This is a genomic window from Enterococcus sp. FZMF, assembly GCF_030263915.1.
Lineage (GTDB): Bacteria > Bacillota > Bacilli > Lactobacillales > Enterococcaceae > Enterococcus_D > Enterococcus_D casseliflavus.
Genome location: NZ_CP127160.1, coordinates 1,499,459 through 1,557,129, shown reverse-complemented (window position 1 = coordinate 1,557,129; position 57,671 = coordinate 1,499,459). Strand labels below are relative to the sequence as shown.

Sequence of the window (57,671 nt, the reverse complement as noted above, 5' to 3'; positions counted from 1 at the left end):
CATATCCAGAGAAAAGATCGTTTTGTCTTTTAGGTTTTCTGGGACGTCTTTTCGCACGATCCGTTGAGCCAATCCTTCAACAATGGCTGTTTTACCAACCCCCGGTTCACCAATCAAAACGGGATTGTTTTTTGTTTTCCGAGAAAGGATGCGAATCACGTCGCGAATTTCTTCGTCTCGTCCGATAATGGGGTCCATTTTTCCGCTGCGGACTTGTTGGACCAAGTCAACGCCGTATTTTTCTAATGCTTTGTATTGTTCTTCTTGATTTTGTGAGGTCACACGATCCCCTCCTCTTAATGTTTCGATCGTTTGCTTGATTTCTTTCGCGGTGATTCCTTGTTTCTTTAAATACACCGTCAATGGATGATTTTTCAATTTCATCAACGCATAAAGGACGATTTCTGTGGAAAGATACTCGTCTTGAAATTCATTTTTTAATTGATCTGCCTCAGACAAAAGATGAAACAGATTTTGACTCATGGATTGACCATAACGAACATTTCCTCCTTCAACCGAAGGCAGTTCATCTAGTAGCTGGTCGACTTCCTTTTCAAATGCATCGACATCAAGGCCTGTATCCGTATAAAAATTGCGGCCGAATTGATTGGCTTGCAATAAAATCTTCCATAAATGCGGAATATCGATTTCTTGGTGGTGACGCGTCATGGCAATCTGCTGTGCTTCCGCGATGGCACTCTGTAATGTAGTCGTCATTTTTTCTGGGTTCATACTTTTCCCTCCCAAAATGGTAGTCAGAAAAATTAGTACACTGCAAGCAGCATCCTTTTTTCTACTCTTCTATTATACAATATTGGTCAGTAATGGTCAAAAGATTTCCCTCGAAGATCAAGATTTTTTTCAGTATTCTTTCATGAAAATTGACAGATAGGAAGCCGCAATGGTATGCTAGGTCCTGATTGGTCAGGAACAATCGATTTTCCTGATCCTTTTGATCGCTCTTTGGCGATAGTTATTCAGTAAGATTATCTACTTAGCTGTAACGTCTACTGTTTACAGCTTTTTTATATGGAGGAAACGATGTTAACATTAACGAATATTAGCCAACAATTTGGCGACAAATTGCTTTACGAAGATGTTTCCGTTCAAATCAACCGTGGGGAAAAAGTCGGGTTGATTGGACGGAACGGCGCCGGCAAAAGTACTTTAATCAAAATCATTACAGGAGAAATTCTCCCAGACGATGGCTTTGTTCAATTTCCGAAAAATTTGAAAATGGGCTATTTGGATCAATATGTCAATGTTGATGAAACGCAATCGATCCGTGATTTTTTGCGCTCTGCCTTTGCAGAAGACTTCGAAAAAGAACAACAGATCGCAGATCTTTATACTGCTTATGGCGAAAGTCTTGACGATAAGCTTTTAGAAAAAGCCGGCGAATTGCAAAATCAATTGGATCAAGGGAATTTCTACCAAATGGATACATTGATCGATGATTTAGCAGAAGGATTAGGTATTTCGGTTCTCGGCATGGATACCCCCCTTGCTTCCTTAAGTGGTGGTCAACGCTCAAAATTGATCTTAGCAAAAATGCTGCTAGAAAAACCCGACATGCTGATTTTAGATGAACCGACCAACCACTTAGATGATGAGCATATCAAGTGGCTGGTTGAGTTTTTACAGGACTTTACTGGTACCTACTTAGTCGTTTCTCATGATCGTCAATTTTTGAATGAAATCACGACCCATATCATTGATATCGAATTTGGCAAGCTTTCTAAGTATACGGGGAATTTAGACAAAGCATTAAAGCTAAAAACGCTGCAAAATGAAAGTTATATGAAGCAATACGAAGCACAACAAGAGCATATCAAGAAAACCGAAAGCTATATCCGTAAATACAAAGCTGGTTCTCGTTCAACAATGGCAAAGAGTCGTGAAAAACAATTGGCAAAAATCGAACGTTTGACCCCACCCCAAGATGTCCCTAAACCGCATCTAGGATTTGATTTGGCACCGATCGTTACGACCTTGGCATTAGAGACGACCAATCTAGTGATTGGTTATGACCAAAAGCCTTTACTATCGCCAATTAACCTAACGATCCGCTATGGCGAAAAAATTGCGATTCGGGGATTTAATGGGATCGGTAAATCGACGTTGATCAAAACAATACTTGGTGTGATCCCTGCAATTGAAGGAACCGTTTCTTACCCACAGCATACAAAGTTTAATTACTTTTCTCAAGATCTTGACTGGGAGTATCCATTACAGACGCCTCTGCAATACCTCGAGGATCTTTTCCCAAAGGCAACCAACAAAGAATTGCGACGACAACTTTCTCGTGCGGGATTACCTAGCCAGCTTGCTCAAGAGGAATTGAAATTATTAAGTGGTGGCGAGCAGACAAAAGTGAAGTTAGCTGAAATGATGTTGATCAAAAGCAACTTTTTGATTCTTGATGAACCGACCAACCATATCGATCAAGACACGAAAAACAATTTGGAAGAAACCCTGGCAGCTTTTCCCGGAACCGTTCTGATCGTTTCCCATGAAGCTGAATTCTATGAATCCTTTGTTGATCGGATCATTGATTTGAAAGACTAAAAAAAACGCTTATCCTCTACTCGAAGATAAGCGTTTTTTTAACTTTCCACTTTTTCTTTTCTAAGCTCTGTCAGCTCTTGGCTAATGTCTTTGCGCTTTTCTTTCATTACATATGCAAAGCCAATAATGAAGGGCCAAATGAATGTCGCTAAGCGATACAGCAGCATAGAAGATGCTGCATCGACTGTGCCGACTAATGGACCAAAAAGCAGCATATAAATAAATTCAAAGGAACCGATCCCTGCCGGTGTTGGAATCACCCCGGACAAGACGACGGCAAAGCTGATGAAGGATAACGTCAACAAGAAATCGATCTCTGGGTGCTGCACGACAAGAATCACATAAGGGATCACGTACCAAGGCAGCATCTTCAAAAGATTCCAAAGATAGATGCGTAAGAAAGCGGTCCGGTCGGTAATGATTACATTGACCGTTTCTCGCAAAGAATAGATCTGGGTGTTACATTTGTCAACGATCCCTCTTAACGCTGCACTTTTGAATAGCTTATTGCTGACGATCACAAAAAAGACTTGAATGTTGATACTGACAGAAAGTGCCAATAAAGCGGCTATGATCAAAAAGACGAGTACGATCCCCGCCAATATCACCCAAATCATATTCGGCGCATTGTCATAGAATAACGAGAATTGAATGATCAACCCAGCGATCGCATAAGTCAATATGGCAAACTTATACATCACCATGTGTAAGGTGGTGACCCCAACCCCTTGTGACAACTGCAAGCCATTTTTACGATAAAAATTCACCTCTGAGATCAAGGTGCCCGCGCCAAACGTCACGATCCGATAAAACCCACTGTAACAGACGGTCAGAAACCCCGCCTTGGTGGTGAATTCCGGTTGAAAAGTCACGGCGATCTCTTTGACTGTTCGTCCTTCAATCACTAGGTACAATGTGCCAAGCCCCATAACCAGTAAGACGACGAGAAAGCTGGTCTCTCTTAGCCCCGCTAAAATTTCCATCATCGAGTTACGGACAAAAAAATACATCACACCCAGAATGCCTACCAGTAAAAGTAAATTAAGGGCGAACTTCACTTTAGTTTTCATATTAACTCCTTGCTTGTTAAACCGAATTTATGCAAAAAAGACCATCAGCAGGATAGCAAAAACGGTGCCGAAAGCAAAAAAGAAATAAAACTTCTTCTTTCTTGTTTTATGGCGAAACACGCGTTGCGCGATCAAACCGCCTAATCCGCCGCCAATCGCCCCCATAAAAAGGAGATTTGCTTCGGGAACCCGCCAACCTTGTTTTACTGCCTGATATTTATCATAACCCATCAGACAGAAAAGATAAAGATTGACTGCAATTAAATAAAACCACAATGGATTGTAAATCAGTGCATCCATCCATTTCCTCCATATGATTGATCGTAGGGACCATTATTTTGATTCTTGTGCTTCCTCAGGTACCAACATCGTCAACCCATGCTTGATGACTTTCATCTCGATTGGCAGATCATCCGTTGGATCGCCGTCGGTCCGAGTATGAACCGTTTTTTCTTTCGCCTTGATCGAGACCTTTGCGGCAGTGAAGTATTCAACACTTGGTACTTTGGCAATTCTACCACGAATGATTCTTGGCAAATACAAAATAAACCGTAAAATGTTCAATTTTGGCAAAAGAATAACATGGAACAAGCCATCGTCAGGTTTTGCTTCTTCATCAAAGTTCTTAAACCCACCTGCTGAATTCGACATGACGATCGTCAGTAATTGACTTTTCCCCTGCCATTTCCGTTCGTCAGCGATGACTTCCAATTTGTATTGTTTCTTTTTGATCAACAGATGAATGAACCGTTTCATAAACGCCAACGGACCGTACTGTTGTTTTTCTTCTTGGGAAGTTGCTGCTGCAGTATCTGCCAAAAGACCAATGGTCATCGTCGAGATCATTACTTGATCATTGACCATCCCATAATCGATCGGACGTTCAACCCCTGTTAAAATATTCTCAAACGCTTCTTCTGGCTTGACTGGTATACCCAACATTCGAGCGAAGTTATTTACCGTTCCTCCAGGAATGATCCCGATCTTCAGCTCATCCAGCTTTTCTTTGAAGGTTTGCAGCCCATGATGGATCGTGCCATCTCCGCCGATGATCACAATCGTATCGACTGCGTGTTTCTTGGCTGCCTCTTTAACATCCTCAGGGTCAACATCGGGATTTGAGGCTTGTAAAAACACTTGATGCTCATCGCCTTGTTCGTTCACATAAGCTTGGAATTTTTCTGCTGTTTCTTTTGCTTCACTTTTCCCCGCTGTATCGTTGTATAATACCAGAATTTTCATCCTATTCACATCCTAATAAAAGGCCGGGCCTTACGCAAGACCTGCGTGAAGAGTTCCCAGCCCTAAAGTTATTCTTTTCTTTCAATGAAGAAGCTGCTGCTATGCTTGCGCATTCAGTTCGGCGATTTTCACGATCACATCGGTCGCTTTCATCATTGATTGTAGTGAGACGAACTCATAACGTCCATGCATATTTTCTCCACCAGCAAAGATATTCGGCGTTGGAATCCCTAGATAGGAGATTTTCGAGCCATCGGTCCCACCACGGACAGGTTCTGTCATCGGTGTGATTCCAACTGCTTTCATCGCATCTTTCGCTAAATCAATGATGCTCATATCTTTTTCGATGATTTCTTTCATGTTGTAGTATTGATCATATAGATGAACGTGCACTCGTGGTTCATCAAAGCGGGCATTCAAGCTTTCTTGAACCGCTAATAATTGTGCTTTTCTTTCTTCGAAACGACTCCGGTCATGATCTCGAATAATGTATGCCATTTTCGCTTCTTCTACTGAACCACTAAGGCTCATCAAATGGAAGAACCCTTCTGTCCCTTCGGTTTTCTCAGGAACTTCATCAGCAGGTAGCGCATTTTGAAAATCGACTGCTAGTTGCAAGGCGTTGATCATGGTGTCTTTAGCAGTTCCAGGGTGGACATTTTTTCCTTGGATCGTAATTTCAGCTTGCGCCGCATTGAAGGTTTCGTATTGCAATTCTCCTACTGGACCGCCATCCATTGTATAGGCAAAATCAACATTGAAATCTTCCACATCGAATTTATCGGCACCAACACCAATTTCTTCATCAGGTCCAAATGCGACTTTGATTTCCCCATGCTTGATCGTTGGGTTTTTCAGTAAAATTTCCATGGCTGTCATGATTTCTGCAATACCTGACTTATCATCAGAACCTAATAAAGTGGTACCATCAGTAGTGATCAAGGTTTCGCCAGCATAATTTTTTAAATTCGGAAAATCTTTTGTGTTTAATGTGTATTTTCCTTCTTTATCTAATTTAATGGTCGATTCGCCATCGTAATTTTCGATGATCTGCGGATCAACATTTTCTGCATTAAAATCGGCGGTATCCATATGGGCGATAAAACCGATGGAGCGCACGTCATGATCGACGTTACTTGGTAATGTTGCGATCACGAAACCATTGGATTCATTGTAATGAACATCGCTTAATCCTAATTCTTCAAGTTCTTTTTGCAGTTCTTTAGCAAACGCGACTTGTGTTTGGGTGGAAGGTGTTGTGGTGCTTGTCGCATCTGAGCGAGTTTCTGTTTTGACATATTTTAAAAAGCGAGGCAATAAATTTTCGTACATAAAAGATTCTCCTATCTATAGTCAAATGGATTTGTTGAAGTGGTGGAAGGAACAAAGGTCACAGCCCAATTCTCTTCTGCTTTCCACTGATTGAATTTCTCAATAAACCGAGGAATACATTCCTTTTCGATATTGTGCCCTGGATCGATCCCGATCAACCCATTGGCTTGCATGTCATGGGCGAAGTGGTAACTGATATCGCCAGTGATGTACACATCCGCTTGATGGCGTAAGGCATCCGAATAAAACGATTGACCACTGCCGCCACAAATGGCGATTCGCTGAATTTTTTCAGGTGCATTAGGAAAACTGACAACCCGTAAAGCAGTCAAACCAAACCGCTCTTTGACACGTGCGACAAACTGATCAATGGAAAGAGGCTCAGCGAGGTTGCCAACCCGTCCGATTCCATAGGTCTTCGGCAAATTGTCTAAGGCATACAGATCATAAGCTGGCTCTTCGTAAGGATGAGCAGCGATCATTGCCGAAAGGACCTTTTTCTCGATCGTTTCTGGAAAAATGACTTCGATTTTCGCTTCTTGCACCTGTTCTTCTTTTCCGATCTCACCGATGGCAGGATGCGCCGCTTGCTGTGGTGTAAAGCGACCGGTGCCAATCAATGAATAGCTGGTGTTTTGGTTATTGCCTTGCTGACCAGCACCAGCTTTTCCTAATGCCTTTCGCAATGCTGGTGCCGATTCAACAGGCGTAAATACAGCTAACTTCTTCATTTTTACTTGATGGGTTTGCTTTAAGTACGTATCTGGTTCAACTTCTAGCAGTTCACAAAACCAATCGTTCAACCCGTCTTCAATAATATCCATATTGGTGTGGGCGGCGTAAACGGCGATATCATGCTTGACGAGATCCATCAACATCTTTTGTTGCGGATCATCGGTCAGCAAGCGGTTCAAAGGGCGAAAGATCGGTGGATGTTTCGCGATGATCAAGTCGATCTTTTTCTCGATGGCTTCGGTTACCACTTCTGGACGGACATCAAGGGTCATCATGACTCGCTCGAGGGGTTTGTTTAATGTACCGACATGCAGACCAACAGGATCGCCTTCTTCTGCCAACCATAACGGGCAGTATGCTTCAAAGCGTTTGATAAATTCTTGACCAGAAATCATGCCAGTACCTCCTTGATCCATTCGATTTGTTCTTTCAATTCATTCATTTTCTCAGCAGGTGGTTCTTTGGCTTTCTCTAACTCTTTGACCACTCGTTGACACTGCTTCAATTCATGCTGCCATTTTTTATAAAAAACTGGATTTTTTTCTTCTAATAAAAAGGGACCAAAAAATAATTGCTGGGTCGTGTACGTCGCTTTTCCAGTTTCCGCAACGATGATTTCATAATTTTTGTCATTTTCTTCTAACAGCACTTCATGAATGATCGTAAAATTGTGATCAACGAGCCATTCCCGCAAGGTCCTTTCGCCAACATTCGGTTGTAAGACCAAACGTTTGACCCCCGCTAAGCGATTTTTTCTGCTGCCTTCTTCTAAAATCGAGCGAATCAAAGTCCCCCCCATTCCAGCAACAACAACCGTGTCGATCTTATCTTCCGGCTGAACAGCGTCCAATCCGTCTGCTAAGCGCACCACGATCTTCTCTGTTAGCCCGTTTTTACGTACTTGTTTACTGGCAGAATCATAAGGTCCTTGAACGACTTCTCCAGCTACAGCATAAGTGATTTTGTTCTGCAGCATCAATGCCACAGGTAAATAAGCATGGTCGGAGCCGATGTCGGCGATACGTGCTTGGTCGGGAATTTGTTCGCCCACGCAAGCCAAACGATCCGATAATGCATGTTCGTTCATATTGTCACTCCTTCTTTCGTAGTATAACACGCTTTCCATAAATAGAAAAAAATGTGCGTCTTGACTGTGGTGCCATTGCCAAGGCGCACATTGCATTAATCGTTCACTAATTCAACCTTTTGAATCGAGTTACCGGGAATTTGCGGTGGGATCGACATCGTCATGATCGGGACGCCTTGCAGCGACACTTGGACTTTGTCTCCTTCAACTAACTCCTCGATCTCTCCTGAATAGGCCTCGATAGGGACATGGAGAATGACCCCATCATTTTGAAAACTTTGGACGACTTGATCCTCATCTTCAACTGCCGCTACGTCTTTCAAAAATAATTGAAAGGTATCATCTGAACCTGCTCGGGCATCTTCTTGAATAATACCAGTAAAAACCGTCGCTGTTTCGCTCTCTGAAGAACTATTGGCAACGGAACTAGCATTCTCACTTGATTCAGAAGGCGTGTTATCGCCACTTGATGCATTGTTGTTTTCGGGACTGCCACAAGCCGTTAACAGCAGCACTGCTGCTAAGGACAAGCCTAGAATCACTTGTTTTTTCATCATCTTCTTCCTCCAGTAATGGTCATTTTTTAGGCATCATTTCGTCGATTTTTGCCCGTCATTTGGATCTCTTGTGTCAAGTAACGAATACGTTCCATAATACGTTTGGCTTTCAATGGTTCGGATTCGCCGCGTTGCGTTACTGAAAGATGCTGCTCCAACTCATGCATAGTAAAATTCGAGGTAAAAAACGTCGGGAGTTGCTCTTGCATTCGGTATTGTAGAATCACACCGAAGACTTCATCACGTATCCAACTGCTCATCGCATCCGCACCGATATCGTCCATCATTAAGATTGGGGCTTTTTTCACTGCATTCAGCTTATCCCCCACCTGGTCTTTGCCGATTGCTTGTTTCATCTCTACTGCAAATGTCGGGAAGTGAACCAATGTCGTCGTGTAGCCTGCCTCCGCTAAATCTCTGGCGATCGCGCCAAGCAGATAGGTTTTTCCGATCCCAAAACTTCCCACAAAGTAAAGTCCTTTATGAAACTCCTGCGGATTGGCTGTCAACTCACTAATAAAATCAACGGCAGCTGCGATGGCCTCCATTCGGCCAGGCGTTTGCTGATAATCTGCAAAACTTGCTTCTTGTATATCTTTAGGCATATCCATCGCTTTGATGCGGCTGCGAATTTCTTCTTGTTTCTGATATGCCAGTAGTTCTTTCGTTGGTACATAGGTGACGTCAATAAAATGAAAATTTAACGCTAAGCGCGGCTCATAGCCCGGTGCGATCATGGATGGATCATTGATGCGGAATTTCCGCTTTTCTTGGACGAACTCATACAGTTTCGCATAGCTTTTTTGAATATCTGCTTCGGTCAATACCTCTTCATTTTCGGCAATAAACGCTTTGACATCAGGATCTTGTAAAACCTCTGCCATCATTGCTGAAAACTGATCACGGTAATTGCGTTTATCCAATAGTTTTCCTAAGTTTTTCCCTACATCTTCCATTACTTGTCACCAGCTTTCTTATGCAAGTAGTTTTGCAGTTTTTTATCTAATTCTGCTTGTCGCTCTGGCGTTAATGCTGTCTCTTCCACTGGTTTTTCAGCCCAAGAAGGCAACTTTTCTTCGCGAATGATTTTTTTGCCGCTGGTTTGTGGTCGGCTGCGTTTTTCCTTGGCACTTCGAACAAGGCTCCGAACATGTTTGATGGCATCTTCTGCCGTACCAATTTTTAATTCTGACCACTGAGCGGCGATATTGTTCACATAATTCCCTGACAAAGCGGCATTGTTTTGGACCACCAAGACATAATGAACCAGAACATTGATCACACTATTTGGCAATGGTGACCGTTCGACAAGGCTCTTGATCAGCCATTGTTCTGAATCCGTCATGAAACTGTTTTTTTCCGCTTTGATCGCCTTAAGAAAAGCGATCGGTGCATTGTTCTCACTTTCTTGAATCAATAACACATCATTTTCTGAAAAACCATTCTGTTTTAAGGTATTGAAGCGGCGCAACTGACTTTCCGCTTGGGGATCTTCTCTTTTTGATGTTTTCGTGAATGTTTGTCGTGATTTCTTCATGATGGTTTGTTCCAGCTTCTTCTGGTCAACCTCGCCTGTTGTCAAAGAAACATTGTCCGCCATCAAATCCAACAATTCCAACACATCATAGCCATATAAAGAATGGTATAGAACTAACTTTTGTCGAAAACTTGGCGTGAAATTAGCAGCACGGATATACCGACGCTGCGCTTCATATAAAAGAAAGTCCCAATCCAACTGGTTTTCGTCAAGCACCAAGTTCGCATTGGTTTCCTGAAAAGAATCACTGACTGCCTGTAACGTTTCTTCATGTGAAGCAAAACGTGCGGTATTTAACCCATAGGCGGCTGAGAAGGATTGGGTCACTTCCTGATAATCGGTCAAGGAACACTGCTTTGGTTGATACAGCTTGACCAGCTGATCAAATTTACGCTCTCCGACTCTTTCCAACAACAGATAAGCATACAATTCATCTTGAAAAAACGCTGCTGGATGGACCGGTTCTTGCAACCAATACAGATATGAGCTCCCGTTTTGAGCATCTGCTTTCTCATAAGACTTTAGCAAGCCGATGCCCTCTAAGTTTTGCTTGGCTTTTATGAAGCGAGGCATTCCCGCATTCATGGCATTCAAGATATCTAGATGCACGGTCGTCATCGACTCCTCGCCAGAAAAGCTTTGGGCTTGGACATCGCTTGCGAGTGTCAAATACAACGCTAAAGCATCACTTTCAATAATTGGTTGATACAAATAAATGAGGGCGTCTTTCCCTTCCGTTGTAAGTGGACGGCTTTTGAACACTTTGTACGATTGATTCGGTAAACTATTGCCCACTTGTTGTCCCCCTCTATTCTTGTGGTTCTTTCGCTTTTTCGACGATGTCTTGTAGTTCTTTTAAGAAAACTGACATGTCTTTAAACTGGCGATAGACACTGGCAAAACGGATATAAGCGATCTCGTCTAAATCAACTAAATCTTCCATCACATACTCACCAATCTGTGTTGTAGAAATTTCATTTTCACCAAGAGCACGAACACGACTTTCCACATGATCGACGATCGTTTCCATCTGATCCATTGTCACTGGACGTTTTTCAGCAGAACGAATCAAGCCCCGTAGGATTTTTTCGCGATTGAATTCTTCACGGGCACCATTTTTCTTAATGACAAGTAGGGGTGCCTCTTCGATACGTTCAAATGTTGTAAAGCGATAGCCGCAATTTTCGCATTCACGACGGCGGCGAATCACACGTCCATCATCGGCTTGTCGACTATCAACTACCCTAGAATTGTTATGATGACATTTTGGACATTGCATAGTTCCACCTCATTTTCTCTCTTATGCGCTTACGTATTTACGTAAAGTCATCGGTTTCTATGATTAATTATAACATGAAATCCGTTGGTACAATAGCCAAAGTGGTTTATTCTGTTCATTTATTACAAAATTTAAATAATGTTATAACTACTGTTTTTTTGAATTTGAAAAAACGGCAGAAATTTTTCTGCCGTTTCATTTCGTTATTTATCTTTCATTTGCAGCAAAGAAACAAAGTCATGCAAATTTGCTGGCTGTTCCATCTGCTGATTGCACCGTTGGCTATCCCGGCAAATATAGTTCCCCCGTTTGGTATACGTTCCATCGCCATTGCTTTTTGTCAAAGAAAGAAACATCGAGACATTCCCTTCATGCTGACACAAGGGACAGATTCCTTTCTTGACCTCGGTTGAGACATGACCGTGAAGTCCTGTAAACCCTTCTTCAGTGGCAATGATCATAAACTTACTTTGACTACCGATATCATCCCAAGAAAGATAGGTGGTCTCTTTTAAATCAACGGAAGCAAAATCAGGTATTTTCAGTTTTTTTACTTTCCGAAACATTTTTTCAATTTGTTTTGTTGTCGGTACCTGAAAGGGTCGGACGTACTCTTTGAGCTCTGTTAATAGCTCATTGCTGCGACTGATCGTCATCCCTGGTTGAAAGAAAGCAGCTAAAATTTCTCGTGGTGCTGTTTCTTCTTCAGGAAAAAATTGTTCTATGGCGTCTTTTGTCATCGTTTCAACCGTTTTGATCGTTCGAGGATCATTGACCGATTGATACGTTCGTACTAATTGGTATACTTGATGTTTAATTGAATGAAATTGGTAAGGTTCGATCATAAAAAAGCCTTCTTTCTAATTTTCCGTTTCCTATTGCGGCTGTTCTACTTTCTTGACAGTCGTACACAATGCATAAATAAGCATTTGATGACCACCTCCCAATTTCTTTGCTTCTTTCCATGCGATCTTAATGGATTATAATGAGAGGTTGAGAAATTGTCAACTGTGTAGGTGGTTGTCTTTCAACCTCTCTTTGGTCTCATTAACAAAAAATGCCTCGTCTAGAAGACGAAGGCATCCATGTTTGTTTATAATTTATCTTCAATTCCTGTGTAATGCTTCAGCTGGTCTGCATCCCGTCGATCATTCGAAGAAATTTTATTTGCATCGGGATTTTCAGCTCGCAATAGTTCTTCGCTGCTGACATTTTCAGGGGTGGTTCGATCATTGCGGGCATCACGCTCATCATTTTGATCATCTAGTTCATTGACTCGTTTTTGATCGTGCTCTTTCTTGATTTGACCTTCTTGTGCTTGTTCTTTTCCAGAGTGGGCAAGTTCTTCATTATTGGTCCACTCACCGATTTTTTCTTTGGCTTTGCCAACGATCACATCTTTTTCATCTTTAAAAGTACCCATAGTTATCATCCCTCCTGTATACTTTCATCATAACAAGCATTCTGATTTCTGACAAAAGATATGAATGCGATACCAAACAGTCAGCAAAATGTTTTTCTTTATGCTATAATATGAGCGATTATTTTCTGAATATTCTTACAACTGGAGGTGAAGAACCTGTTTAAGGTTCGACAATAGATGACAATCCTCGATTTCCAACAGGTTTCATTCGTTCGTGACAAGAACTATTTATTAAAAGCAATCAATTGGCAAGTGAAAAAAGATGAGCATTGGGCGATTTTGGGTCTGAATGGTGCTGGCAAAAGTTTATTACTCCAAATGATCACGGGAAGTTTATGGCCTTCTTCTGGTCAACGAACGGTCTTGGGTGAGCGTTACGGAAAAACGTCTGTGCCCGATCTTCAACGGCGCATTGGTTGGGTCAGTTCAGCGCTGCAAAGCAAGTTTTATGGTCGCGATCTTGCCGAAGAGATCGTTCTTTCGGGGCTTTATTCCAGTATTGGCCTTTATGAGTCCTACGAAGAAGAGCAGCTGATCCAAGCAAAAACGCTTTTGACTGACTTAGGTTTGTCGCATCTGATCCATCGATCCTATCACGTCCTTTCGCAAGGGGAAAAACAATTTGTCATGATCGCACGGGCCATGATGGCACAACCAGAGATCCTCATTTTGGACGAACCTTGTACGGGCCTTGATTTATTTGCGCGAGAAGAACTGCTAACCCGTCTGGAGGCTTTCTCACAGCTGCCGAATACGCCGACTCTTCTTTACGTTACCCATCATACAGAAGAGCTACTACCGATTTTCACTCATTTGCTGATGTTAAAAAACGGCGAAGTCCACGCCGCTGGTCAACGAGAGACGATTTTTACTGAGGAGGTTCTCACCTCTTTTTATGATCAACCGATCGTTCTTCATCCCTTTTCCAGCAATCGCGTGATCGTGACTCCAAAATAAATCTGGGCTGGTACTATGATGTTTAACCATTCATACACGATCGTCTTACTTTCCAAACCAAACAGTTTCCGACGTGACTCAGCGCCAGTTGTTTTTTAGAAAATGATAGGGCTAGGTTTGCTATTGAAAGACAAATAGCAGGTTCCCTTTTGCTGAAGGGAACCTGCTGTCTTATCTATTTGTTTAAGGATGCTAACCATTCATCGATCTGCTGATTGAGTTGAGCGATCGTTCCTTGATTATCAAAGACAATATCGGCCCGTTGTTTCTTTTTCTCAATGGAAAGCTGACTGTCGATTCGTTGTTGCGCGTCTTGCTCACTCAGTTGATTACGTGCCATCAACCGCTCTTTTTGAAGCGCTTCTGGCACATAGACGACTGCGGTTTGATCCATGTATTGGTCGTAGTCGGCTTCATATAACAAAGGAATGTCAACGATCAACAAGGGCACTTGCTGCCTTTTTTCTTCGATCTGAGACAAAATCTCTTGTCGAATAAATGGCGACAGCGTCTGATTCAGCAAGCGACGTTTTTCTGGATCATTAAATATCAGGGCACCGAGGGTTTGCCGATCCAGGTGTCCGTCATCGGTCAAAATCTGCGGTCCAAAGGCTTGTGTCACCGCCTGCAAGCCCTCCGTATTCGGTTCAACGACTTCTCTGGCGATGATATCGGCATCAATAATTGGTAAGCCCAGTGAGCGAAAATGCGCGACTGCGGTACTTTTCCCAGTGGCGATCCCGCCAGTGACCCCTAAGACAAAACTCATTTGCTGGACCTCACATGCAATTTTTGGCACTGAGGACAAAAGTGCGTCCCCCGTTGGGCAACCTTGGTCTTGACGATTGGTGTCCCGCATCGCCCGCAAGGATTGCCCGTTTGGCCATAGACATTTAATGACATTTGGAATTTTCCTGCTTCGCCCAATGCATTGAGATAGGTCCGAATGGTTGTCCCCCCTGCTTCAACGGCGCGTTCCAAGACATCGATGATCGCTTGATGCAACACGTTGGCTTCTGCTGGGGTGAGCGAATCTGCTGGTTGTTCAGGATGGATCTTCGCTTGCCATAGCGCCTCATCTACATAAATATTGCCCAAACCAGTCACAAGTTTTTGATCTAACAAAAGGGGTTTGATGGCTTTTTTAGACCGCTTCAATCCTTGCTCAAATGCTTCTAATAAAAACAATTCAGGCTTAGGCTCAGGACCTAATTGCATGATGCCTTTATAGGCTGCGCTTTGGTCTTTATCCACTAAAGTCATACGACCAAATTTTCTTACATCATGGTAATTTAACTGACTGCCATCCGTAAAATGGAAAATGACATGTGTATGTTTATCGACAATCGGTTCTGACTCAAAATACTCGTACTTGCCTTCCATTCGTAGATGAGAGATCAGATCATAATCTGTCAATTTAAAAATCAAAAATTTTCCACGTCGTTCAAATCTTTCAAAACGTTGCCCTTTCAACAGTGCCGAAAAGATCGGCACTTCAGGACTTTCGATGATTCGTGGCCAAAGGATCTCGACCGATTCGATCGTTTTATTTAAAACAAGTTTTTCAAGTCCTTTGCGGACCGTTTCAACTTCTGGTAATTCAGGCACCTCTGTTCACCTCATTTATTTTGCATCGTACCATGTTTTGCCCCAATTGCTGTCTGTCAGTAAAGGGACATGCAATGCAACGGCTTGCTCCATCACTTCTTTCACTAAAGCGTCAAGACGAGGCAATTCAGATTCAGGTACTTCAAAGACTAGTTCATCGTGTACTTGCAGCAGCATCGTTGCTGCTAATTTTTCTTCTTTCAAACGTTTCGCCAAATCGATCATGGCAATCTTTAAGATATCCGCCGCACTGCCTTGGATCGGTGTATTGATGGCGGTTCTTTCAGCAAAAGTCCGAATATTGAAATTGCGCGAATTGATATCAGGTAGGTAACGACGGCGATGATACAAGGTTTCAACGTACCCTTTGTCCTTCGCCTCACGAACCACATCCTCCATATACGTTTTCACACCAGGATATTTTTCAAAATACGTATCAATATATTGTTGGGCGGCTTTTCTGGTGATTCCTAGATTCTGGGATAAGCCATAATCGGAAATACCATAAACGATACCAAAGTTGACCGCTTTGGCTTGACGACGCATATTTGGTGTCACATCTTCTGCTTTTTCGATACCAAAGACTCGCATCGCTGTGCTTGAGTGGATATCTTGACCTTCGATAAAGGCTTCTTTCAAATGGGTATCATCTGAGATACGTGCCAACACTCGTAATTCGATTTGAGAGTAGTCAGAAGAATAGATCACCCAATCAGCTTCTCGTGGCACAAAGGCTTCACGGATCTTTCGACCTTCTTCTAAACGAATCGGAATGTTTTGCAGGTTCGGATCGACAGAACTTAATCGACCAGTTTGGGTCAAGGTTTGTACATATCGTGTATGGACTTTGCCATCCCCTTGGATCACTTTTAATAAGCCTTCTACATAGGTTGATTGGATCTTAGCGATTTGACGATAAGTCAAAATGTCTTCAACGATCGGTGCTTGCTCTTTTAGTTGTTCTAACACATCGACTGCTGTCGAATAGCCAGTTTTGGTTTTTTTGATGACTGGTAAGCCCATTTTTTCAAATAAGATCACACCCAATTGTTTCGGTGAGTTTAAATTGAAGGTTTCACCAGCTTCGGCATAGATTTTTTCTTCAATTTCATGCAACCGTTGCGCAAATTCGCCCTTCATCTGATGCAAGCGAGACGCATCAACTTTGATTCCAGTAATCTCCATATCAGCTAAAATCATTGATAAAGGCAATTCCATTTCTTCAAATAGCGCTGTTTGATTCTTCGCTGCCAATTCTTCCGTAAGCTTTGGTGTTAGGTTCGTAATCGCTGCTACTTTACGGGCTAAATGAGCAAAGAAGTCTTCCTCATCCGTTGGCAGACCTTTTTTCGCACCTTTTCCATAAATCGCTTCATCCGATTGGATCGCATCATAGCCATAGTGAGCGGCAACACCTGCGATGTCATTATTCGTATCATTCGTGTCTAAAAGATAAGCTGCCAATAAAACATCAAAAGCGATTCCTTTTGGTGCTGTCGTGTATCGGTTTAATGCCACGTACGTGCGTTTGGCATCATAGACGAACTTTCTACGCTCCTCGTCTTTTAACCAATTGGTAAAGACTGGACTTTCAAACAATTCTTCACGATTGCTGACATAAATTTTTTCTTGATTGCCCCAAGCAACACCGACGATGTCTTCCAAATGATAGTTATCCCCCATCATCTCGACATACAATGCCGTGTCTCCTTGGAACATATCTTCTGTTACTTCTTCAACGACCGAAAACAAAATGTCTTCCATCTCAACTGGTTCAGCTGTAATCTGCAACTTCTCTAAGAAGCTATTAAAGTTCATTTCTTGGTAGAATGGCACCAATTTCTCTAAATCTTTGCCTTCATATTTCAGTTTGTCGACATCGACCTCAATGGGCGCATCCACATCGATGGTTGCTAATCGTTTTGAAAGAAAGGCGATCTCACGGTCATTGATCAGGTTTTCTTTCATCTTGCTTTTTTTCATTTCATCGATGTGTTCATAGATCCCCTCAACGGAGCCATATTCCTTCAATAATTTGATGGCTGTCTTCTCACCAATTTTGGTGACACCAGGAATATTATCGGAAGCATCGCCGGCTAGTCCTTTCATGTCGATGATTTGTAAGGGCGTTAGGCCGTCATATTTTTCAGCCACATGAGCGGGCGTATAACTTTCAATTTCGCTAACTCCTTTGACCGTAATGTCAACTTTCACGTGCTCCGTTGCCAGCTGGGTCAAATCGCGATCGCCAGATAAAACGACGACATCAAATAGCTCCTTGTCGACTTTATTTGCCAATGTGCCAATGATATCATCAGCTTCGTAGTTATCTAATTCGTAGTATTGGACACCTAACGCGTTGATCAATTCGCGAATGTAAGGCATTTGTTCTTTAAATTCCCCAGGGGTTTTTGAACGTCCGCCTTTATAATCTTCATACATCGCTGTCCTGAAGGTGGTTTTTCCAGCATCAAAAGCCACTAAAACATGTGTTGGCTGTTCTTTTGCCATCACATTTTCAAACATAGTATGAAACGCATAGATGGCATTTGTGTGCAGCCCATTGGCATTTTTAAACCGTTCTAATGAATTATGCAACGCAAAAAACGCGCGAAAAGCCACACTATTTCCATCAACGAGTAGTAATTTATTTTTTGGCATTTGATTACTCCTTTTCTCAAAAAGTTCCTTTTTATTCTATCAAAGAACGGGCACAAAAGCGATGAATTGCTTTGTTTTCTCTCTCATTTTATACAAAAAAAAAGGCGAGTTTCCTCGCACTTTTTTTAGTTGTTTTTTCCAAAGATTCGCAATAACGCAAGGAATAAGTTGATAAAGTCCAAATATAGTTGTAATGCCATGAAAACGGCCACTCCTGTATTTGCGCCACCATTCGTTGCGAAGTATACATTGCGGATTTGCTGATTGTCATAAGCGGTGATCCCCATAAAGACAAAGACGGTCACGATCGATAAGAAAAAGTCAACCGGTTGACTGCGTAAAATAAATACATTCAAGAGCGTCGAGATGATGATCCCGATCAACAGACCATAGCCGATACGACCAACCACACTTAGATCCCGTTTGGTCATGATCCCAAATGCTGACATGACACCAAAAGTGACAGCTGCTGAAACAAATGCTCCCACGATCGATCCAAAATCATAGATCATCAGTGTCACAGACAAGGTCAATCCATTCAAGAGCGAATAGACTAAAAAGCCAGCAACGGTCAAGGACGGATTTTTCTGCGCCTTCACCCCTAATACAATTACTAGAATGATCTGTAAGATCCAAAGACCAGTAAATCCTAGCGGAAAGTTGCTGATAAATTGCAGGGTTTGCGCTTGAAAGACTTCCCCAAATATATAGGCTGAGATCGCACTGATCGCAAGCCCAACGCCGAAGAATAAATACACTTTCGAATAAAAGCGATTTAAGCCTTGGGCTTGGACGGTTTCATTATTTAAATTATTCATCTTGTTGTTCCTCCTCATTTTCTGCTACTGCTTTTGGCGGCTGGACCATGACCACAGCATCTAAAATACGATGATCTTCTGTGTTGATCGCTTCAACCGAAATAGTTACCACGTCTTTCATTTTATCCACTTTGATCACTTCGAATTCAAAGGTCAACGTTTCATAATGATATACAGGTTCAATAAAGTTTACCGAAAAATTGACTACATGAGAGCCAGGACCAGGCAAATGTTTCGATACGGCACTGGTGATGATCCCCATCAACATAATGGATGGTACGATGGGACGCTGGTACTCAGTTTTTTGCGTGTAGTCATGTTGTATATACAAAGGATTGGCATCATTAGTCAGCCCTAAATATAACAACAGTTGATTGTCTTCGATCGATTCTGTTAAGGATAACGAATCGCCTTCCTCGATATCTTCAATACTTTTTCCTATTTTTCGCGGTTTGCCTATATTCAAAATTTAATTCCTCCAAAAAGAATAGTTTCATCTGAGTATATTCTATCAGATGCCGACAAAAGTGCAAGTTCGCGGTGCTGCTTTTGCAAAAACTTCAGATGTAAAAAACTCTTGCAGCAAACACGCCACAAGAGTCTTTGATTACAATACGTTACGAGTTGTATTGCTTAATAGTTTTTCATAGGCTGTTTCAAATTTTTGCACATCGCCTGCTCCCATGAAAATCACGACAGCATTTTGATGATCCAATAGCGGAGATACGTTCTCTTCTTTGATCACAGTTCCGCCTTTTTGAATTTTCTTGCCTAGATCTTCAATTTTAACATCTCCTCGTGATTCACGAGCAGATCCAAAAATGTCACATAGATAGACATGGTCTGCAAGATCCAATGCTTCCGCAAATTCATCCATCAAAGCGATCGTGCGGGTAAAGGTATGTGGCTGGAAGACAGCAATAATTTCTTTCTCTGGATATTTTTGACGAGCGCCATCGATCGTTGCTTTGATTTCTGCAGGATGATGGGCGTAGTCGTCCACGATCGTCATATCCGCCACGATTTTTTCGCTAAAGCGGCGTTTCACTCCAGGAAATGAAATCATCTCAGCGGCAACTTCTTTCATATCCAATCCTTCTTTGTAAGCCACAGCGATCACACTTAATGCGTTGTTGATGTTGTGCTGACCAAACGCTGGCAAGACAAAATGGCCAATATTTTCACCATGGATAAAGACGTCGAACTCTGAACCTTGGGTGGTGCGTTCAATATTTTTTGCTTGGACATCGTCGTTATCGTTGACGCCGTAATAGTAGATTGGGACATCGGCTTCAAGTTTACGCAAGTATTCATCATCACCAAAAGCAAAGATGCCTTTTTTCACTTGACTTGCCATCGATTGAAAGGCTGAGAAGACATCCTCGATCGAGTGGAAGTAGTCTGGGTGATCAAAATCGATGTTGGTCATGATTGCATAATCCGGTGAATACGCTAAGAAATGACGACGGTATTCACAGGCTTCAAATGAAAAGAATTCCGCATCAGGTTCCCCATGACCAGTCCCATCGCCAATCAAGAAACTTGTTGGACGGATGCCGCTTAAGACATGAGAAAGCAATCCTGTCGTACTGGTTTTCCCGTGAGAACCGGTCACCGCAATACTCGTATAGGGCTGAATGAATTGGCCAATAAAGTCATGATAACGAGTAACTTCTAAACCAAGTTCTTTTGCCCGTACGATTTCTTCGTGGGTGTCAGGGAAAGCATTCCCTTGGATAATGACCATTTCTGGTTGAATGTTTGCTTTATCGAAAGGCAACAATTTGATCGCTGCTTTTTCTAGATCACGTTGAGTGAAGAAATATTCTTCCACATCAGAGCCTTGTACTTGGTAGCCTTTTTCGTGCAGAATCAAAGCCAATGAACTCATACCGGAACCTTTGATTCCAACAAAATGATGTATTTTGTTTTGATTTTCCATTATTATAATCCTCTTTTCTCAAATCCGCGTCGTAAAAAAACGCGTGTATTGACAAATATCAGGTTGTCACACGACCTACATTATCATACAAAATGAAAAAAATAGCAACGAGTTTTATTTTTCGACTTGACTTTTCTCATCATTTCCTATTTCTAGCAAACGTCCACGACATTTTCCACAAACATATTTTTTGATATCCACCCGTCGCTGCCGCCGAATCTCGCAGCCGCAATTTTGGCATCGATAGCGATGTTTGGCTGTCCTTTTGGCAGGAGGTGCATAACGCAAGCCTCCCGTTCTTGCCAGCAATGCTTTAAAGGCAGGATCTTGGTGACGGTGACCAAGACCTGCTAAGTGCAAATGATAATGACACAATTCATGCTTGACAATGCCGATAAAAACCTCCATCCCGTGTTCTGTGAGCATGGTTGGATTGAAATCCAAGTGGTGATCACTTAGATGGTAGCGGCCACCGGTTGTTTTTAAGCGAGAATTAAACACCGCTCGATGCGTGAATGGTTTGTTGAAAACAGACAGCGACAGCTCTTCCACCAAATGCTGCAATTCTTGTTGGGTCATTTTGCATTTCCCGGATCGACCATGGTTAAACTGATACGGCCTTTTTTGACATCTACTTGCTCGATCCAAACGGTTACGACATCACCGACGGAAACAACGTCTTTCGGATGCTTTACAAACGAACGGCTCAGCTTCGACAAATGCACCAGTCCATCTTGTTTGACACCGATATCGACGAAAGCACCAAAGTCGATCACATTTCGAACCGTTCCCTTCAGTTCCATTCCCGGTTTTAGGTCCTCCATACTCAGCACATCTTTTCGCAATAATGGCGCTGGCATTTCATCACGCATATCGCGTCCAGGCTGCATTAACGCCTTTAAGATATCCGTGATGGTTTCTTTGCCGACTGACAATTTTGCGGAAAGCTCCGCTGGGCGTAGTTGAGCAAGTTTCGCTTTATTTTCTTCCATTTGCTCTTTCCCTAGCTCCGCTAAAGAAATACCCGCGATCGCCAAAATTTCTTTGGCAGTGTCATAACTTTCTGGATGGATCCCGGTATTGTCCAAAATGACTTTTCCGCCAGGTATCCGCATAAAGCCGATCGCCTGTTCATAAGCTTTTGGTCCTAAGCGAGGGACTTTTTTCAGTTGATTCCGCTGCGTAAATACACCATTTTCTTCTCGATAAGTCACGATATTTTGAGCAGTGGTTTTATTTAAACCAGCTACATGCTGCAAGAGTGCCGCACTTGCGGTATTGACGTCAACGCCAACTTGGTTGACAACAGTCTCAACAACAAAATCCAATTGTTCAGCGAGTCGTTTTTGCGAAACGTCATGCTGGTATTGTCCGACGCCCACGGATTGTGGATCAATTTTGACTAATTCTGCCAAGGGATCTTGCAGACGGCGACCAATACTGATGGCGCTGCGTTCTTCCACTTGCAGATCAGGGAATTCTTGACGAGCGATCGGACTGGCAGAATAAACAGAAGCGCCTGCCTCATTCACGATCACATAATATACTTCTTGATCGATCAATTTTAATTGTTCAGCGACGAATTGCTCTGATTCCCGACTCGCAGTCCCATTACCGATTGCGACCATCTCGACTTTATAGGTTTGTAATAAGCGACGAAACGCTGGTCCGGCAGCTTCTCGCTTATTCATAGGCGCTGGTTTATGAGGATAGATCACTTCGATCGCTAGTACTTTTCCAGTCTCATCAATGACGGCTAGTTTACAGCCTGTACGATACGCGGGATCAAAACCTAAAACGACTTTGCCCTTCAATGGCGGCTGCAGCAACAGATTGCGAAGATTTTCTCCAAAAATCGCAATTGCTTGTTCGTCAGCTTTTTCTGTCAATTCATTGCGGATCTCTCGTTCGATGGCTGGTGAAATAAACCGTTTCAGCGCATCAGCAGCTGCAGCTTCAACAAAACCGGCTGCGGGTGAATCCCTATTCGTGATCAATTTGCGACGTAGGTAATCCATGATTTTTTCTTCATCTGCCACAAGGGCGACCTTCAAGATGTCTTCTTGTTCCCCACGATTAGTGGCTAAAATTCGGTGGGATACCATCTTATTGATAGGATGCTGGAAATCGTAATACATTTCATAAACGCCTTTTTCATCTTTTTCAGCATTTTTGACCGTGCTTTGATACAGTCCTTTGTTTGTGTAATAGCTGCGGATCCAACTACGAAACTCTGCAGTATCACCAACGCCTTCTGCAATGATCTCGTGCGCGCCTGCTAAGACATCTTCTACAGTAGGAACAGCATCACTAATAAATTCGGCCGCTTTTTCTTGAACGTCCCCTGCTTTTGGGAAGCTTAACAGCCACTGAGCAAATGGTTCCAAGCCGTTCTCTTTGGCGATCGTCGCTTTGGTGCGTCGTTTTTGTTTATAAGGACGATACAGGTCTTCGACGGCCTGCATTTTTGTCGCAGCTAAAATCGCCTGTGATAGTTCAGGCGTTAGCTTTTCTTGTTCTTCTATCAAACGCAAAACCTCTTGCTTGCGTTTCTCTAAGTTTTCTAAGTACTGGTATCGCTCTTCAATTTCTCGAATCTGAACTTCGTCAAGTCCATTCGTCATTTCTTTACGGTAGCGGGCAATAAAGGGGACGGTATTTCCTTCTTGCAATAACTGCAACACCGTACTGATTTGTTTTTGGGTAAAAGCGGTTAATTCTTGTTTTACTAAATCAAGTACCTCTTGATTCATTTCTGCCATTTGTTCTCACCTTTCCTTTGTTGCTTTTGCTATTTTAACATAAAAAAGACAGCCATTGAGCGAACAAGATTGCACGAAAACAATGTTGCTTTCGCGACTCTTGCTATGGCTGCTTTTGCCTTTTCTCAAAAAGACTTTTAAAAGTCTGGTTGCCAAGGACCTGCTAAATTTTGGTATTCGATGTCCTGAACGATCCCTTTGTCATCAAAAATCACGCCATGCACCGATCCACCAAATACTGCCCCGCCATCGATGCCGATTTTGTCGTCTTGCTGCCAAAGATCCGTCGTCTGCATATCTCCATGCAGCATGGGCGTGATGGTATGGCCAAAAACGATCGTTTTTCCTGTACGGTTTTTTCCTTTATGAAACGGCTCGCGAATCCAGATAAAATCATGGTCTGCGGTCTTATGCCAATCTTTTTTACTTAAATCCACGCCCGCATGAACAAAGAGATACTTTCCCCATTCGTAATAAAGCGGTCGCTCCATCAAAAACTCTATTAAGTCTCGATAGCTACTGCGGATCATTAAGGCGATTTCCGTCGGCGAATACTCCTCAGTGGCGCCTGTATGCAAAAGACTTTCAATCGTTTCTTTGCCGCCATTGCGTACGTAAGCGGCAAACCAATCCTCAGGGGCATTTAGAAATTGCAGAAAATACTCTTCGTGATTGCCGCGTAAATAAATCGCTTGGTATTCTTCGACTAACTTTTTTCCAAGAAAAAAACACTCTTTTGACTTCGGCCCCCGATCATTTAAATCTCCAATCAAAAGCAGCTGATGGAGCTTAGGGTCATAATCGGTAAGAAGTTTTTTAAACAGATCGGCCATTCCATGAATATCACTGATTGCATATAGATAGTTTTGCATAGTCATTTCCTCCTTAAAGGCAATTGATTCTCTTGTTATCAATTTTAGACCTTTGCCTGTAAAATGTCTTGCAATAAAACGAAAAAACCAACCATTTGTCCTGAACAGTACGACAACATAAAGTCGGGTTCAAAGGACGAATGATTGGTTACGATCGACAAAAGCTATTTTCCTGAAACAGCAAAGTAATTGCCATCCGGATCGGCAAAATTGAAAACCAGTTGTTCTTCCATCTGAATCAATTCACCCACTTCTGCTTCCATCTCTAAAAGCTTCTTATAAAGTGTCGTAATATCTTCTGCAAAAAACATGATCGATGGGGAATTCAAAGCGACTTCAGGTGAATGTGTTTCGATAAACTCACGGTCATATAAAATAAAATGTGCCTCCGCCTCTTTTGATGGCGCGATTTCAACGACGGATGTTCCATCAACGGTTTGTTGTTCAATGATCACAAACCCTAGTTCTTGCCAAAACTCAACTGCTTTCGTCACATCGTCGACGTATAGCATCACTTGCATTTGATTGGAAAACAATGGGCATCCCTCCTATTTCTCGTTATTCGTCTGCTTCCTTCGCTTCTTGCGCAGCGTTCGAATTGGTATTAAAGTTCAATTGTAAACCTGGTTTGTCGGTCACGATCTCTGTCACTTCATAAGTCAAGCGTTTGACGATATCAAACAAGGGCTCAACCAAGCGATCAGTTTCGGCTTTCGTCAAATCCTCTCCAGAATTGACTTTGCGATTCAAAATATGATTGACTTGTCCGACACGTCCTGACAAAACGTAATCAGGGAACACCAATTGGAACTCTAAGCGGGCACCAATAATACTGTTTTTTTCCATATATTCTTCATCTTTGACTTTTAACGGCGCAAAGCCGACATTCAATTTTGTTTCCATTTCTTTGTCTTTCGGTTTCATATCGAAATGATATGCTTCAACGATCGGTTGTTGTCTTTTTAATTCCACTAGATTCACACTCCTTATCTAAAAGTATAGCATAACCTTTTCTTTGAGCCTACTGTATTCTTTAGACAATAAAAAAAACGGCAAGTGCCGTTTTAATTTGCTTCTTTTAGTGTTGCTAGGTAGTCCAATGCATCTTGAACATTGGCGATCGGAACGATTTTCATGTCTGTGTCTAACTTCTTCGCTGCTGCCACTGCCTCTTCGTAATTCGTTTTAATGGAAGGATCTATTTCACTCTCTTCATCAGTGATTTCATCGTCCGGAGCAAAAAAGATTTCTGCTCCACTTTCGCTGGCACTCGCTACTTTTTTGTCAATCCCGCCGATTCGACCAACCGTCCCATCAGCTGAGATCGTTCCGGTTCCAGCAATATTATGGCCTTTACGCAAGTTATCTCCAGTTAGCTGTTCATAGATTTCAAGGGTGAACATCAACCCAGCTGAAGGCCCACCGATATTGCCAGAATCGATCACGATCTCTTCATCAGAAGTGATCTCTGTATGATCGACGAGTGAGATACCGATACCTGCTTTTTGATTGCTTTCCAGTTCAATTAATTTGCCTGTTGCTTCTTTTTCTTCGCCATCTTGCAAGTAAGTCACGGTGATCTCATCACCAATGGTTTGACTTTGTACATAGTCGATAAAGTCTTGGCTACTTTTAAATTCTTTGCCATTGATAGCGGTGACGGTATCTCCAACGGATATTTTCCCCGCAAAACTGGAATTTGGATCGATCCCCATGACATAGACCCCTTTATAGGTCATTTCATAAGGCAAGTCTGCCAGCTTTAATGCTTGCTCAATCGCACTATTTTGCGAGGATTCCATATAATAGCGCTGGATGCGATTGTACTCCTCATCTGTCGCACCGCCTAAAAGTTCTTCCTCACTGATCAAGTCTTGAAATTCATTGAATTTCGTTCCAATCGCCGTAAACACGGTAGCCTGTCGAATCCCGACACTGGTTAAAGAAAAGGAGCCGGCTGAGGTGTCTTCTTTTTGATTGACGGTAATCAATTCTTTTAAATCGATCGTTGCACCAGGTTGCTCGATATAATAAGGAATCGGCAAAAAGGCACAGGCTGCGATGATCAGTGCTAAAACAAACAAGAGAACATATTTGATCGTTGATTTAAGATTCATTGGTATCACGCTTCTTTACTATAGCATCGTAGATATTTTGTGGTAAATATTCCGCCACATCGCCGTTAAAGGTTAAGATTTCTTTCAACAAACTGGAGCTGATGAAACTATGCTTTGCATCTGCTAAAAGAAAGACGGTCTCCAGGGAAGGTTCTAAGTGATGATTCATTTCCATGATGTCCCGCTCATACTCATAATCTTTCACACTGCGAATGCCTCTGAGCAGAAACTGGGCGCCTAGTTTTTTCGCGATCGTGACCGTCAGCTCCGTTTCTTGCGCCAGAATCTTGACGTTTGGAATATGAGCGAGGGCTTCTTCAATTAAATGAACTTTTTCTTCACTTGTAAAAAAACTTTTTTTATTGGTATTTGTAAAAACACCCACGATCAGTTCATCAAAAAGCGTTGCGCCTCGCTCAATCAGATCCACATGACCTGACGTCAGCGGATCAAAACTTCCTGGAAATAAAGCAATCTTTTTCATGTTATCCCTCATTTCTATAGATCGTCACCGCAGATATGCCATAGGTTTGGGCGCGCATCAAATGCAAAGAACCAATCTTTTCTGGCAAGACGATGGACTTATCTGTTTCGCAAACCACATAAGCAAACGGACGAATCAATTCATCCTTCAGCATAGCTTCTAGCTGTTGCAGGATCTCTTGCTTTGCGTAAGGTGGATCTAAAAATAGATAGTCAAAACTTTGTCCCTCAGCTGCAAACTGGCGTAAGGCTTGATTGGCATCCATTTTTAGTACCGTGAACTTTTCTGGTTCTTTGGTTATTCCAATATTTTCACGGATCACTTTGATAGCTAGAAAACTACGGTCGACACAAACGGCATGCTCCGCACCACGAGAGACCGCTTCGATCGCTAAGCCCCCGCTCCCACTAAACAGATCCAGTACAACTCCTCCATCTAAATATTGCCCTAACATGTTAAAGATCGCCCCTTTTACTTTGTCTGTCGTGGGGCGAGTGTTATCTCCAGCAAGACTTTTTAATCTGCGGCCACCATATTCTCCGGCTACTACACGCATGCGTTTTTCCCTCCAAGATCTTCGTAAATACAAATATAGCACTGTTTCTATAAATAGCAATAAAAAAATGGCGGTGACTCAAGGCACCCCCACTTTTCTATTACACGTTTTCTGCCAATCGAATCATCGTATTTTTTTCTTCGATATCAAACCCTTCATCTTTCACTGGATAGGCTGCTGATGTACCAATTTTTTCAGCAAAATCCATTTCGACATCTGGTCGATAGGAAGCTTCAACTTGTCGAACAAAGTGAAACTGCTCGATTTTTGTTTTTTTGCTTTCGTATTCTTCTTCGTTCAAATACATGACCACGTATTTCATTTTGCGTGACACATAATGAACGAAGCCAAAACGACGCAAATTTTTTAGTTGACGTAGGCTGTAGACCCATACGATCAATCCTCGACGCTTCTGCATCGTAAAAGGCGTTTTATCCTCGTGCATGACAATTTCCTCCACAACTTGATTTTGATTGAAAAAAAGGACTTCCAGCATCCACTTTGACAGTTGGTGAAAAACACGTAGAAATCGCTACGGTCAGTTCATCCAGCAAACGCTGCAGCTGCGTTTCACTCCAGCGGTACTCGCTCACTTGCTCATTGAGATCCAGCTGTCGCTTAGCTGTGCGCATCGCACGCTTTTTCTCTTTGAAATCAGGGGCATATGCGCCGTACGCTTCAATTCTTTCAAAATCCAGCTTTTTTTCTAAAAACGTTCGCATCAATTCCTGAGCAACAGGATCTTGATGCATGGTTTGTTTCGCTATTTGATAGTTTCTACACGTTTCACTCGCTTTGATTGCCGTTACAAGTGAATCGATTTGATCTTCAATCTCGAAAAAGGCTTCATCGTAAATCATCTGATGTACTATCCTCGGTCCCTTCTACATCTTCTTGCACTAAGACTACCATATTTGCTTCAGAAAAAGCAATTCCTATCTTTTCTGATTGTTCATGGGTCAAACGTTCAGTAAATCTTGGGTTACTGAACCAAGATAAAATAGTAAAGGTTGGATCATAGACAGGCGCTTCAAAAATCGAAGCAGAAGCCTCTAACTCCTTCGCTGCTAATAACTCCTGCCACTCATCGTTCGTCAAAACAAAATTACTCGTTTTTTCCGAAGAAAGAGCACGTTGATAGGAATGGATGCGTTGAGAGGTCAAATGATCCGATAGATTATTCGTCAAATTCGCTAAAAGTCCGACCGCATCTTGATGCGTCTGGGTATCTTGTACAAAGCTTTCTAAACCGATTTGATTACGAAGCTTATCAATAATGACAAAGGCTAACGTCTCTTTTTCAAGATCAGCTTGTGCTTGGTCAATCGTTTGCGAAACTTGAAACAGCGGTCGTTCTCCTTCTGTCAAGGGATAGGGCGCTAACTTAAGCAGGGTCGTCTGATCCAAATAAGTGATCGCCTGCAGTTGAGCCGTCTCTTGATCAAAGAATAAAACAGCAAATGTCCCATTATCAAACGCTACTAAGGGTCGGTAGTTCATATCTTCTTCCATCAATTCAAAACTGATGGTGCGATCATTTTGTGTCAAGGTAAAATTTGGATAAATCATGGTCAGCTCAGTCAAGTCAGTCAAGGTCATGCCCATTGCAAAGGGCGCTAGGGAAGATCCCCCGGCGCCGATCACTTTGATTGCCTGCACACTCTCACCATCAGTATTGATCTCAACATATTGCTGATCGTCTAATTGATTGTAGACCCGAATTTCAAACTCGTAGCCCGAGCGATACGTTTGAACTGGAAGCCCGTAGATTTCTTCAAAATCAGAAACAGGCTCCCCAATCAATTCAGCTAATCCTTGGGCTGCGATTGGTTCGTAATTCATGGTCGTTGGTGCTTTGATTGGGTTTTCGATCGTCATTCTTGAATCTGAAGCGTTTTGCATGAATACTGGCTGCAAATACACGATTATCAGGGCTAGGACAAATAAGCCGCAAAATAATAATCCCCTTCGCTTCATCTGCTGATCGACTCCTTATTTTTCTTTGACTTCAATCAGAAGGTCTCCTGACTGGATTGGTTCCCCATCGGTTACGTAAACATGCTCAACTACACCAGAGAAGCGAGCTTCGACGGAAGTTTCCATCTTCATCGCTTCAGTGACCATCAATGTCTGTCCACGTGCCACTCGGTCACCTTTTTTGACTAATACTTCTAAAACTGAACCACTCATGGAGGCACCGATTTGTTCTTTGTTCGTTGGCTCTGCTTTGCGTTTTGTTTGAACAGAACTGATGATCGAACTATCTTTCACAACGATTTCTCGTCGTTGACCGTTTAAGTTAAAGAAGAGGGTCCGATTGCCTTCGATATCTGGTTCACCGATTTCATCGAGACGAATGATCAAGATTTTGCCTTTTTCTAATTCGACATTGATCGTTTCGCCTAAGCGCATACCATTAAAGAAGGTTGGTGTATCAAGGACTTTTACATCGGCAAACTGCTCATACGCTTTTCGATAATCAAGGAAGACTTGCGGATACATCAAGTAGCTCAAGACTTCTTCGTGTTTTGGTTCATAGCCGATTTTTTCAGCTAGTTCTTGTTTCACTTCGGCAAAATCAACTGGTTTGGCAAAGACTCCTGGACGTTCCGTAAAGGCTGGACGTCCTTTTAAGATAATGCGTTGCAATTCTTTCGGGAAACCACCGACTGGCTGACCTAACTCGCCTTGGAAGAAGGTGATCACTGATTCTGGGAAACTCAATGTATCGCCTTTTTCAAAAATATCTTTTTCTGACAAGCCATTTTGTACCATGAAGAGCGCCATATCGCCCACGACTTTCGAAGAAGGTGTCACTTTCACGATGTCTCCAAACATCATATTGACTTCATGATACATTTCTTTGATTTCATCCCATTTTTCGCCTAAACCAACGGCTTTGGCTTGCTGCTGGAGATTGGTATATTGTCCTCCTGGCATCTCATGCTTGTACACTTCCGTTTGAGGGGCGTTCAAGCCATTTTCAAAGGAATGGTAGTACATACGGACATCTTCCCAATAGTGATTCAATTGTTGGATATTATCCACATTGATCTCTGGGCAACGCTCGCCGTTTAAAAGAGCATAATACAAACTACTCATACTTGGCTGACTCGTTGCGCCACTGATAGCTGACATAGCGACATCCACGATATCAACGCCAGCTTTAGTAGCTGCTGAGTAAGTGATAATCCCATTCCCGCTGGTATCATGCGTGTGCAGATGGATCGGTACATCGATCGTATCTTTTAACTCACTGATCAAACGATAAGCCGCTTGCGGTTTTAATAATCCAGCCATATCCTTGATCGCAATAATATGGGCACCAAGATTTTGCAATTCTTTTGCCATATCTTTGTAATATTGTACCGAATATTTTTGGCGGGATGGATCATTGATATCCCCTGTATAACAAATCGTCGCTTCTGCAATTTTCCCCGTATCACGAACGGCTTGGATACTTTTCTCCATTTGTGGGACCCAGTTCAAACTATCAAAGATTCGGAATACATCGATTCCTTGTGCCGCAGATTCTTTGATGAATTCTTCCAACACATTGTCAGGATAATTGGAATACCCGACAGCGTTGGAGCCTCTAAACAACATTTGTAAGAGTGTATTCGGCATTTTTTTCCTGAACATCCGCAATCTTTCCCATGGATCTTCTGTTAAGAAACGGTACGCAACGTCAAAGGTTGCCCCACCCCACATTTCACTTGAGAACAATTGTGGTAGACCAGCTTCCGTCATCGCGGCAATTTTCTTAAAGTCATGGGTTCTTACACGAGTTGCCAACAAACTTTGATGGGCATCTCGGAAGGTTGTATCCGTCAGTAAGACATTCTTTTGTTGACCGATCCATTCAACGACACCCTCGGCACCTTTCGTATCTAAGATATTTTTGGCGCTGACAAAATCAGGCGTTGCTTGGATGTGTTGTGGCATCCGTGGTTCATTGTAGAAAGGTTTCTTTTGTTTTTCGATTCCCGGGAATCCATTAATCGTGATTTCACCGATATACTTCATGGTTTTGTTTCCACGGTCACGAATCCGAGGGAAATTGAATAGTTCTGGCGTATTGTCGATAAAGGTGGTTTTGGCTTCACCTGAACGAAAGGCTGGATGAGAAACAACATTACGCATAAAGAGAATGTTTGTTTTTACACCACGTACTCGGAATTCTTTCAGACAGCGCATCATTTTTTGAATTGCTTGGTCGAACGAAGCAGCATGCGTACAGACTTTTACAAGTAGCGAGTCGAAATAAGGGGTTACCACTGCACCGGCATAAGCATTTCCGACATCTAAACGAACCCCAAATCCACCTGGAGAGCGGTAGGTATCGATCTTACCAGTATCTGGCATAAAATTATTCGCTGGATCTTCTGTCGTCACGCGACATTGGATCGCAACACCCTCAAAGCGAATGTCTTTTTGTTCAGGAATTCCGATTTCTTTATGCAAGTCTTTGCCTTGTGCAATCAAAATTTGTGTCGTCACGATGTCTAAATTGGTGATCATTTCAGTGATCGTATGTTCCACTTGGACCCGTGGGTTTACTTCGATAAAGTAGAATTTGTCGCCCTCTACTAAAAATTCCACGGTTCCAGCATTGATATAGCCGACATGCTTCATTAGTTGAACGGCTGCTTGGCATATTTTTTCCCGTTGTTCATCAGTCATTGACACACAAGGTGCCACCTCGACTACTTTTTGGTGGCGGCGCTGAACCGAGCAATCACGTTCAAATAAGTGAACGACGTTTCCGTGCGTATCTCCTAAAATTTGGACTTCAATATGTTTTGGATTACTAATGTATTTTTCAACGTAGACTTCATCGCTACCAAATGCCGCTTTGGCTTCACTTTTGGCACGTTCGTAGCCGTCTCTTGCTTCTTTTTCATCATGAGCGACACGCATGCCTCGCCCACCGCCCCCAAGGGCTGCTTTGATCATGATTGGATAATCATGTTCGTTTGCAAAAGCTAAAACGTCATCGATCGATGCAACTGGACCGTCAGAGCCAGGAATCGATTGAATCCCTGCCTCGATCGCTGCTGCTTTTGCTTTGATCTTGTCGCCAAAAATATCTAAATGATGGGTGGATGGTCCGATGAAAATCAAACCTTCTTCTTCACAGCGTTGAGCAAATCCCAGATTTTCTGATAAAAAGCCGTATCCAGGATGGATTCCTTCGGCACCGGCCTTTTTCGCCGTGCGAATGATATCTTCAATGTCTAAATACGCATCGATCGGACGTTTGCCTTTCCCCACTAAATACGCTTCGTCTGCTTTAAAGCGATGGACGGAGTATTCATCCTCCGCAGCATAAATTCCGACAGTTTTGATCCCAAGTTCCGCACATGCGCGGAAGACACGGATCGCGATTTCTCCACGATTGGCAACAAGAATTTTCTTCATCTAATCCACTCCATTCAATTGATCAATAATTCAAATAAACCTGTTTCCTCTTTTCTTCGGCACTGATATTTAACACAAAACCGATACAAATCGATAGCATCAGCAAGCTTGATCCACCTTGACTTAGAAATGGGAACGTGATTCCCGTCAATGGGATCAAACCAGTGATTCCACCTAAATTGATAAAAATCTGAGACATAAATAATGTCCCTATCCCTATACACATCATGGAATTAAAGGGATCTCTTGAACGAATACCGACAAGAAAGATCCGTCCCACCATATAGAACAAAACACCTAAAATGATGATCGATGGAATCAGCCCTAATTCTTCCATAACGATCGAAAATATATAATCGGTGTGCGCTTCGTTTAAGAAGCCACGTTTTTGGATACTATTTCCAAGCCCGCGCCCGAACAGCCCACCGTTGAACATTGCGTAATACCCATTAACCATTTGATGACCTGTATTGTATTCATCAGCAAACGGGTTCAAAAAGGATGAAAAGCGACTAAAGACATAGTCGGGTAAAAGCTTACCACCAGTTAGATTTACTAAGAAGACGATCAATGTACTACCTACAATTCCTGCCACCCCTAATATCAAGGTATACAGGTAATTCAGGCCACTAGATAATAACACGACAAAAGCCAGCAACATAACGATTACAGCATTCCCTAAGTCGGGATAAAAGGCCATGATCCCGGTGTAGACGAAAACGATTCCGATTGGACGCCAAACCGTTTTCCAAAACTCTTGTTGGATGCCTTTTTGACGATAAGATAGCGTCACCGATAAAAACCAAATCACAATAAATTTTAAATACTCTGCTGGTTGAATAGAAAAGCCCGCAATCGTTAACCAACCATGGGCCCCGTTTCTTCTTGGGAAAAAGAAGGCTGCGATCAATAAAAACAAGATGACGATCATAGCGATCTGGACAAATTTTTTGTTCCGAAAAACATCCGTTTTCATTTTATACATGACAGTGATCGCTACTAGACTCAACAACCAGAAAATCGCTTGATTGATGACGTAAGAAGCAGCTGTCGTCGGTTGTGTGGCGGTCATCGCAACATAAGATGTGGAACTATAAACCATCATCAAGCCCGTGACACACATAACAATATATGGTAATAAAATACTATAATCTAATAAATGTCTTTTCTTTACTTTCTCTGGCAAGTTTATGCCTCCTTGCCGATGTCAGGTGTCCGCTGGTCCTCGTAGACCTCGCTATACAATTGGTTCAAATCTTTTTCAAGATCCGCCATCAATTGCTGCCCTGTTTGATTATCAACGATCCCCAAGCGGATCGCAAATGCCACTTGTCGTGATAGACCATACATCTGGGTATCAACCACTTCTTCAAATGCTTTGCATTGTGCGATACATAAACTATTTTCTTGGTTTCGGATCAGCTTTTTGATTCGTTCTGCGTCATCTCTCAGCAGATCAAGCGCTTTTGTAGAATCGATTTGCTCCATTCCGGTCCCCCCATTTCTTCGTTTCACCATTATAGCATATTCTTATTCGCTTTTGCATCCATAGATTGGATAGAAATACGGAAATAACGAACTTTAATGAGCATATATTCGAAAAGTTCGCTTTTTGATGATTATCATTCGTGTTTTGGAAATTTTATTCGTTTTATTTATATGATCCGCGCCCGATCTCGTGAAACAAAGGCAAATCGTGAAACACTTTATAAAAAACGACCTTTACTAAAATTTAAGAAAAGCTATTCTATCAAGTATTCGCAAAAAAATCGGTGCCTGCTTTTCCACAATTTCGTTTTAAAAAAAGAACAGGTCCAAAAGTCCCTGTTCTTTCAACTCGCATGAAAAGAAAAATCGTTTACTTTGTTTCGTCGCCGATCTTGCCATCCCCATTGATGTCCTCATCGGAAAGACGTTCGACTTCTTTAATAAAACCTTCGCTCATCTCTTGATAATTTTGCTCACCAACGACCGCATCGTCAGGGATTTGATCGACATTTGCAAAAAACTCAATATGATTGTGTAGGTTTTCAAAGCGCATAGGAGCATCTCCGCCGTATTCGCCATCAAGGTTGATCATTAAACGATTGACCTGTTCTGGTGCGTCTACTTCAAGAAAAGATGTTTTCGTATAAATCAGACGACGATCGTTGATGTGTTTTCCACCATTCATCATTAAAGCAACTAAGTGGACGATCTCAAAAATATTGGCCGTTTTGACAATGATCAACGAAAATTTCCCATCGTCAAGCTTTGCATCAGGCGCAATCTGTTCAAAGCCCCCCACTGAATTCGTCAGCCCTAAAAAGAACATCGATGCTCCGCCAATGTATTCTCCGTCTTCATACTTTAGATGCATTTTGATTGGTTTGACACGAGGGAGTAATTCCGCTCCTTTTGCTAGATAAGCTAAGTAGCCAAAAACACTTTTCAGTTCAGAAGGAACATCGTAGGTCAATTCCGTTAAGTGCCCACCAGCAGCAATGTTGATAAAATACGTGTTGGGTGTTTTTCCGACATCCATTTTCACTGTCTGCTGCTTCAAAATCACTTCCGCAGCTGCTTTGATATCCGTACGGGGAATCTTTAGCGCTCGTGCGTAGTCATTGGTCGTGCCTCCAGGAATGATCGCCATTTTTGGTCGCTTGTCTAAAGGAGCGATCCCATTGACGACTTCATTGATCGTGCCATCCCCACCGGCAGCTACCACCAAATCAAAACCAGCTTCGCCGGCTCTTCTTGCTTCATCACGAGCGGAAAATGGCGCAGCGGTCGTGGCAAATGCACTCGCCTCATAACCGCCAGTTTCCAAAACATCTAAAATATCTGCTAAGTTTTTTCGAATCAATTCTTTCCCAGATGTCGGGTTGTAGATTACTCTTGCTCTTTTCATCGCTTGCCTCTTATCGCTTTGCTAGTTCTTCTTGCAACAGCTTGTTCACAACGCCTGGATTCGCTTGTCCTTTGGTTGCTTTCATGATTTGACCAACTAAGAAACCGACTGCGCGGTCTTTTCCGTTTTTGAAGTCATCGACGGATTGTTGGTTATTATCTAATACTTCATTAATCATTGGTAGTAATTGTGCAGGATCTGATAATTGGATCAATCCTTTGGCTTTTACGACTTCTTCAGCGTCGCCGCCGTTTGTGATCAGCTCTTTGAAGACTTTTTTCGCAATCTTCGAACTGATCGTGCCATCGGCGATCAAACGAATCATTCCCGCTAAATTGTCTGGGGTTAATTTCGTTTCTGGCAGTTCCAATTTCTCGCTGTTCAGATACGCTGAAACTTCACCCATCAACCAGTTAGAAGCTTGTTTAGGATCAGCACCAGCATCGATGGTTTTTTCAAAGAAATCGGACATTTCTTTTGATAAAGTCAAGACCATTGCATCATATTCTGGTAAGCCCAATTCAGAGATGTAACGGGCACGACGTTTTTGCGGCATTTCTGGCAAGCTTTGACGTACACGTTCGATCCATTCATCATCGATCACAAACCGTGGGATATCTGGTTCTGGGAAGTAACGATAATCAGAAGAACCTTCTTTGACACGCATCAATAAGGTTTTGCTGGTTGCTTCATCAAAACGTCGAGTTTCTTGTTGGATCTCGCCTCCAGAAAGCAATACTTTGGCTTGGCGTTTTTCTTCAAATGCCAACCCTTTTTTCACGAAGGACATAGAGTTTAAGTTTTTCAGTTCTGTTTTTGTTCCGAATTGTTCTTGGCCGTAAGGTCGCAACGAAATATTCGCATCACAACGCATGGAACCTTCTTCCATCTTCACATCGGATACTTCTGTAAACAAGATGATTGAACGTAACGCTTCTAGATACGCATATGCTTCTTCTGGTGAACGCATATCCGCTTCGGAAACGATCTCGATCAAAGGAGTTCCTTGACGATTTAGATCAACATAAGAATAACCGCCTTTGCCGTGCATGTTTTTCCCAGCATCTTCTTCCAAATGAACTCGCTCGATGCGAATCTTTTTCTTTTTGCCTTCCACTTCGATCTCGATCCACCCATCATGACCGATCGGTTGATCGAATTGCGAAATTTGATACGCTTTTGGATTGTCGGGATAGAAATAGTTTTTGCGGTCGAAATGCGTTTCTTTTGAGATTTCACAATTCAGCGCAAGCGCAGCTTTCATCCCAAATTCGATAGCCGCTTTGTTCATTACTGGTAAAACACCTGGATAGCCCCAGTCGATCACATTCGTGTTGCTATTTGGTTCAGCGCCAAAGTGAGCAGGTGCTGGAGAAAAAATCTTTGATTCTGTTTTTAATTCTACGTGGACTTCAAGCCCAATGACTGTTTCGAAGTTCATGCCTTATCCCCTCCTAAAATCACTGGTTTTTTCGTGTGGAAATCAGTTGCTTGTTCAAAGGCATAAGCCGCTTTATACATGGTTGCTTCATCAAAATGTTTCCCAATGATCTGCAAGCCGACTGGCAGTCCTTCAGAAAAACCTGCTGGGATCGACATCCCTGGCAGTCCTGCTAAGTTCACAGGAATGGTTAAAATATCATTCAAGTACATGGTGATCGGATCATTGATGTTTTCTCCAATACCAAATGCTACCGTTGGGGAAGCTGGGCCAATGATCAAGTCGTATTGGCTGAAGACCTTATCGAAATCTTGTTTGATCAACGTCCGTACTTGACCGGCTTTTTTGAAGTAGGCATCGTAGTAGCCAGCACTTAGTGAAAACGTACCTAACATGATCCGGCGTTTTACTTCTTCCCCGAATCCTTCACTGCGAGAATTGACATAGACATCTTCTAGATTGCTGACATTTTCTGAACGGAAACCGTAACGAATACCGTCAAAACGTTGCAAATTAGAACTTGCTTCAGAAGAAGCGATGATATAGTAAACGGCTACCCCGTATTTTGAGTGTGGCAAGCTGACTTCTTCCACAGTCGCTCCTAACGCACGGAAAGTGTCCGCTGCTTTTAAGATTGCTTCTCGAACGCCTGCTTGGATCCCTTCACCTAAGTATTCTTTAGGCAAAGCGACTTTCATACCTTTGATATCACCCGTCAAACCTGCTGTAAAATCAGGAACAGCAGCGCCTGCTGACGTACTATCTTTCGCATCAAACCCACTGATGGCATTTAATGCAAAGGCATTGTCTTTCACACCACGCGTCATCGGACCAATTTGATCTAAAGATGATGCAAACGCGATCAGACCAAAACGAGAAACCCGTCCGTAGGTTGGCTTCATCCCGACGATACCATTGAAAGCTGCTGGTTGACGAATCGAACCACCCGTATCGCTACCTAATGAGAGGGGGACTTGTCCAGCTGCAACGGCAGCTGCCGAGCCACCTGATGAACCACCAGGTACTTTTGTTTCGTCCCAAGCGTTTTTCGTTTTCTTAAAGAACGACGTTTCGGTACTTGCGCCCATGGCAAATTCATCCATATTTAACTTACCAACTGGAATCATGTCCGCTTGGTAAACTTTGTCCATAACGGTCGCATCGTAAATTGGATCAAAATTACCTAAGATTTTTGAAGCAGCTGTTGTCCGCAAATCTTTGGTAACGATGTTGTCTTTGATTCCAATTGGAATTCCCGCCAACACATTGCTTTCAGTGATGCCTTTTTGATCGATGGCTTGTGCCAATTCCTGCGCTTTTTCTTCATTCAACGCTAGAAACGCATCGACTTTCGGCTCTGTTTCTTTAATGCGAGCAAAGGTTTCGCTCGTTAAGTCTGTCGCAGTAATTTCCTTTGACACTAATAAGCTGTGTAATTCTTCTAAGCTTTTTTTATATAATTCAGTCATTAGGCACCCGCCTCCCCATTATCAATGATTGCAGGCACTTTGATGAAGCCTTCTTCGGATTCTGGAACATTTTTCATTAATTCATCACGGTCCCAGCCGCCGGTCGTTACATCTTCACGCATCACGTTAATCGTTTCTGCGACATTCGATGTGAATGGTACTCCTGTGGTGTCCACTTCTTCAAGTGTTTCAACCATATCAATAATTTTCCCTAGCTGAGAGGTAAACTCATGTAATTCATCGTCTGAGAATGAAAGTTTTGCTAGTTTGGCAACGTGTTTGACTTGTTCTTCGCTGATCGCCATAAAATCCTCCTCTTTCTCGTATCCGTAATCTACGTTTACGTTTTTCCAATGTATTGTATCATTTTTTTAACAAATCATGAAATAGAATTTGAAAATTATCAAATATAATTGTAAATAAAAGCAGAAATCATTTCTTTCCTCATAGTGCAGGGAAGAAATGATTTCAATTAGACAAGAAAAAACAACTGCTTCTCGTCTGTGACAATGCTTAAAGGTTATTGATCTGCCGAATGACTGCCTTCGATCGCAGCCACCATTTGAGCTTCATCCCAAACGGTGACACCTAGGGATTGTGCTTTGGTCAGCTTGCTGCCAGCCTCTTCCCCAGCAACAACGATATCGGTCTTTTTCGATACACTGCCTGTTACCTTCCCACCGAGATTTTCAATTCGTTCCTTGGCTTCTTCACGAGTGAAGTGACTTAATTTTCCTGTTAAAACGACGGTTTTCTCTTTAAATGGTGATTCGACGTCTTCCAACTGTTCATTTCTAAGCCCCAAATAAGCAAAGTTGACACCCGCTCTTTCAAGTTCATCTAACAGGTCGTGAACTTCTTGATTGTCAAAATACGTGACGACACTTTCAGCAATCGTTGCGCCGATAGCTTCTAGCGAAATGATTTCTTCTTCCTTGGCTTTGCTGAGCGCCCGCAGATCACCGAAATGTTCTGCTAAAATCCGAGCCGCTTTCGCACCGACATGACGGATGCCTAGCCCAAAAATCAAACGTTCAACCGAATTTCCTTTACTTTGATGAATCGCCCGCAACAGGTTATTGGCTGATTTCTCTTTGATTTTATCAAGGGTCAACAATTGTTCTTCTGTTAAAAAGTACAAGTCGGCCACATCTTTAACTAAGGATTTATCGAACATTTGCTCTAAAACACGGGGCCCTAAACCGTCAATGTTCATAGCATTCCGTGAAACGAAATGGCTGAGTCCTTCTTTGATCTGTGCTGGACACTTTGGATTGATACAACGCAAGGCAACTTCTTCATCTAAATGGATCAGCTCACTCCCACATTCGGGACAATGTGTAGGCGATTCAAAGGGTTGACTTGCTTCTGTGCGTTTTTCTTCCAAGACTTTCGCAACCTCTGGAATAATGTCCCCCGCCTTATAGATGATGACCGAATCGCCAATGCGGATGTCTTTCATTTTAATGAAATCTACATTATGGAGACTGGCACGGCTGACCGTCGTTCCAGCAACACGAACAGGGGTCATCACAGCGGTCGGTGTCACAACACCCGTCCGTCCCACGGTCCATTCGATCGTTTCGATCACTGTTTCCGCTTCTTCCGGTGGAAACTTATATGCCGCCGCCCATCGGGGTGCTTTTACGGTAAAGCCTAGCGCATCTTGATCTTTGAAATTATTGACTTTGATGACTACGCCGTCAATCTCATAGGGAAGCTCACTGCGCTTGTCATGAAACTCTTCGATATATGCCCAAACCTCATCGATGGTGTGACACACTCTGCGTTCGTGATTTGTACGAAAGCCTAATTGATCCAGTTCATTCAATGCTGAAAATTGATCATTGGCTTCAATTGGTCCAAAGTCAGCTAGTGTGTACAAGAAGGTGCTTAAGTTTCTTTGGGCTGCGATCCGTGTGTCTAATTGTCGCAAGCTTCCAGCCGCTGCGTTTCTAGGATTGGCAAAAACTTCCGCCCCTTCTTCTTCTCGCTGTTGATTCAATTTCAAAAACGAAGCCTTTGGCATATAGCATTCGCCGCGAACTTCCAACGAGATCGGTTCTTTTAATTTCAGTGGAATCGATTTGACGGTCTTTAGGTTTTCTGTAATGTTTTCACCTACTGTACCATCTCCTCGAGTTGCTCCCCGAACAAAGCGCCCTTCTTCATATTTCAAGGAAATTGACAATCCATCGATCTTTAACTCGCAGACATAATCTACCGCTTTCCCCAGTGCTTTTTGAACACGGGCATCAAAAGCTACGATTCCTTCTTTGTCAAAGACATCGTTCAGGCTATACAGCGGAATATCATGCGTGACCTTTTCAAAGCCAGGTAAAATGATACCGCCTACTCGTTGGGTGGGTGAGTCTTCGGTTACTAGCTGCGGATAATTGGTTTCAATTTCAACCAGTTCTGCATACAGCTGATCATAGAGATAATCTTCCACGGAAGGCTGATCTTTTACATAGTATTCGTAAGCATACTGATTTAATTGTGTGCGCAGCTCTTCTGCTCGTGATTGTATTTCTTTTGAAGGGACATCCATCCTAATATCCTCCTTATTTTTCAACTTTTTCAATCGGCGCAAAGGCCGCCAACAATCGTTTGACGCCTTGTTGTGGGAACGCCACATCTAATTCAACATCTTGCGCGCTGCCAGTCGTCCGAACGACGGTACCGATTCCCCATTTTTTATGTTGTACTTTCTCGCCTACTTGCCAAGTATTACCAGCTGCAGAAGTCTGTTGTTTAGAAGCGACGATCGTTTGACGCGGTTGTGTATAGCTCGGTTTGAACACTTTTGGTTGAAACGGTGCAGCAGCTTTCGGCTGTGAACGCTCGCCTAATGATTGCAGCAGATCTTGTTCGATCTCTTCGATAAACCGAGACGGACGATTGTATTGGGTACGACCGTATAATGTTCTGGAAAAAGCGTTGGTCATAAAGAGCTCTTCCTCGGCACGAGTGATTCCCACGTAAGCAAGGCGCCGTTCTTCTTCGAGCTCGCTTTCTTCCATTAAGGCACGAGAAAGCGGGAAGATATTTTCTTCCAACCCAATCAAAAATACCACTGGAAACTCTAGTCCTTTTGCAGCATGCAAGGTCATCAAAGTCACTTGACTACTTTCTTCTTCATAACTATCGACGTCTGACAATAAAGCTAAGTCATTTAAGAAAACACTCAACTTCTCATCTGGTGCATCTGCATCGTCTTCGTTTTGCGCCTCAAATCGTTTGTCGAATTCTTGGGTAACCGATAAAAATTCTTCCAAGTTTTCAAGTCTAGCTTGTGCTTCTAAATTATTCTGGTTGACTAACTCTTGACGATAACCCGTTTTTTCTAATATTTCTTTTGTCAGTTCGGTTACTGATAGGTAAGGAACCATCTGGGCAAAGCCATCCATCATCATCCCAAAGCTTCCTAATTCTTTGCCAGCCTTTCCAGAAATATTCGCTAACTCGACGTTCATGGCTGCTTCTAACAATGACCATTCATGAAGATTCGCAAACGCTCGTAGTTTCTCGACGGATGTCGCACCGATCCCACGTTTTGGTACATTGATAATACGCTCTAAGCTGATGGAATCTCGCGGATTGGCGATCGCCGATAAATAGGCCAAAATATCACGGATTTCTTTGCGGTCATAGAATTTTCTGCCGCCGACCATCGTATAAGGAACGTTGGCTTTTAAAAGCATTTCTTCAATGATCCGTGACTGGGCATTGGTCCGATACAATATCGCAAAATCACCGAATTTACGGTTCTTTTCTGCAATTTGTTTTTGCATTTCACTGACGATAAATCGCGCTTCATCTCGTTCACTATCCCCGCGATAATAAGTGATCTTTTCCCCATCACGATTTTCTGTCCACAGATTTTTATCTGGACGGTTGCGGTTATTTTTGATTACTTGGTTTGCCGCATTTAAAATTGTTTGCGTTGAACGATAGTTTTGCTCTAACAAAATCGTTGCGGCATCTGGATAGTCCTTTTCAAAGTCTAAAATATTTTGCATGTTGGCACCACGCCAACCGTAAATACTTTGGTCCGCATCCCCAACAACACAAAGATTTCGAAAACGAGCGGCCAATAAATTGACCAGCGTGTATTGGGCGTGATTGGTATCTTGGTATTCATCGACATGGATATAGTGGAATTTCCGTTGATAAAGTTGCAGCGCATCTTCATTGTCTTGGAAGAGGCGGATCGTATTCATGATTAAATCATCGAAGTCCATGCATTGATTGTTTCGCAGCTCTTTTTGATATTTTTCATAACAACGACCTACGATCTGCTCAAATAGACTACCTTCCATGGCTTGGTAAGCTTCAGGTGTCAACAGCTCGTTCTTTGCATGAGAGATCGTTCCCAAAATAGAACGAGGATCATATTTTTTGGGATCGATATTCAATTCTTTTAATACCCGTTTCATCAGTGTATTTTGCTCAGAAGAGTCAATGATGGTAAAATTCTTCGAATAGCCGATACGATCAACGTCCCTGCGCAAGATTCTGACACACATCGAGTGGAAGGTTGAAACCCAAACGTCTTCTCCCCCCGATCCTAATAGTTGACTGACCCGTTCCTTCATTTCACGCGCCGCTTTATTCGTAAATGTGATGGCTAAAATATTCCATGGATTCACATTTTTTTCTTCTATTAAATAGGCGATTCGGTGGGTTAGGACACGGGTCTTCCCGCTTCCTGCACCTGCCATCAGCAGCAACGGTCCTTCCGTATGCATAACGGCTTCTTTTTGCCGTGGGTTCATGCGTTCAAGTAATTCACTTTTGGATGACATGATTTTAAACATCCTTTCTTTCTCAATCTTCTCAATTATAGCATTATCCGGGAAAGGGGAAAACCGAACGCTTTGAAAACTTTTAATTAAAAGCGCTTTGATTTTTTCCCTTACGATTCATGCGATTTTTTCAAGAGAAAGCAGGCTTAATTTTGTTTACATAATAAAAAGGCTGTAAACCTACCAGCCTTTTTATTCGTTTGAAGATTTTGGTTAACTAAAGTACTTCTCTACTAATTTTTCATTTACATAAATCGAGACTTGCCCATCATTGACCGGGAAAACACCTTTTCCGGTATCATCTAAAACAACTTTCGCTTCATTATTTCTCAATATATCCACGAATGTCTCTCCACCATGGATCGCACTGATAGTCATTTCTTTCTCCGCTCCTTGGGCATTGGTCATCACGACCGCTAATCCAGAAAGCTCATGTTCATAATCGCCAGTTAATACCCAGCCAATGCAATTAGGATCATCGAAATAATCGACTTGATTCCCGAATGCAAGCTTCTCCCGAAGTTTCAGCATATGGACCAGCGCATCCCCGACAGGGGCGATTTCTTGCGCGGGAATCCCAAATAAATCCCCCCAGAAAACTACTGGTACGCCAGCTTTACGTAAAAGGATCAATGAATAGGCATGGACTTTGAACCATCCGTCTATCCAAGATTGTAAACTTTGCCCAACCTGCGTGTCATGATTATCCACAAAAGTCACTGCGTAATCTTCGCGAGCGGCGGTCAACGTCCCTGCAAAAATTTGGCTCATATCGTATTCGCCATTTGAGTGAGATGCTTCATATAAATTGTAGTGCAATGGCACATCAAATAAATAAATCAAATTTCCTGAAGAATCTAAATACTCTTCTAATTTTGGCAGATCCCCTGACCAATATTCTCCGACAACAAATAGTGGTTTGCCTTTTTCCTCACGTCGGTTTAAGATCCAATCCGCGTAATAGTTGAACTCAATGTGTTTGACCGCATCTAGTCGATACCCGTCAACGCCGGTCAGTTCTTGGTACCATTGGCCCCATTTATTGAGTTGTTCCACTGTTTCGGGATTTTCCATGTCCAAATCACAGCCCATTAAGTAGTCGTAATTGCCCATCTCATCATCCACTTGGTTTTCCCAGCCCTTATCAGCGAAGTTAAAAATCCCGTGGTCTTTGTTGCGGTCATCATAATCGACACCAGAAAAATTATGCCACGTCCAAACGTAATCATTGTACGTCCCCTGACGTCCTGGGAATGTGAACTTGGTCCAAGCTTCGATTTCTTCCTCATCACTGATCGGTTCATTACGGTTTTCGGTATTGTATTTAACCGCTGGAACGACTTCTTTTTCATCGGCACCAATCAAGTGATTGAAAACGATGTCGGCATAAACCTCTATTCCTTGTTCTTGTAGTGCTTTGATGGCTTCTAGGTATTCATCCTTTGTCCCATATTTTGTTGGCACCGACCCCTTTTGATCGAATTCGCCTAGATCATAATAATCATAGACACCATACCCAACATCTTCGGACCCAGCTGTCCCTTTATAGGCAGGCGGCAGCCAAATTGCGGTAAATCCATACTCTTTGATTTCTTTACTCATTTCTTTCAATTTGTTCCAGTGCTGGCTATCTGCCGGCAGGTCCCATTCGAACCCTTGTAAAATGACTTTGTTATTCATTTATTTATCCCCCCTTACTTCAATTAAGCCAAATAATAGTAAAAATTGTCAAATATAAGGATAGTTACTAAATCAAAATGACGGTTATCATGACCGTTTATGACCGATTGCATTTATTCACGCTTTCATTTTGAATGTTTTTTACTGTTTATGATTGATTTTGAACGAATCATGTGGTATCATGGCAAGTGAAGAGGTGATGAAAATGCTTACAGAGGAGCGTCATCAAGCGATTTTGGCACGATTGGAACAAGAAGAGATCGTCAAGGTCAGTGAACTGATTCAACTGTTGGATGCTTCAGAATCAACGATCCGTCGAGACCTGCAAGAGTTGGAAGACAAAGGATTTTTAGTCAGAATTCACGGCGGAGCCAAGAAAAGTCAGCAATTAGGCTTCGAACCAAACATGTCAGAAAAAACGGCGAAGTTTCAAACGGAAAAACAAAAGATAGCAAGAGCAGCTGCCCAGACGATCAAAAATGGTGAAGTCATTTACTTAGATGCTGGCACAACGACCCTCGAAATGATTCCTTTCCTATCGGCTATCACAGGCCTTAAGGTGGTCACAAACTCCGTCAAACACGCTTCCCTATTGATCGATCACGGGATCGACACCATGATTTTAGGGGGAACCATTAAGATATCGACGAACGCTGTGTTAGGGATCAATGCTGGTGAGCAACTGCGAAAACTACGCTTTAATCGTTGCTTTATGGGCATGAACGGGGCTCATTCTGAGGCTGGATTCACAACACCTGATCCTGAAGAAGCCCTGATCAAGCAGATCGCTTTAGAGCACAGTCAACAAGCCTATGTCTTGCTAGACCATTCTAAATTTCAGCAAACGACTTTTGCTCAAGTTGCCTTTATCGAAGGTGCGACGATCATCACCGATTATTGCCCAAAAAACTATTTAGCGAAATTCAGAGCAAAAACAACCATTATGGAGGTAATACAATGATTTACACAGTAACACTCAATCCATCGATCGACTTTATCGTCCATGTCGATCATTTGGAAATCGGCGCCCTTAATCGAATGAAACAAGATTTTAAACTACCTGGCGGCAAAGGAATCAATGTCTCACGGATTTTGAAACGCATCGGCATCGCCTCGACTGCCCTTGGTTTCGTTGGCGGATTTACTGGTCGTTTTATTGAAGAGTGGCTGACCAAAGAGGAAATCAACAGCAACTTTACCCAAGTCGCTGCGGACACACGAATCAATATCAAACTAAAATCCGGCGAAGAAACAGAAATCAACGGTCTTGGTCCAGTCATTCGCCAGCAAGAAATTGCTGAATTGAAACACCAATTAGCCACTCTTTCTGCCGAAGACATCGTCATCCTATCAGGAAGTAAACCAGCTGGTCTTCCAACCGACTTTTATAAAGAATTGATCAAAATCGTTAAAGAAGCGGGTGCGGAATTTGTCATTGATACGACCGGCGCGGAACTTTTTGATGCTTTATCCGATCAGCCTTTGCTGATCAAACCAAATAATCATGAATTAGCCGAACTTTATGAAACTTCTTTTTCAACAATCGAAGATATTTTGCCTTATGGTCAAAGAATGCTAAAGGATGGCGCTAAAAATGTCATTGTCTCTCTAGGCGGCGATGGCGCCCTGCTCTTTACTGGCAATGAGATCTATCGATCCAATGTGTTGAAACGACCTTTGAAAAATTCAGTCGGCGCTGGAGATTCCATGATTGCTGGATTCATTGGGCGTTATGCAAAGACCAAAGATGTGGTTGAAGCATTCAAATGGGGAGTCGCTTGTGGCAGTGCCACTGCGTTTTCAGATGATTTAGCTGAGGCGTCATTTATCGAAGAATTACTACCGGAAGTCATAATTGAACAAGTGAATCTATAGGAGGATGGAAAAAATGAAAATTAATGAGTTGATGCTGAAAGATGCCATGATCATGGACTTACAAGCAACAGACAAAAAAGGTGCCATTGATGAAATGGTAGCAAAATTATATGCTGTCGGACGAATTTCAGATATCGAGGTCTACAAAGAAGGAATTCTTGCCCGAGAAGCTCAAACATCAACAGGGCTAGGTGACGGCATCGCAATGCCTCATGCCAAAAACAGTGCGGTCAAAGAAGCGACGGTCTTATTCGCAAAAAGCAATGCGGGTGTTGACTATGAGGCGTTAGATGGACAACCAACGTACCTCTTCTTTATGATCGCAGCACCAGAAGGAGCAAATGATACTCATTTACAAGCATTAGCAGCGCTATCTCGCTTGTTGATCGATCCGGATTTCGTTGCTAAATTAAAAACAGCGACGACTGCTGATCAAGTACAGCAACTTTTCTCAGAAGCTGAGGCACAGCAAGAAGCCGATGCTTTAGCAGAAAAAGCGGCAAACCAAGAAGCAGCACCCGCTAGCGAACGTCCCTATATCGTCGCAGTTACAGCTTGTCCGACAGGAATCGCCCATACCTACATGGCAGAAGATGCTTTGAAAAAGAAAGCCAAAGAGCTGGGTGTTGACATCAAAGTCGAAACAAATGGTTCAGAAGGAATCAAAAATCGTCTAACAGAAGCTGATATCGCCCGAGCTACTGGTGTAATCGTAGCTGCTGATAAAAAAGTAGAAATGGATCGCTTTGACGGCAAACATTTAGTAAACCGTCCTGTCAGTGATGGTATCCGTAAAACCGAGCAATTAATCAATGAAGCAATGAGCGGTACTGCTCCTGTTTTTCATGGTAGCGGCCAAGCTTCTGATAAAGAGGACGCTTCTGCTGATGGTTCAGTCGGTCAACGAATCTATAAAGATTTGATGAATGGTGTTTCTCATATGCTGCCATTTGTTATTGCCGGTGGAATCATGATCGCTATTTCCTTCATGGTGGACCAGTTCATGGGTGTCCCTCAAGATGCCTTGAGTCAATTAGGAAACTACAACCAAGCAGCTTCTTGGTTCAATCAAATCGGTAGCGCGGCATTTGGTTTTATGCTACCTGTTTTAGCTGGATTTATCGCTTCAAGTATCAGTGACCGACCTGGATTGATCGTCGGTTTCGCAGCAGGTGCATTAGCAAATACAGGTGGTGCTGGTTTCTTAGGTGCCTTGATCGGCGGTTTCTTAGCTGGTTACGTCATTAAGTTCTTACGTTCATTATTCAAAGGCTTACCAAAATCATTAGAAGGAATCAAAACGATCCTCTTCTACCCTGTTTTCGGCCTATTGATCACTGGCTTCTTGATGTTACTGATCAACGTGCCAATGAAAGCTATCAACGACGGCTTGAACAGCTTCTTGACTGGCTTAAGTGGTACCAACGCAGCTTTACTTGGCGCTTTGTTAGCAGCGATGATGGCAGCCGATCTAGGCGGCCCAATCAACAAAGCCGCTTATGTTTTTGGTACTGCAACATTGGCAACGACCGTTGCTGAAGGTGGTAGCGTCGTGATGGCATCTGTAATGGCGGGCGGAATGGTTCCTCCATTAGCAATCTTTGTCGCAACGTTATTGTTCAAAAACAAATTCACAAAAGACCAAAAAGAAGCAGGTTTGACAAATATCGTCATGGGGCTGTCCTTCGTCACAGAAGGTGCGATTCCATTTGCAGCAGCAGATCCACTGCGAGCGATCCCAAGCTTTATCGTCGGTTCTGCCCTGACTGGTGCACTTGTCGGTGCCTTTGATATCCAATTGATGGCGCCACATGGTGGGATCTTCGTTGTCCTATTATTATCTAAACCAGTTTTGTTCTTGCTATTCATCTTGATCGGTGCGATCGTTTCTGGCGTCGTATTCGGTTTGTTGAAAAAAGCGCCTGAGCAAACAGCCTAATTGAAAAGACCCACAAGATCCTCGTGATCTTGCGGGTCTTTTTCATTCTTGATTGGTAAAAAGCTGCTGCTCGACTAGCTTTTGGGTGTTCATAAAATACACTCGAAGTTTTTTCCCATCCTTCTTTAGATTGACCCATGTATATTTGCGCGTGCGGTGCAGATAGCCAAAATGAACATCAGGCATGGCCGCTTTCAAAGCATCTAGCGGTAAGTGCTTCAAAGCAGTCTCAGGCAAATAAAATTGCAGGCAAGCAGTATAGTCTTTAAAACGATCCTCTGAATATTCAATCTCAAGATGGCTACGAATATAGAATGAATAAGCCTCTACACCATCGTCTATCGTTAGTTCTGGCTTTAATACGATATAATCCATCATGCGCAACCGCTCTTGATCCACCCAAGGAAAATACGCTTGGGCATTCAGATACCCTTTCACTCGCCGCTCTTGATACTCTTCGTTCACGAGGTCGAAGCTTCTGGTGACAAAATGTGTCGCGCTGCGTTTTGTTGTTGGCTGCAGTCGATCGTTTTGGTATTGAATGGTTTGGATCAAGTGATCGCCAAAGGCATATTCAATATATGGTTCTCTCAAAATACCGACCCCGTTATCCCAAGTCAATTGATCGATTCCAGTTTGATCGCGAAACAATCGCTGGTAGGATAGATTCAATTCGTGATCCCACTGGAAAGGATCTCGATACAATTCCACCATCACAACCCCTTGGTCTCTTACCTGCACTTGCTCCACCTGCTGCGCATCAGTAATGATCACCTGAGGAATGATATGCGCGTAGAATGCCGAAAAGTACATGCGCCAGCAAGAAGTCAGTGTATAGCCATTGTAAAAGACGTCGTAACCAGAAAACTGATTGCAGTCGATGACGATTTCTTGTTCAAAATTTTTCCGCTTCGGTAACGCGTTGATTTCAGCAATCGATTGAAAATTTTGCCTTTTCTCGATTCCCTCGACGTTATGCATCAAGTACTCATCATATGAACGCAAATAGCCGAACAAGCCATCTCTTTGCATCGTTTCATCGAAGTAACTTAAAATCACGGGTTTTTGCGTGGAAAATACGTCTTTCGTAAACAGGTGCCGTTGCAAAACAGCCTCTTGAATGATATGGATACTGGACTCATTTTGGCCGTCCGTCACAATCAATTCCGTATTGATTTCTTCAGGGGCGCTATGCAGCAGTTGACTGACCTCATCCAAATCATAAGGTTTCTTTGCTTGCTGATTGTAGTAGTATTCCGTCGGCTGATAGCTAAGACGAACCAAAGCGAACCAATTTTCAATCAACAAACGCAACTGTGCTGCTTCCATTTGGGTTGATTGTAGAAAGCCATAGATTTTTTCAGTTTTGATCATCGCTATCCCTCTTTTCTATCCCCTTTCTTTAATTATAGTAAAGGGGGAAACGATTGAACACTATTTCGCTTTTTTTGATGAAATCTACCACCGTTCGTGGTAAACTTAAGGCGCTTGGAGGTGAACCTATGGGCTTAAAATTCCAACGAGAAGACTCGCTAGATAAAATGTTTGATGATTTTGCCTTTCTTCCCGATAACGACAAAGACAAGAAAAAGCAGGAAAACGATATTGAGCGTTTCTTGAAAAACGAATCTGATGAAGAGAAAAAAACACATCCTAAAGATAGTAAGAAAGCAGATTAATAAAAAAGGCAAAGGACTGTAGTGACCCCAAAAAGTTAGACTTTTATGGAGTGGAGAAATCCACTCCTTTTTTGTACGATAAAATTAACTGTTAGACAGCTGTTTTTACAGCTTCTCGAAACTGAACCGGACTTCGCCAATTTAATTTCTTTTTGATGCGTTTATGGTTGTAATAATAGATATATTGGTCAATTTTTGTTTTCAATTCATCTAAACTCCGATAGACTTCTCCATGAAAAATCTCTTGCTTTAATAAACCAAAGAAGTTTTCCATAGGTGAGTTATCTAAACAATTCCCTTTACGAGACATACTCTGGAAGATTTTATGCTGCTTCAATTTATTCTTATAAGCATTCATTTGATAGGCCCATCCTTGATCTGAATGGAAGGTTCTACGAAATGGACAATCATTTGTCATCTGGATTGCTTCTTCTAATCCTTCCATTATGGCTAGTGCGTTTGGTTTTTCAGAAATCCGATAAGATAGAATTTCACTATTGTAGAAATCCATGAAAGGATCTAAATACAGCTTTTTCTGACGAACGACACCTGTGGTGTCTACTTCATAATACTTAAACTCTGTGGTATCAGTTGTAATTTTTTGGTGACAGATATTTGTATAAAACCGACGATGAATACGATTTTTGGCGACAGTGCCAACCTTCCCACGATAAGAATTGTACCGTCGAGATTTTCGAGTGTAAGACTTTACTTCGATACCTAGTTTTTTTATCAGACGTTGAATCTTCTTTTTATTGACATGAATCCCTTGATTCTCTAATTCTTTTTTTAGTCGCAGACAGCCATAGTCTTTATGCTCCTTGCGAATTTCAATCATTTTTTCTTCAATTTCTTGGTCTGGGTTTGGTCTGTCAAACCGTTTCTGCCAATACATATAGGTTGCTTTAGGAAATTTCAATGTTTCAAGAAGCTCAACTAGTTTGAATGATCCTCGGAGGCTGGCGATGATTCGTGCGATTGATTCTTGCGTCTTTGCTGGGCTTCCTGTTTTCGCAGCTTCCTCAACTCTTTTAAAAAGGCATTCTCAATTTGAAGGGATCGGACTTGCTTTTCTAATGCCTTGATACGATCGCGTTCTTCAGTTGTTGTATTTTCTTTTTTGTTCTCTTTTTTTCTAGCCAAAGTAAGTGATCGCCCTTTCTCTTTTGAGATCCCCTCAATACCTGCTTCTCTGAAATTACGCATCCAATTGGCAATAAGCGCAGGGTTGTTCATTTCTAAAGTGCTGGCAACTTCTCGATAGGACATCTCACTTGTTTGATATAACTCTATCGCATTTAACTTAAATTGAACAGAATATTTCTGATTTTGATGCTTTCTCAATAGACCTTCCTCTCCGTATTCACGATAGGCATTCACCCAATCACTTACTTGAGACTTGCTTGAAATACCGTATTTATTGGCAAGATGCCGATATCCACCCACACCACTAAGATATTCTTTAACGATTTTTAGTTTTAATTCAAAAGGATATTTTGCCATACAAATAGCGACCCCCAAAAGTTAGATTTTTGGTCTAACTTTTGGGGGTCGCTTCAGACGCGTCAGTCCCTTGCCTTTTTTTACTTGCCAAAATAGAAAATGAGCCACTGAAGCTACATAAGTTCAACGATCAGAATCATCATCTAGAGGTTTTCTTATAGCTCTTCATACAACATGCTTTGACGTAATCGCACCAAACCAATGGTCAACAAGCAAAGAATAAAAAAGATGGTTGTTAAGATCGTCACCACGAAGATCACCACAAAAATCGGTGAGCTTGTAAAACGAATCATTGGTTCAAAGATAGTGGTTTTGATCAAGTCAGGGATCTCTGAAACTAAAAGTTGTTGAATCGCTTGGTTAAAATCTTCCGTTGATGAATTTGCGGGCAAAACAGCCATAAAACTCCCTACACCATAATTTGCGACCCCAATCCAAGCAATTGCGACATTTGCTAGAGCGAGCCAGCCAACGCCAAGATTACCGACAACGATCGAACCGATCGCAAGATTGCCTATCCCAACTAATAAGCCAAAGCAGAGATTCCCTATTGCAATGACACCGATACTGACTGTCCCAATTCCCAACATTCCGAAGGACAATAAGCCAATCGATAAAAAGCCTAAACTGACAACCCCCAAAGCAATAATCCCTTTGGCTTTGACACCAAGGCTAAACCAGCCGCTGGCAGTTGGTAGCTCTTTCATCAGCACAAAAAACGCTCGAACACTCGTCACTTGATTCAGTAATAAGAATAAATTGGGAATCAAAATGTGCATTAACGGAAGCCGCAGAACCGTCCGTTCACTTTTGTATTCATAATAGTAGGTTTCTTTCTTTTCTTTTAATAGGTCTTCCACTGGTGTGCCTAATAAATCGGCTAGACGGACCAATGTCTCGATGTCTGGCAACCCATTTCCTCGTTCCCATTTTGAAATGGCCTTATCAGAAACAAATAACCTCGCAGCTAATTCCTTCTGTGTTAAATTATGTCTTGATCGATACTCTTTTAATTTTTTACTTAATGATTCATGCATTCGACCACACCTCCTTGTTACAAGTTTAACAAATAACAAGGAGATTTTCGCTAAAATGGAGCAAATTCAGCACTCTACGCTGCGTAGAATAGCTTAAATCAGCTGATTTCCACTGTAAAATGAGAAAAACCGAAGCAAAGGACTTTCTTGCTTCGGTTTCCTAAATGATAATTATTTTATTGCTGCTTCAATCGCTTTCCACGCTTCTTCTTTTCCTTGTTTGGTAATGGAAGAAAAGAGGATAAACGTATCTGCTGGATCAAAGGATAATGCTTTTTTGATCATGCTTTCATGCTTGTTCCATTTCCCACGAGGGATTTTGTCTGCTTTGGTGGCGACCACGATCACTGGAATCTCGTAGTATTTCAAAAACTCATACATTTGAATATCTTCTTGTGAGGGGGCATGACGCAAATCAACAAGAGATACGACTGCACGCAGCTGCTCTCTTTGTTCAAGATATGTCTCAATCATTTTCCCCCATTTCGCTCGCTCTGTTTTCGATACTTTTGCATAGCCGTAGCCGGGGACATCGACAAAATGCAGCGTATTTTCAATCAAATAAAAGTTCAGCGTTTGCGTCTTCCCAGGTTTTGATGAGGTACGGGCTAAATTTTTACGATTGATCAATGTATTGATGAAGGATGACTTTCCGACATTTGAGCGGCCTGCTAAGGCAATCTCCGGTAAAGGTGTAGCTGGATATTGTGCTGGAGAAACGGCACTGATGACGATTTCAGCATCATGTACTTTCATCGAATCGCTCCTTTCTATTTTTTCAAAAAGAAAGCCGGATAGCAATGAAACTATCCGACTTGGTCTCGATTAGACTGCTTTTTTGGTCTCTTCATTGTAAATGATTTTTGGTTCACCAAGTCCTTTTGCCGCTTCTTCCGTGATGGTGACTTTTTGGATCGACTCATCAGAAGGGACATTGAACATGACATCCATCATGATATTCTCGATGATCGAACGCAACCCACGAGCACCGGTATTTCGCTCAATGGCTTGCGCAGCAATGGCACGCAAAGCCTCTGGCTCAAATTCCAGCTCGGTGTCATCTAATGCCATTAACTTTTGGTATTGTTTGACCAGCGCATTTTTTGGCTCAGTCAAAATATGCACTAAATCATCTACTGTTAATTTCTCTAGGGCAGCCATCACTGGCAAGCGGCCAATAAATTCAGGAATCAAACCGAATTTAAGCAAGTCTTCAGGAATGATTTGCTGCATCACACTTTCGCCTTCTTCAAGACGCTTATTGTTCGTGCCAAAACCAATTGTTTTTTCACCTAAACGGTTTTTAACGATGGTTTCGATTCCGTCAAACGCCCCGCCAACGATAAAGAGAATATTGGTGGTATCAATTTGGATCATCTCTTGATGTGGATGTTTCCGTCCACCTTGTGGCGGTACACTAGCAGTCGTTCCTTCTAGGATCTTCAGCAATGCTTGCTGCACGCCTTCACCGGATACGTCACGAGTAATCGATACATTTTCACTCTTACGGGCGATTTTATCGATCTCATCAATATAGATGATTCCTTTTTCTGCCATTTCTACGTTATAATCAGCAGCTTGTAACAGTTTCAAAAGAATGTTTTCCACATCTTCACCGACATAGCCGGCTTCTGTCAAACTGGTTGCATCAGCGATTGCAAAAGGCACGTTTAGTGAACGTGCTAACGTTTGTGCTAAAAATGTTTTCCCAGAACCTGTTGGTCCGATCAAGCAAATATTGCTTTTTTGTAATTCTACATCTTCTGCTGTCGTTTCTACATTGACCCGTTTATAGTGATTGTAAACCGCTACAGCCAATGTCCGTTTCGCACGATCTTGTCCAATCACATATTCATTGAGAACATTCAGTAGTTCTTGCGGTTTCGGCACTTCGGTAAATTCACGAATTGCTTCTTCGTAAAACTCTTCATCAATGATTTCTTTACACAAATCGATGCATTCATTACAGATATAGACCCCAGGACCTGCAACGATCTTTTTCACCTCTTCTTGCGTTTTGCCACAAAAAGAACAACGAACAGCTTCATTACCGTTTGTATTATCGTACATACTGTTCACCCCTTGAAAATTTTCCAACCTATTTAAAGGAGTGGAATTTTGTTTACTAACTTTGCAGTCTTAAACAATCATATCATAACTTTTTTGAAAGAAAAAGTTCTTTTTACGTTGCCTAACGTTTTCTTATCATTTGTTAGTAATTGTTAAACTATCCCCTCTTACTCCCAAGAAAAAACGGCAAACACCGCTAGATGTTCGCCGTTTTTAAGCATTTTGCTTACGCTTCTTTTGCAGTACCTGTGACAAGTTCAACTGCTTTCTTCATCGTGATATCATGTTTCAACATGTCTTCTGTTAAGACGCGTTTGATTTGATCCACTGGCATGTTGTAAGCTTCAGAAAGTTCTTTGATTTCGTTTTCGATATCTTCTTCTGTTGCTTCCAAACCTTCTGCTTTAGCGATTGCTTCAATAACAAGGTTTGTTTTCACGCGGGTTTCTGCTTCACCTTCAAATTGTGTGTGCAGATCTGCTTCAGTTGAACCAGTTAATTGATAATACATTTCTGGTGAGATTCCTTGACGTTGCATGTTGTTCAAGAATTCATCCATTGAACGGTGTACTTCATCATGAACCATTGAATGTGGTAATTCAACGATTTCTGCGTTTTCAACTGCTTGACGGATCGCTGCTTCATCTTTTGCATCTTCAGCTGCTTTTTCTTTTGTTTCAGTCAATTCAGCACGGTATTTTTCTTTTAATTCAGCTAATGATTCAACGCTGTCATCAACGTCTTTTGCGAATTCATCATCTAATTCAGGAAGTTTTTTTGCTTTTACTTCGTGAACAGTTACTTTGAAGACTGCTTCTTTACCAGCTAAATCTTCTGCTTGATAATCTTCTGGGAAAGTAACGGTAACGTCTTTGCTATCACCAGCTTTTGTTCCTACTAATTGTTCTTCAAAACCAGGGATGAATGAGTTTGAGCCAAGTTCAAGTGAGTAGTTTTCACCTTTGCCGCCTTCAAATGTTTCTTCCCCTAAGAAGCCTTCAAAGTCGATAACGACTGTGTCGCCATTTTCAGCTGCTTCGTCTTCTTTGATAACTAATTCAGCTTGTGCTTCTTGTTCACGTTTGATGCGTGCATCCACGTCTTCTTCTGTTACTTCACGGTCTTGTTTTTCAACTGTTAATTCTTTGTAATCACCAAGTTTTACTTCAGGTTTTACAGTAACTTCTGCTTTGATAACCCAATCTTGGCCTTTTTCCATGCTGTCAACGTCGATTTTTGGTTGCGCAACAGGATCGATCCCTGCTTCTTTTACAGCAGCTTCATAAGCTTCTGGAAGAACAGCGTTCAATGCATCTTCATACAACGCTTCTTCGCCGTACATACGGTTAAATACTTGGCGTGAAACTTTCCCTTTACGGAAGCCAGGTACGTTAAGATTGCCTTTCACTTTATTGAATGCAGTCGTCAAGCCTTTTTGGATTTCTGCTTGAGCGATCGTAAATGTCAAAACACCATCATTGGTGCCTGTTTTTTCCCAATTTGCAGTCATTTATTTCCCTCCGAATATTAATTGATTTACATATGAAATAGCTTCATGCATACCTTTAAATAGTACACTAACGTTGTTTAATTGTAAACATTTTACCATGAAAGTTGCGAATTTTTCTTTCAGCGAATGCTCAATCGTAGGATATTGCGTAGGTGTCGTTTGCGTTCTTCTATTTCATTCACTGCTTTTGGCTGTTCTTTTTCTTCAAATAACCCACGATAATCTTCAATGTAGCTTGCCACCCATGCTTTTGCCTCCTCTTTTGCAGGTAAAAATGGGTAGCTGATGGCTAAATGATCATTGATCTCTGCTGAGACGCTTTCTGCTAAAATCGGATCTTCTTGGGCGATCGTTTCGTCAATCTCTTTCTGGATCGCTTTAACAGCGGCATCTTCTTGCAAAAGTTTTAACTCTTTCGGAACGATTTGCTGCATATTCCCAAGGTAATCGATCAGTTCAAAAGGTTCGTCCACTTCAAGACGCACGAGCTCATCCACTAATTTGGGCAGTAAATATGGATTTTTGATGGAAGCTAACGTTTCATGCATCAGCGTGACAAACTGTGGTTTGGTAATGGCTTGGGTAAAAACGTGCCATTCTGTTGCACTCACCGGTTGATTGGCTTCATCTAATGCACGTAAATGCTTGCGTTTCCCATGAAAATCTTCCAGTCCTAAAATTTGCTGCACTTCTTCTACCTTTGCTAATTCACTTGCTAACTGTTCCTGATAGCGGCTTG

Annotated in this window: 54 protein-coding genes (2 of these 54 running past the window's edge); 6 read left to right on the top strand and 48 right to left on the bottom strand. The window is 42.3% G+C overall.

Going from position 1 to position 57,671, the window contains the following annotated elements; translation table 11 throughout:
• Positions 1-732 carry the start of an ATP-dependent chaperone ClpB gene (clpB, locus tag QN079_RS07450; RefSeq protein WP_005226015.1) on the bottom strand. Its footprint begins 1,872 nt before the window's first position, so only the first 732 of its 2,604 coding nucleotides appear in the window; its start codon is at positions 730-732; its stop codon lies beyond the left edge, outside the window.
• A gap of 309 nt (positions 733-1,041) precedes the next feature.
• On the opposite strand from clpB, the gene QN079_RS07445 reads away from it, so the two are divergent.
• The gene (locus tag QN079_RS07445) at positions 1,042-2,568 is read left to right on the top strand and encodes an ABC-F family ATP-binding cassette domain-containing protein (protein WP_010748209.1); all 1,527 of its coding nucleotides are present in this window, start codon (positions 1,042-1,044) and stop codon (positions 2,566-2,568) included.
• Positions 2,569-2,606: 38 nt separating this feature from the next.
• Here the strand turns inward: QN079_RS07445 and QN079_RS07440 are convergent, their stop codons facing one another.
• The 12 genes from QN079_RS07440 to QN079_RS07385 form a co-directional block, all read right to left on the bottom strand.
• Positions 2,607-3,638, bottom strand: coding sequence for a lysylphosphatidylglycerol synthase transmembrane domain-containing protein (locus QN079_RS07440; protein ID WP_289230615.1), 1,032 nt, complete (start codon positions 3,636-3,638; stop codon positions 2,607-2,609).
• Between the two features lie 27 nt (positions 3,639-3,665).
• The gene (locus QN079_RS07435; protein ID WP_010748207.1) at positions 3,666-3,938 is read right to left on the bottom strand and encodes a DUF1294 domain-containing protein; all 273 of its coding nucleotides are present in this window, start codon (positions 3,936-3,938) and stop codon (positions 3,666-3,668) included.
• 33 nt (positions 3,939-3,971) lie between these two features.
• Positions 3,972-4,880: a diacylglycerol/lipid kinase family protein gene (locus QN079_RS07430; RefSeq protein WP_010748206.1), complete on the bottom strand. Its 909-nt coding sequence runs from the start codon at positions 4,878-4,880 to the stop codon at positions 3,972-3,974.
• 99 nt (positions 4,881-4,979) lie between these two features.
• Positions 4,980-6,212, bottom strand: coding sequence for a peptidase T (gene pepT / locus QN079_RS07425; RefSeq protein WP_005226010.1), 1,233 nt, complete (start codon positions 6,210-6,212; stop codon positions 4,980-4,982).
• Between the two features lie 11 nt (positions 6,213-6,223).
• Positions 6,224-7,342 (bottom strand): Nif3-like dinuclear metal center hexameric protein, encoded by a 1,119-nt coding sequence (locus tag QN079_RS07420; protein ID WP_289230614.1) that lies wholly within the window; start codon positions 7,340-7,342, stop codon positions 6,224-6,226.
• Entirely contained in the window at positions 7,339-8,034 is a 696-nt protein-coding gene (locus tag QN079_RS07415; protein ID WP_289230613.1) for a tRNA (adenine(22)-N(1))-methyltransferase, read from the bottom strand. Before QN079_RS07415 ends, QN079_RS07420 begins: the two co-directional genes overlap by 4 nt.
• Positions 8,035-8,129: 95 nt before the next feature.
• The gene (locus tag QN079_RS07410; protein ID WP_010748202.1) at positions 8,130-8,591 is read right to left on the bottom strand and encodes a hypothetical protein; all 462 of its coding nucleotides are present in this window, start codon (positions 8,589-8,591) and stop codon (positions 8,130-8,132) included.
• Between the two features lie 26 nt (positions 8,592-8,617).
• On the bottom strand, positions 8,618-9,547 hold the full coding sequence (dnaI, locus tag QN079_RS07405) for a primosomal protein DnaI (RefSeq protein WP_005226006.1): 930 nt from the start codon (positions 9,545-9,547) through the stop codon (positions 8,618-8,620).
• A complete protein-coding gene (locus QN079_RS07400) occupies positions 9,547-10,923 on the bottom strand; it encodes a replication initiation and membrane attachment family protein (protein ID WP_289230612.1) in 1,377 nt (458 codons plus the stop codon). The genes dnaI and QN079_RS07400 overlap by 1 nt, the downstream gene beginning before the upstream one ends.
• A 13-nt stretch (positions 10,924-10,936) precedes the next feature.
• Complete coding sequence (gene nrdR, locus QN079_RS07395; RefSeq protein ID WP_005226004.1) at positions 10,937-11,407, bottom strand: transcriptional regulator NrdR; 471 nt, start codon at positions 11,405-11,407, stop codon at positions 10,937-10,939.
• 203 nt (positions 11,408-11,610) lie between these two features.
• Entirely contained in the window at positions 11,611-12,252 is a 642-nt protein-coding gene (locus QN079_RS07390) for a FusB/FusC family EF-G-binding protein (protein ID WP_005226003.1), read from the bottom strand.
• A gap of 248 nt (positions 12,253-12,500) precedes the next feature.
• Positions 12,501-12,839 (bottom strand): hypothetical protein, encoded by a 339-nt coding sequence (locus QN079_RS07385; protein ID WP_016609515.1) that lies wholly within the window; start codon positions 12,837-12,839, stop codon positions 12,501-12,503.
• A gap of 168 nt (positions 12,840-13,007) precedes the next feature.
• Here QN079_RS07385 and QN079_RS07380 point away from each other — a divergent pair, with 168 nt between their 5' ends.
• On the top strand, positions 13,008-13,787 hold the full coding sequence (locus QN079_RS07380) for an ABC transporter ATP-binding protein (RefSeq protein ID WP_289230611.1): 780 nt from the start codon (positions 13,008-13,010) through the stop codon (positions 13,785-13,787).
• 175 nt (positions 13,788-13,962) lie between these two features.
• Here QN079_RS07380 and coaE read toward each other — a convergent pair whose 3' ends face one another.
• From coaE to QN079_RS07245, 27 genes are all read right to left on the bottom strand, one after another.
• Positions 13,963-14,556, bottom strand: a complete 594-nt coding sequence (gene coaE / locus QN079_RS07375; RefSeq protein ID WP_074933979.1) for a dephospho-CoA kinase — start codon at positions 14,554-14,556, stop codon at positions 13,963-13,965.
• Positions 14,553-15,395 carry a DNA-formamidopyrimidine glycosylase gene (gene mutM / locus QN079_RS07370; protein ID WP_086295289.1) on the bottom strand — a complete coding sequence of 281 codons (843 nt, stop codon included), beginning with the start codon at positions 15,393-15,395 and terminating at the stop codon, positions 14,553-14,555. The genes coaE and mutM overlap by 4 nt, the downstream gene beginning before the upstream one ends.
• Before the next feature lie 15 nt (positions 15,396-15,410).
• Positions 15,411-18,056, bottom strand: a complete 2,646-nt coding sequence (polA, locus tag QN079_RS07365; protein ID WP_289230610.1) for a DNA polymerase I — start codon at positions 18,054-18,056, stop codon at positions 15,411-15,413.
• A 125-nt stretch (positions 18,057-18,181) separates the two neighbouring features.
• The gene (locus QN079_RS07360; protein WP_074535957.1) at positions 18,182-18,874 is read right to left on the bottom strand and encodes a Bax inhibitor-1/YccA family protein; all 693 of its coding nucleotides are present in this window, start codon (positions 18,872-18,874) and stop codon (positions 18,182-18,184) included.
• The gene (locus QN079_RS07355) at positions 18,867-19,340 is read right to left on the bottom strand and encodes a MaoC family dehydratase (RefSeq protein WP_005225996.1); all 474 of its coding nucleotides are present in this window, start codon (positions 19,338-19,340) and stop codon (positions 18,867-18,869) included. The genes QN079_RS07360 and QN079_RS07355 overlap by 8 nt, the downstream gene beginning before the upstream one ends.
• 141 nt (positions 19,341-19,481) lie before the next feature.
• Positions 19,482-20,816, bottom strand: coding sequence for a UDP-N-acetylmuramate--L-alanine ligase (murC, locus tag QN079_RS07350; RefSeq protein WP_005225995.1), 1,335 nt, complete (start codon positions 20,814-20,816; stop codon positions 19,482-19,484).
• Between the two features lie 114 nt (positions 20,817-20,930).
• The gene (locus QN079_RS07345; protein ID WP_289230609.1) at positions 20,931-21,395 is read right to left on the bottom strand and encodes a SprT family protein; all 465 of its coding nucleotides are present in this window, start codon (positions 21,393-21,395) and stop codon (positions 20,931-20,933) included.
• A complete protein-coding gene (locus tag QN079_RS07340; RefSeq protein WP_167821815.1) occupies positions 21,392-23,578 on the bottom strand; it encodes a Tex family protein in 2,187 nt (728 codons plus the stop codon). The genes QN079_RS07345 and QN079_RS07340 overlap by 4 nt, the downstream gene beginning before the upstream one ends.
• Positions 23,579-23,715: 137 nt before the next feature.
• Positions 23,716-24,450 (bottom strand): metallophosphoesterase family protein, encoded by a 735-nt coding sequence (locus tag QN079_RS07335; protein ID WP_289230608.1) that lies wholly within the window; start codon positions 24,448-24,450, stop codon positions 23,716-23,718.
• Positions 24,451-24,614: 164 nt separating this feature from the next.
• Positions 24,615-24,986: a VOC family protein gene (locus QN079_RS07330; RefSeq protein WP_289230607.1), complete on the bottom strand. Its 372-nt coding sequence runs from the start codon at positions 24,984-24,986 to the stop codon at positions 24,615-24,617.
• Between the two features lie 22 nt (positions 24,987-25,008).
• Entirely contained in the window at positions 25,009-25,422 is a 414-nt protein-coding gene (locus tag QN079_RS07325) for a DUF1149 family protein (protein WP_005225990.1), read from the bottom strand.
• 92 nt (positions 25,423-25,514) lie between these two features.
• Positions 25,515-26,567 (bottom strand): SepM family pheromone-processing serine protease, encoded by a 1,053-nt coding sequence (locus tag QN079_RS07320; RefSeq protein ID WP_289230606.1) that lies wholly within the window; start codon positions 26,565-26,567, stop codon positions 25,515-25,517.
• Positions 26,557-27,051, bottom strand: a complete 495-nt coding sequence (gene coaD / locus QN079_RS07315; RefSeq protein WP_005231326.1) for a pantetheine-phosphate adenylyltransferase — start codon at positions 27,049-27,051, stop codon at positions 26,557-26,559. The genes QN079_RS07320 and coaD overlap by 11 nt, the downstream gene beginning before the upstream one ends.
• Before the next feature lies 1 nt (position 27,052).
• On the bottom strand, positions 27,053-27,607 hold the full coding sequence (rsmD, locus tag QN079_RS07310; protein ID WP_289230605.1) for a 16S rRNA (guanine(966)-N(2))-methyltransferase RsmD: 555 nt from the start codon (positions 27,605-27,607) through the stop codon (positions 27,053-27,055).
• Between the two features lie 100 nt (positions 27,608-27,707).
• Entirely contained in the window at positions 27,708-28,052 is a 345-nt protein-coding gene (locus QN079_RS07305; protein WP_005225986.1) for a YlbG family protein, read from the bottom strand.
• Entirely contained in the window at positions 28,039-28,467 is a 429-nt protein-coding gene (locus QN079_RS07300) for a YlbF/YmcA family competence regulator (RefSeq protein ID WP_005225985.1), read from the bottom strand. The genes QN079_RS07305 and QN079_RS07300 overlap by 14 nt, the downstream gene beginning before the upstream one ends.
• Positions 28,454-29,584 (bottom strand): CAP-associated domain-containing protein, encoded by a 1,131-nt coding sequence (locus QN079_RS07295; RefSeq protein WP_289230604.1) that lies wholly within the window; start codon positions 29,582-29,584, stop codon positions 28,454-28,456. The genes QN079_RS07300 and QN079_RS07295 overlap by 14 nt, the downstream gene beginning before the upstream one ends.
• Before the next feature lie 15 nt (positions 29,585-29,599).
• Positions 29,600-33,028, bottom strand: coding sequence for a pyruvate carboxylase (locus tag QN079_RS07290; protein WP_289230603.1), 3,429 nt, complete (start codon positions 33,026-33,028; stop codon positions 29,600-29,602).
• A 22-nt stretch (positions 33,029-33,050) separates the two neighbouring features.
• On the bottom strand, positions 33,051-34,214 hold the full coding sequence (locus tag QN079_RS07285; protein ID WP_289230602.1) for an FtsW/RodA/SpoVE family cell cycle protein: 1,164 nt from the start codon (positions 34,212-34,214) through the stop codon (positions 33,051-33,053).
• Between the two features lie 2 nt (positions 34,215-34,216).
• Positions 34,217-34,516 carry an Fpa/YlaN family protein gene (locus QN079_RS07280; RefSeq protein ID WP_010748186.1) on the bottom strand — a complete coding sequence of 100 codons (300 nt, stop codon included), beginning with the start codon at positions 34,514-34,516 and terminating at the stop codon, positions 34,217-34,219.
• Between the two features lie 370 nt (positions 34,517-34,886).
• On the bottom strand, positions 34,887-35,921 hold the full coding sequence (locus tag QN079_RS07275; protein WP_074933991.1) for a diacylglycerol kinase: 1,035 nt from the start codon (positions 35,919-35,921) through the stop codon (positions 34,887-34,889).
• Positions 35,922-35,931: 10 nt separating this feature from the next.
• Positions 35,932-37,362: an Asp-tRNA(Asn)/Glu-tRNA(Gln) amidotransferase subunit GatB gene (gene gatB, locus QN079_RS07270; protein WP_005225979.1), complete on the bottom strand. Its 1,431-nt coding sequence runs from the start codon at positions 37,360-37,362 to the stop codon at positions 35,932-35,934.
• The gene (gene gatA, locus QN079_RS07265) at positions 37,359-38,831 is read right to left on the bottom strand and encodes an Asp-tRNA(Asn)/Glu-tRNA(Gln) amidotransferase subunit GatA (protein WP_010748184.1); all 1,473 of its coding nucleotides are present in this window, start codon (positions 38,829-38,831) and stop codon (positions 37,359-37,361) included. The genes gatB and gatA overlap by 4 nt, the downstream gene beginning before the upstream one ends.
• Positions 38,831-39,136, bottom strand: a complete 306-nt coding sequence (gatC, locus tag QN079_RS07260; RefSeq protein WP_005225977.1) for an Asp-tRNA(Asn)/Glu-tRNA(Gln) amidotransferase subunit GatC — start codon at positions 39,134-39,136, stop codon at positions 38,831-38,833. The genes gatA and gatC overlap by 1 nt, the downstream gene beginning before the upstream one ends.
• Positions 39,137-39,351: 215 nt before the next feature.
• Positions 39,352-41,382, bottom strand: coding sequence for an NAD-dependent DNA ligase LigA (ligA, locus tag QN079_RS07255; RefSeq protein ID WP_081117063.1), 2,031 nt, complete (start codon positions 41,380-41,382; stop codon positions 39,352-39,354).
• Positions 41,383-41,395: 13 nt separating this feature from the next.
• Complete coding sequence (gene pcrA, locus QN079_RS07250) at positions 41,396-43,639, bottom strand: DNA helicase PcrA (RefSeq protein WP_289230601.1); 2,244 nt, start codon at positions 43,637-43,639, stop codon at positions 41,396-41,398.
• A 213-nt stretch (positions 43,640-43,852) separates the two neighbouring features.
• Positions 43,853-45,319 (bottom strand): alpha-amylase, encoded by a 1,467-nt coding sequence (locus tag QN079_RS07245; protein WP_015509620.1) that lies wholly within the window; start codon positions 45,317-45,319, stop codon positions 43,853-43,855.
• A gap of 205 nt (positions 45,320-45,524) precedes the next feature.
• On the opposite strand from QN079_RS07245, the gene QN079_RS07240 reads away from it, so the two are divergent.
• The 3 genes from QN079_RS07240 to QN079_RS07230 are packed head-to-tail and all read left to right on the top strand — an operon-like array spanning position 45,525 to position 49,133.
• A complete protein-coding gene (locus QN079_RS07240; RefSeq protein WP_005225973.1) occupies positions 45,525-46,280 on the top strand; it encodes a DeoR/GlpR family DNA-binding transcription regulator in 756 nt (251 codons plus the stop codon).
• Positions 46,277-47,194 carry a 1-phosphofructokinase gene (gene pfkB / locus QN079_RS07235; RefSeq protein ID WP_015509619.1) on the top strand — a complete coding sequence of 306 codons (918 nt, stop codon included), beginning with the start codon at positions 46,277-46,279 and terminating at the stop codon, positions 47,192-47,194. The genes QN079_RS07240 and pfkB overlap by 4 nt, the downstream gene beginning before the upstream one ends.
• A 13-nt stretch (positions 47,195-47,207) precedes the next feature.
• Positions 47,208-49,133: a PTS fructose transporter subunit IIABC gene (locus QN079_RS07230; protein WP_289230600.1), complete on the top strand. Its 1,926-nt coding sequence runs from the start codon at positions 47,208-47,210 to the stop codon at positions 49,131-49,133.
• Positions 49,134-49,175: 42 nt separating this feature from the next.
• Here the strand turns inward: QN079_RS07230 and QN079_RS07225 are convergent, their stop codons facing one another.
• Complete coding sequence (locus tag QN079_RS07225) at positions 49,176-50,507, bottom strand: hypothetical protein (protein ID WP_213356459.1); 1,332 nt, start codon at positions 50,505-50,507, stop codon at positions 49,176-49,178.
• 128 nt (positions 50,508-50,635) lie between these two features.
• Between QN079_RS07225 and QN079_RS07220 the strand changes: the two genes are divergently transcribed.
• A complete protein-coding gene (locus QN079_RS07220; protein WP_171805159.1) occupies positions 50,636-50,812 on the top strand; it encodes an SPJ_0845 family protein in 177 nt (58 codons plus the stop codon).
• A gap of 91 nt (positions 50,813-50,903) precedes the next feature.
• Here the strand turns inward: QN079_RS07220 and QN079_RS16680 are convergent, their stop codons facing one another.
• From QN079_RS16680 to QN079_RS07190, 7 genes are all read right to left on the bottom strand, one after another.
• On the bottom strand, positions 50,904-51,779 hold the full coding sequence (locus tag QN079_RS16680) for an IS3 family transposase (protein WP_234976689.1): 876 nt from the start codon (positions 51,777-51,779) through the stop codon (positions 50,904-50,906).
• Positions 51,749-52,315 carry a helix-turn-helix domain-containing protein gene (locus QN079_RS16675; protein WP_096742251.1) on the bottom strand — a complete coding sequence of 189 codons (567 nt, stop codon included), beginning with the start codon at positions 52,313-52,315 and terminating at the stop codon, positions 51,749-51,751. Before QN079_RS16675 ends, QN079_RS16680 begins: the two co-directional genes overlap by 31 nt.
• Positions 52,316-52,470: 155 nt before the next feature.
• A complete protein-coding gene (locus QN079_RS07210; RefSeq protein ID WP_289230599.1) occupies positions 52,471-53,352 on the bottom strand; it encodes a helix-turn-helix transcriptional regulator in 882 nt (293 codons plus the stop codon).
• A gap of 171 nt (positions 53,353-53,523) precedes the next feature.
• A complete protein-coding gene (gene yihA, locus QN079_RS07205; RefSeq protein WP_005225967.1) occupies positions 53,524-54,108 on the bottom strand; it encodes a ribosome biogenesis GTP-binding protein YihA/YsxC in 585 nt (194 codons plus the stop codon).
• Between the two features lie 69 nt (positions 54,109-54,177).
• Entirely contained in the window at positions 54,178-55,422 is a 1,245-nt protein-coding gene (clpX, locus tag QN079_RS07200; protein WP_010748174.1) for an ATP-dependent Clp protease ATP-binding subunit ClpX, read from the bottom strand.
• A gap of 226 nt (positions 55,423-55,648) precedes the next feature.
• On the bottom strand, positions 55,649-56,932 hold the full coding sequence (tig, locus tag QN079_RS07195) for a trigger factor (protein ID WP_289230598.1): 1,284 nt from the start codon (positions 56,930-56,932) through the stop codon (positions 55,649-55,651).
• 119 nt (positions 56,933-57,051) lie between these two features.
• Positions 57,052-57,671: the 3' portion of a tetratricopeptide repeat protein gene (locus QN079_RS07190; RefSeq protein ID WP_015509612.1), read on the bottom strand. It continues 328 nt past the right edge of the window; 620 of the gene's 948 nt are visible here — the last part of the coding sequence; its start codon lies beyond the right edge, outside the window; its stop codon occupies positions 57,052-57,054.

Coding starts and splice junctions, on each gene's coding strand:
- QN079_RS07445 (WP_010748209.1), top strand. CDS start 1,042: ATGTTAACATTAACGAATATTAGCCAACAATTTGGCGACAAATTGCTT.
- QN079_RS07440 (WP_289230615.1), bottom strand. CDS start 3,638: ATGAAAACTAAAGTGAAGTTCGCCCTTAATTTACTTTTACTGGTAGGC.
- QN079_RS07435 (WP_010748207.1), bottom strand. CDS start 3,938: ATGGATGCACTGATTTACAATCCATTGTGGTTTTATTTAATTGCAGTC.
- QN079_RS07430 (WP_010748206.1), bottom strand. CDS start 4,880: ATGAAAATTCTGGTATTATACAACGATACAGCGGGGAAAAGTGAAGCA.
- pepT (WP_005226010.1), bottom strand. CDS start 6,212: ATGTACGAAAATTTATTGCCTCGCTTTTTAAAATATGTCAAAACAGAA.
- QN079_RS07420 (WP_289230614.1), bottom strand. CDS start 7,342: ATGATTTCTGGTCAAGAATTTATCAAACGCTTTGAAGCATACTGCCCG.
- QN079_RS07415 (WP_289230613.1), bottom strand. CDS start 8,034: ATGAACGAACATGCATTATCGGATCGTTTGGCTTGCGTGGGCGAACAA.
- QN079_RS07410 (WP_010748202.1), bottom strand. CDS start 8,591: ATGATGAAAAAACAAGTGATTCTAGGCTTGTCCTTAGCAGCAGTGCTG.
- dnaI (WP_005226006.1), bottom strand. CDS start 9,547: ATGGAAGATGTAGGGAAAAACTTAGGAAAACTATTGGATAAACGCAAT.
- nrdR (WP_005226004.1), bottom strand. CDS start 11,407: ATGCAATGTCCAAAATGTCATCATAACAATTCTAGGGTAGTTGATAGT.
- QN079_RS07390 (WP_005226003.1), bottom strand. CDS start 12,252: ATGATCGAACCTTACCAATTTCATTCAATTAAACATCAAGTATACCAA.
- QN079_RS07385 (WP_016609515.1), bottom strand. CDS start 12,839: ATGATAACTATGGGTACTTTTAAAGATGAAAAAGATGTGATCGTTGGC.
- QN079_RS07380 (WP_289230611.1), top strand. CDS start 13,008: ATGACAATCCTCGATTTCCAACAGGTTTCATTCGTTCGTGACAAGAAC.
- coaE (WP_074933979.1), bottom strand. CDS start 14,556: ATGAGTTTTGTCTTAGGGGTCACTGGCGGGATCGCCACTGGGAAAAGT.
- polA (WP_289230610.1), bottom strand. CDS start 18,056: ATGCCAAAAAATAAATTACTACTCGTTGATGGAAATAGTGTGGCTTTT.
- QN079_RS07360 (WP_074535957.1), bottom strand. CDS start 18,874: ATGAATAATTTAAATAATGAAACCGTCCAAGCCCAAGGCTTAAATCGC.
- murC (WP_005225995.1), bottom strand. CDS start 20,816: ATGGAAAATCAAAACAAAATACATCATTTTGTTGGAATCAAAGGTTCC.
- QN079_RS07345 (WP_289230609.1), bottom strand. CDS start 21,395: ATGACCCAACAAGAATTGCAGCATTTGGTGGAAGAGCTGTCGCTGTCT.
- QN079_RS07340 (WP_167821815.1), bottom strand. CDS start 23,578: ATGGCAGAAATGAATCAAGAGGTACTTGATTTAGTAAAACAAGAATTA.
- QN079_RS07335 (WP_289230608.1), bottom strand. CDS start 24,450: ATGCAAAACTATCTATATGCAATCAGTGATATTCATGGAATGGCCGAT.
- QN079_RS07320 (WP_289230606.1), bottom strand. CDS start 26,567: ATGAATCTTAAATCAACGATCAAATATGTTCTCTTGTTTGTTTTAGCA.
- coaD (WP_005231326.1), bottom strand. CDS start 27,051: ATGAAAAAGATTGCTTTATTTCCAGGAAGTTTTGATCCGCTGACGTCA.
- rsmD (WP_289230605.1), bottom strand. CDS start 27,607: ATGCGTGTAGTAGCCGGAGAATATGGTGGCCGCAGATTAAAAAGTCTT.
- QN079_RS07305 (WP_005225986.1), bottom strand. CDS start 28,052: ATGCACGAGGATAAAACGCCTTTTACGATGCAGAAGCGTCGAGGATTG.
- QN079_RS07300 (WP_005225985.1), bottom strand. CDS start 28,467: ATGATTTACGATGAAGCCTTTTTCGAGATTGAAGATCAAATCGATTCA.
- QN079_RS07295 (WP_289230604.1), bottom strand. CDS start 29,584: ATGAAGCGAAGGGGATTATTATTTTGCGGCTTATTTGTCCTAGCCCTG.
- QN079_RS07290 (WP_289230603.1), bottom strand. CDS start 33,028: ATGAAGAAAATTCTTGTTGCCAATCGTGGAGAAATCGCGATCCGTGTC.
- QN079_RS07280 (WP_010748186.1), bottom strand. CDS start 34,516: ATGGAGCAAATCGATTCTACAAAAGCGCTTGATCTGCTGAGAGATGAC.
- QN079_RS07275 (WP_074933991.1), bottom strand. CDS start 35,921: ATGAAAAGAGCAAGAGTAATCTACAACCCGACATCTGGGAAAGAATTG.
- gatB (WP_005225979.1), bottom strand. CDS start 37,362: ATGAACTTCGAAACAGTCATTGGGCTTGAAGTCCACGTAGAATTAAAA.
- gatA (WP_010748184.1), bottom strand. CDS start 38,831: ATGACTGAATTATATAAAAAAAGCTTAGAAGAATTACACAGCTTATTA.
- gatC (WP_005225977.1), bottom strand. CDS start 39,136: ATGGCGATCAGCGAAGAACAAGTCAAACACGTTGCCAAACTAGCAAAA.
- ligA (WP_081117063.1), bottom strand. CDS start 41,382: ATGGATGTCCCTTCAAAAGAAATACAATCACGAGCAGAAGAGCTGCGC.
- pcrA (WP_289230601.1), bottom strand. CDS start 43,639: ATGTCATCCAAAAGTGAATTACTTGAACGCATGAACCCACGGCAAAAA.
- QN079_RS07245 (WP_015509620.1), bottom strand. CDS start 45,319: ATGAATAACAAAGTCATTTTACAAGGGTTCGAATGGGACCTGCCGGCA.
- QN079_RS07240 (WP_005225973.1), top strand. CDS start 45,525: ATGCTTACAGAGGAGCGTCATCAAGCGATTTTGGCACGATTGGAACAA.
- pfkB (WP_015509619.1), top strand. CDS start 46,277: ATGATTTACACAGTAACACTCAATCCATCGATCGACTTTATCGTCCAT.
- QN079_RS07230 (WP_289230600.1), top strand. CDS start 47,208: ATGAAAATTAATGAGTTGATGCTGAAAGATGCCATGATCATGGACTTA.
- QN079_RS07225 (WP_213356459.1), bottom strand. CDS start 50,507: ATGATCAAAACTGAAAAAATCTATGGCTTTCTACAATCAACCCAAATG.
- QN079_RS07220 (WP_171805159.1), top strand. CDS start 50,636: ATGGGCTTAAAATTCCAACGAGAAGACTCGCTAGATAAAATGTTTGAT.
- QN079_RS16675 (WP_096742251.1), bottom strand. CDS start 52,315: ATGGCAAAATATCCTTTTGAATTAAAACTAAAAATCGTTAAAGAATAT.
- QN079_RS07210 (WP_289230599.1), bottom strand. CDS start 53,352: ATGCATGAATCATTAAGTAAAAAATTAAAAGAGTATCGATCAAGACAT.
- yihA (WP_005225967.1), bottom strand. CDS start 54,108: ATGAAAGTACATGATGCTGAAATCGTCATCAGTGCCGTTTCTCCAGCA.
- clpX (WP_010748174.1), bottom strand. CDS start 55,422: ATGTACGATAATACAAACGGTAATGAAGCTGTTCGTTGTTCTTTTTGT.
- tig (WP_289230598.1), bottom strand. CDS start 56,932: ATGACTGCAAATTGGGAAAAAACAGGCACCAATGATGGTGTTTTGACA.